Source organism: Micromonospora sp. NPDC047812, assembly GCF_040704175.1.
Taxonomy (GTDB): domain Bacteria; phylum Actinomycetota; class Actinomycetes; order Mycobacteriales; family Micromonosporaceae; genus Micromonospora.
Genome location: NZ_JBEYRY010000002.1, coordinates 1,173,430 through 1,229,568, shown reverse-complemented (window position 1 = coordinate 1,229,568; position 56,139 = coordinate 1,173,430). Strand labels below are relative to the sequence as shown.

Genomic DNA, 56,139 nt, shown 5'->3' with positions numbered 1-56,139 from the left:
CCCGGGCGGCGGCCCGATCGACCGGCGGACGGACCGGGTGCTCGCCGACGGGACCGGCGGCTGCGGTCGCGCCCGGCAGCCGGAGGTCGTCGGACGGCGAGGCGGGGTGCGGTGGGGCGGCCGGCCGGACCGGGCCGGCACCGGGCCACGGCGGCGACCCGCCGGCACCGGGCCGGGCGGACGGACCGGAGTCTGCCGGGCCGGGGTGGCGGAGTTCGGCGGGGCCCGGCGGATCGAAGCCCACAGGGCCGGCCCGGCGGGAGTCACCGGCTCCACGCCGGTCGAAGTCGGCGGCCCGGGAACGGTCGGCGTCAGCGGGCCGGGAACGGTCGAAGTCGGCCGGGCCGGCGTTGCGGAGTTCGGCGGGTCCGGGACGGTCGAAGTCAGCGGGCCGGTCGAAGCCCGAGGTCGCCGGGCGGTCGAGGTCGCCGGACGGACGCCGGTCGAAGTCGGACCCCTGCCGGTCAAAGTCCGACCGGTGTCGGTCGAAGTCGGACCCGTGCCGGTCGAAGTCGACGGGCCTCGGACGGCCGAAATCCGTGGGCTCCTCGCGGCCGGGACCGGCGGGGCCGGGGCGGCCGGGGTCGGCGGAGCCGGGGCGTTCGAAGCTGGCGGGCCAGGGGCGGCCGAAGTCCGGCTGGCCGGGACGGCCGGGCTCGGTGGGCCGGGCCGGGCCGCCGGCAGGGCGGGCCTGGTCGGCGCGCGACGGGAAATGGCCGGGGTTCGGGGGACGGCCGGGCTCCGGCGTCGGGCGGGCGGGGTCGGGCACGGCGCGCGACCACCCGGCGGAGGGGCCGGCGGGCGTGCGACCGTCGCCGGCGGTCGGGTCGGGCCCGTGCGTCGGACGGGGAGCCGGGGAGCGGGGCGGGAGCGTGGGTTCCGGCCAGGCGCCGGCGGGGCGGGCCGGGGCCGGCCCCGGCCGGTCGACCCTGGGCAGGAAGGCGGTCGGGCCGTCGCCCTCGTCGCGGTGACGGCCGTCGCGGTCCTCGGGCCGGTCGTCCGGGGGGCGGTTCACCGGGGCACCGTCGCCGAGCGCAGCGTGGTCGAGTCCTCGAACGCCGGCACGGTCACCGTGGAGACGGTCTCCTTGTAACCGAGCTTGTAGTCGTCGACCAGGTCCCTGAACAACCGGACTCCCTGTGAGTCGGCGAGGGCCTGCCGTAGGGCAGTCGGATCGCCGATTGCTACGATCTTGAATGGTGGGGAGTACACCCGGCCGTGCAGCAGCAGGGTGTTACCCACGCAGCGTACCGCGCTGGTCGACAGCACGCGGACGTTCATGATGGACATGGCCTCGGCACCACCTGCCCAGAGGGCGTTCACCACCGCCTGCACGTCCCCCTGGTGGACGACCAGGTCGTCGTTGGTGGCCCCGGCGGGCAGCGTGCCGTCGTTGCGCCGGGGCGCGTCGTCGAGCTCCACCGTCACCCCGGGCCCCGCGAGCGCGGTGAAGCCGGCGTCGTCGCGGCTGGCGGCGGCCCGGTCCTGCTGTTCCCTGATCGGGCCGTCGGAGCTGGCCAGGGCGCTCGTGCGGCCCTCGACCTCGTCGCGCAGGTCGGCCGCCCGCCGCTCGCTGGCCGCCACCTCCGCGCGCCGGTCCTCGATCAACTGGTTGAGCTGGGGTCGGCGGTCCTCGCGCAGGGCGGTGCCGCCGGCGGTGGTGGCCGTGGTGGTGAAGAGCAGCCCGGCCGCGGCGGCGATCAGCGGCACCCCGATCGACCAGCCCGGTCGTCGCTGCCGTGGGCGCCGAGGCAGCAGCCCGGCGACCGCCCGCCGGAGCACCTTCTGCCAGGAGGCCGCGCCGGATGTGTACTCCACCGAGCGTTCCTTCCCGTCGTCTGGTTCAGCCCGCGCAGGCGCGAGCCGCCGCGGCGACCCGAACAGTCCCGCCTTTTTCGGTCACTCCGTGCACTGGCCTCGCCCCATTCGTGGATTGGACGGGCCTTCGGGACTACGCTAGCTGTCGAACATTATTGGCCATGGACCGTCGCCCCCGCGCCCGGTTGTCAGGCCGGACGAGGTCGTAACCCCTCTGGAGAGCGTCGTGCCCAAGTCTCAGGTTCGCAAGAAGAAGGTGTACACCCCGCCGACGGACGTCCGTCCGACGGCGACGGCGGCGACGCGCAAGCCTAGCCCGGTGTGGCTCCCGGTCTCGGCGGTCGCCCTCATCGTTTTCGGCATCGGCTGGCTGGTGGTCTACTACCTCTCCGAGCAGGAGTACCCGGTCATGTCGTGGGGTTACTGGAACCTCGCGGTGGGCTTCGGCGCCATGGTCGCCTCACTGATCCTGCTCTCCCGCTGGCGCTGAGCGTCGCGCCCCGCCGCCGGCCCGGCGGCGGGGTGGCCGGGCGCGATCAGCACTGCCGTCGACGCTGTCCGGCCTGCGGGCCGGTGGCGTGGCAATCCATGTCACTCGGTGGAGCCCCTCCCCGGCGGTTGCGGTGCGTTCGCCCTAAGGTGTGCGCAGGGCGGCGCGGCCCGGTGCGAGATGACTCACGTTACTCCTGGGTAACCTTGCGCGTAGGCTGCACTGCATGACCGAGCGGAGCGAGGTCATCGACCGGTCCGGTCGAGGGTGCGGCGGCTGCGGTTCGCCGATCGTGCCCTGACCCGGGCCCCGGTCGCCGAGCCGCTCGACAGGCAGCAGACCGGGGAGGCCAACTCGATGGGCAGCGTCCAGATCGTCACCACGATCCTCGCGTTCGCCATCACCGCCGTGGCGGTGTGGCTTGCGGTACGCGCGGTCATGAAGATGGTGGCCGTCATCCGGCTGGGTCAGCCGGACCCGACCCGCTTCGGCGACAAGGGCACCCGCACGAAGACGATGCTGGCCGAGACCGCCGGCCACACCCGCATGCTCCGCTGGAGCGTGGTGGGTGCGGCGCACTGGTTCGTGATGGTCGGCTTCATCGTGCTGTCGCTGCTGGTGCTGGAGGCGTACTTCGAGGTCGTCTCCCCGACCGGCGGGCTGCCCCTGGTCGGCAACTGGGCGATCTACGGGCTGGTCACCGAGTGGCTCGCGATCCTGGGCCTCGTCAGCATCCTGGTGCTGATCGCGATCCGGCTCCGCAACCGGCCCACCCGGCCGGGCGGGAAGTCCCGGTTCACCGGCTCGACCATGTGGCAGGGCTACTTCGTCGAGGGCATCATCCTCGCCGTACTGATCATGGGCTTCGTCATCCGGGGCTTCAAGGTCGCCACCGACCACTTCGAGTACCCGGTCTGGGCCGCCCCGCTCAGCCACGCCGTCGGCGGGGTGCTGCCGAACTGGGAGGCCGGCGTCAGCATCGCCGCGCTCGTCAAGATCGCCATCTCGATGACCTGGCTCATCGTGATCGCGCTGAACGTCACCATGGGCGTCGCCTGGCACCGCTTCCTGGCCTTCTTCAACATCTTCTTCAAGCGCGACCCGGGCGCCAACGTCTCCGGCCTCGGCGCCCTGCGCCCGATGACGAGCCAGGGCAAGCCGCTGGACTTCGAGGAGGCCGACCCCGAGAAGGACCAGTTCGGCGTCGCCCAGGTCGAGCAGTTCACCTGGAAGGGCCTGCTGGACTTCAGCACCTGTACCGAGTGTGGCCGCTGCCAGTCGCAGTGCCCGGCCTGGAACACCGGCAAGCCGCTGTCGCCGAAGCTGCTGGTGCTCAGCCTGCGCGACCACGCGTACGCGAAGGCGCCGTACCTGCTGGCCGGCGGCGGCAAGGACCTGACCGGCGAGGAGAAGGCCACCGCCGCCCAGCTCGCCCACATGGACGTGCTGGCGCTGGCCGAGGCCGAGAAGCCGCTGATCGGCACCGCCGAGGAAGGCGGCATCATCGACCCGGACGTGCTCTGGTCCTGCACCACCTGCGGTGCCTGCGTCGAGCAGTGCCCCGTCGACATCGAGCACGTCGACCACATCGTCGACATGCGCCGCTACCAGGTGCTCATCGAGTCGAGCTTCCCGTCGGAGGCCGGCGTGATGCTGCGCAACCTGGAGAACAAGGGCAACCCGTGGGGTGCCCCGCAGAACACCCGCGAGGACTGGACCAAGGGCCTGGACTTCGAGGTGCCGCGGGTCGGCGAGGTCGACGACTTCGAGTACCTCTTCTGGGTCGGCTGCGCCGGCGCCTTCGAGGACCGGGCCAAGAAGACCACCCGGGCGGTCGCCACGCTGCTCAACGAGGCGGGCGTGAAGTTCGCGATCCTCGGCGAGGGCGAGACCTGTTCCGGCGACCCGGCCCGCCGCATCGGCAACGAGTTCGTCTTCCAGATGCTCGCCCAGCAGAACGTCGAGACCCTCAACGAGGCGTTCGAGGGCCGGGAGAAGAGCAAGCGGAAGATCGTCGCCACCTGCCCGCACTGCTTCAACACCCTCGGCAACGAGTACGGCCAGCTCGGCGGCGAGTTCGAGGTGGTCCACCACACCCAGCTCCTGGCGCACCTGGTATCCACCGGCAAGCTCACCCCGGTGCAGCCGGTCGACGGCGGCGTCACCTACCACGACCCCTGCTACCTGGGCCGGCACAACCGGGTCTTCGCCCCGCCGCGCGAGGTGCTCGGCACGGCCATCTCCGGCGAGCTCACCGAGATGCCCCGCAACAGCGAGCGCTCCTTCTGCTGCGGCGCCGGCGGCGCCCGGATGTGGATGGAGGAGAAGATCGGCAAGCGGATCAACGTGGACCGGGTCGAGGAGGCCATGTCCACCGGGGCGAAGACGGTCGCCGTCGGCTGCCCGTTCTGCTCGACGATGCTCAACGACGGGGTGAACGGCAAGGGCGCCGGGGAGCAGGTCGAGGTCGTCGACGTGGCCAGCGTGCTGCTCCGGTCGGTCAAGCCCGAGCAGGCGCCGGGCGGCACCGACACCGAGCGGTTGCCGGTCGCCGGCTGACGCGTACCCCTGCGACGCCCGACGGCGGCGGCACCGGGAGGTGCCGCCGCCGTCGTCGTCGTTCAGGAGGTCGTGGTCACGATGACGGCCGTGGCCGCCGTGGTGGTGGCGATCAGCACGGCGGCCTGGGTCTCCTCGATGGCCTTCCGGGTGGCGGCGGACGCCCAGTCGCCGGCGGCGATCTCGGTCAGTCGCCGCTTGACCTGCTCCTTCGGCAGCTCCGCGAAGAGCTTGCGGTCCAGGCCGACGGCCCGGGCGAGGCCGATGAGCGCGGCCGTCCGCCCGTCCACCGGCCCGTCCGCGGCCACGGCGGCGACCATCCGCTGCCGGGCCTGCGTCTCCACCGCCGGCTCCGCGCCGGTGGTGGACGGATAGCGGGTACGCGGGAAGACCCACAGCACCTTGTCCGAGTCGCGGCGGAGCACGCCGGCGGTGACCAGCCCGTCCAGCACCTGCTCGGGCAGGTCCTTGGCGAGCCGGCTGATCCAGTCGCTCGGCTTGCGCCGCTTCGGGTCGGTGGCGATCCGGGTCAGCGCGTCGTCGAGCTGCCGCTGCCCGACGGGGGTCGGGTCGGTCACCACGAGCCGCTCGTCGGCGATCTCGACCCGGCCGGCGAGCGTCAGCTCCAGCAGCAGGGCGCCGGCCAGGCCGTAGTCGAGCGTGGGCCGGCCGAGCCGGTTGACGCCCGCGTCGTCGTAGCCGAGCAGGGCGAGTTCGTGGGCGAGCGTGAGCGGGGCCATGCCCCGACGGTAGCCGGGGCCGGCGAGCCCGGCAGATCTTCCGCCCGTGACCAGGGCCGCCGACCGTGCGAGAATCTCGCCGAGGTGAGACGACCATCGATGGCCTGCTGCTGACCACGCTGCTGCCCCTGGTCGGCTTCGTGCTGCTGACCGGCGGCAACGCGTTCTTCGTCGCGGCCGAGTTCGCCCTGGTCACGGTGGACCGGCCCGAGATCGAGCGGCGGGCGACCGCGGGCGACGGGCGGGCCGCGACCGTACGCCGGGCGCTGCGGGAACTCTCCTTCCAGCTCTCCGGGGCGCAGCTCGGCATCACCCTCACCGCGTTGCTCACGGGCTACCTGGCCGAGCCCGCCCTGGCCCGCCTCTTCACCCCGCTGCTGCGGCCGGTCGCCGGGGACTCCGCCGGCCGGTTCACCCCGTTCCTCGCGCTGGCCCTGGCCACCCTGCTCTCCATGCTCTTCGGCGAACTGGTGCCGAAGAACCTCGCGTTGGCCCGGCCGATGCCCACCGCCCTCGCCACCGCCGGCCCGATGCGCGCCTTCTCCCGCGCCTTCGGCTGGCTGATCCGGGCACTGAACGACTCGGCGAACCGCCTGGTCCGGCTGCTGGGGATCGAGCCGCAGGAGGAGCTGGCCAGCGCCCGCTCGCCGGAGGAGCTGGGGCTGCTGGCGGCCATCTCGGCGCGGGCCGGGGCACTGCCGCCGGACACCGCCATGCTGCTGCGCCGGACCATCCGGTTCGGCGACAAGCGGGCCGCCGAGGCGATGACCCCGCGGGTCGACGTCGTCGCGTTGCGGGCCACCGCCACCGTGGCGGAGCTGCTGGCGCTGTCCCGCCGGACCGGGCGGACCCGGTTCCCGGTGTACGAGGAGACGCTCGACCTGGTGACCGGCGTCGCCGGGGTGCCGGACGCGCTGGGCGTGCCACTGGCCCGGCGCGGCTCGACCACGGTCGGGTCGGTGGCCCGCGAACCGGTGTACGTGCCGGAGAGCCTCGACCTCGACGGCGTGCTGGCCGCGCTCGGCAGCGCGGGTGCCGACCTCGCCATCGTCGTCGACGAGTACGGCGGCACCGACGGCGTGGTCACCACGGAGGACCTCGTGGAGGAGCTGGTCGGGGAGATCGCCGACGAGTTCGACCCGGACGCGGTGGACGACGCGGGCGCGGCCGGGCTGAGGGTGCCGGGCGGGGAGCGGACGGTCCTCGTCGACGGGATGCTGCGCTCCGACGAGCTGGCGGAGCAGACCGGCTTCCGGCTGCCCGAGGGGCCGTACGAGACGCTCGCCGGGTTCCTGATGGCCCGGCTGGGGCACATCCCGCTCGCGGGCGAGACGGTCGACGAGTCGGGCTTCGAGTTCACCGTCGTGGAGGTCGAGCGGCACCGGATCGAGCAGGTCCGGGTGCTCCGTCCCGAGGAGCCGGACGACGATGCCTGAGCTGTTGGTCACCGTCGCGCTGTTGCTCGGCAACGCGTTCTTCGTGGGCAGCGAGTTCGCGCTGATCGCGTCCCGGCGCACGGTGGTCGAGCCGTTGGCGGCCGGCTCGAAGCGGGCCCGCTGGGCGTTGTCGGCGATGAACCAGATCCCGCTGATGATCGCCGGGGCGCAGCTCGGCATCACCGTCTGCTCGCTGGGGCTGGGCGCGATCGCCGAGCCCGCCCTCGCGCACCTGCTGGAGCCGGCGTTCCGCGCGGCGCGGCTGCCGGAGGGGGTGGTCCACCCGGTGGCCTTCGTACTCGCCCTCGGGGTGGTGGTCTTCCTGCACACCGTGGTCGGCGAGATGGTGCCGAAGAACATCACCCTGGCCGGGCCGGAGCCGTCGGCGCTCTGGCTGGGACCGGCGATGCTGGCGTTCTGCCTGGCCACCAAGCCGCTGCTGGTGGCGATGAAGTGGGCGTCCCGCCGGGTGCTGGGACTCTGGCGGGTCGAGGCCACCGAGGCCGTGAAGACGGTCTTCACCGCAGAGGAGCTGGCCGGGCTGGTGGCGCAGGCGCGTACGGAGGGGCTGCTCGACGCGGAGGAGCACGCCCGGATCACGGGTGCGCTCGCGTTGCACAGCCGGACCGCCGCCGACGCCCTGCAACCGTGGTCCACGGTGACCACCGTGGCCGAGGACGTCTCGCCCGCCTCGCTGGAGGTGCTGGCCACCCGGACGGGCCGGTCCCGCTTCCCCGTGGTGCAGCGGTCCACCCGCCGGGTGCTCGGCTTCGTGCACGTCAAGGACGTGCTCGGGTACGCGGGCGCGAGCCGGCGGGCTCCCGTGCCGGCGGACGTGTACCGGCCGTTGGCGGTGGTGCCACCGGACCGTACGCTCGCCGACCTGCTGCTGTCGATGCGCCGGGAGCGGCGGCACATGGTGCTGGTCAGCGACGGCCGCCGCCCGCTCGGGGTGGTCACGCTCGACGACGTACTGACCGCGATCGTTGGCAGGCGGGCCGACACCCTTGGTACGCAAGCGGTTGCGCAGGCGTGAAGTGGCGCTCGGTCGCCTTGATTCCGCTGCCGGCCTTCCCTAATGTTGGGCACCGGCCGCTGTGGGTCGTCTGTCTCGCCCCTCTTCCCTCGCGCGAGGCGCCAAGCGGCCGGGTTGCAAAAGGAGTCGGTGCCGGTGGCAACCATGCCCCCTCATCGTCACGCACCGGGACGGTCTGCTCGTCCGGGTGGCCTGCGTAGGGTCGCCCACCGTCTGCTCACCCTGGTCGCCGCGGCGGCGGTCGGCGCCGGCATGCTGGCCGCGCCCGCCCACGCGGAGCCTTCGGTCGACGAGATCGAGGCCGCGATCGACAAGAAGTGGGAGCAGCTCGAGCCCACCATCGAGCAGTACAACAAGGTGCGGGCGCAGCTGAAGGTCAACCGTAAGAAGTCGGAGGACCTCCAGAAGAAGATCCAGCCGTTGGCGCTGGAGAGCGAGCTGGCGATGGACCGGGTCGGTGACCTGGCCTCCCGCTACTACATCTCCGGCCCGTCGCACGAGATCGGCGCGCTGCTGGTCAGCGCCAAGCCCGACACGCTGACCGAGCAGCTGACCCTGCTGGACCGGCTGGCCGCGCAGGAGCGCAAGCAGCTCGAGGGCGTGACCAAGGTCCGCGAGAAGTTCGACGCCGAGAAGCGGAAGCTCGACACGCTCATCGTCTCGCAGACGAAGCAGCAGAACGACCTGGCGGCCAAGAAGAAGCAGATCGACTCCGACATCAAGAAGCTCGAGGCGTCGCTGCCGGTCACCACCGTCAAGACGGAGAAGTGCCCGACCATCAACGGCGTGGTCAGCGACGCGGCCCGGACCGCGATCCGCACCGCCTGCGCGCAGGTCGGCGACCCGTACGTCTGGGGTGCCACCGGCCCGAACTCGTTCGACTGCTCCGGCCTGACCCAGTACGCCTACAAGGCGGCGGGGATCCACCTGACGCATTTCACGGGTGCGCAGTGGAACGAGGGCAAGGCCATCCCGCGCTCCGAGGCGCGCCCCGGTGACCTGGTCTTCTTCTTCAGCGACCTGCACCACGTCGGCCTCTACCTCGGCAACGACAAGATGGTGCACGCGCCCCGGGCCGGCAAGCCGGTCAACGTCTCCAGCATCAACACCATGCCGGTGGCCGGGTTCCGCAGGCCCGGCTGATCCGCACCGCGCAACGGAAGGGCCCCCGATCGGATCGACCGGGGGCCCTCGTCGTGCGGATGGATCAGCGGGGCGCGCCCAGCGGGGACGGCACCACGTTCACGTCGTCCAGGTTGACGTACATGATCCGGTGACCGAACTGGACCTGCACGTACTTGTTGTCGCCCCGGACGACCGTCCGGTCGTGGGGAGCGGAGCCGTCGAACGTGGTGGCCCGGTAGTACTCGCCGGGGAGCAGGTTGCCGACGGCGTACCGCTGACCGGCCGACAGGGTGTACTGCAGCGGCGAGATCGTCTGGTACGGCACGCCCTCCGGGTACGCGGCCTGCTCCGGGTAGGCCCGGCCGTACACCGGAATGGTGGCCTTACCGGCCTTCGGGGTCACCACGAGCCCGACGGACCACTTCGCCGTCGGCTTGGCGGCGGGGTTGTGGAACCACCCCTTCTGGCCGAGGTACCAGATCGCGGTCCAGTCGCCCCGCACCTCGGCGAGCGCGTACGTCTGTCCGGCCGACACCCGGGCGCCGTGGTCGGAGACGTACGTGGTGTTCGGGGTGCCGTCGGGTCGCAGCGCGATGTCGTTGAGCAGCGGCGCGTCCTGGCTCGGCGCGTTGTGCAGGAACAGCGCCGAGGAGCCGCGCAGCGGGCAGGGGGCGGTCGCCGGGGGCGGGTTCGGCACGCCCGGGGGCTGCCGGTTGCAGCCGGTGAAGGGCGGCTGGTTGGTGGCGAAGTCCGGGTCGATGGTGACCAGCCCGGTGCGGTGCGTGCCGGTCGAGAAGAACGGCGCCTTGAGCAGGTCGAAGTAGTGCGACCAGTTCCAGTACGGTCCCGGGTCCCAGTGCATGCCGCGCACGTTCGCGGCGACGGTGCCGGGGACGTTGTCGTGCCCGATGATGTGGTTGCGGTCCAGCGGGATGTTGTACGCCCGAGCCAGGTGGCGGACCAGCTTGGCGGAGGTGCGGTACATCGCCTCGGTGTACCAGGTGCCGTGCCCGGCGAAGCCCTCGTGCTCCAGGCCGATGGACTTGGAGTTCACGTACCAGTTGCCGGCGTGCCAGCCGACGTCCTTGGTCTTGATGTGCTGGGCGATGTGCCCGTCCACCGAGCGCAGGGTGTAGTGCCAGCCCACCCGCTTCGGGTCCTTGACCAGGTTGACGCTGGGACCGAAGTAGCCCTCGGTGTCGTGGATGACGATGTACTCGATCTTCTGCTGCGCGGGCCGGTTCCCCAGGTCGTGGTTGCCGTAGTCGCCGAGCGTGGGGCCGTACTGCTGGTAGGGGGCCGGGATCCACTCGCAGGAGATGTCGCTCGGGCACTCCAGCCCGTCGGGCCGGGTGAGCTTGCGCAGGCGCAGCCGGTCCAGCCAGGAGCGGTCCGGCTGGATCGCGCGGCCGGCCAGCGTGACCCGCTGTCCGTCGTCGGTCACCCGGCTGTCGCCCGTGGCGATGGTGGCGTACACCTCGTTGGCGAAGGCCGCCGCGGCGTCGGCGCTGTCCGCGCCGGAGTACCGGGCCACCGCGCCGTACCAGGCCGCCGGGTCGGTGTCGGCTCCGACCGGGGCGCCGATCTCCTTCTGGTACGCGGCCAGCAGCGCCGCGCCGCCCCGGATGTTCGCCGTGACGTCCGTCCGCAGCGCCTCCTCGCTGGCGCCGGTCAGACCGGCGGCGGCGTCGACGGTCCGGAGTGCGGCCTCGGCGGGCGGCGGGGTGGCCGGCGGCTCGTGGGCCTCGGCCAGGGACGGGCGGGAGTCGTCGCCGCGCGGGTCCTCGGTGCCCTCGTCGTGGTGCGTGCCGCCGGACATGGCGGCGACGTGCTCGGCGTCGGTGAGGTGCATCGGTCCGTAGCCGCCGCTGGTGCTCGGCGTTCCGGCGTTGGTGTCCCAGCGGGACTGCAGGTAGGAGACCCCGAGCAGGACGCTCTCCGGCACGCCGTACTCGGCCGCCGCGGCGGCGTACTGCTGCTGCCGGTCGTCCACCGGCGCTGCTGCGGCGGCGGATCCGGCGGCGGTGAGCGGCGTCGCCGCCATGGCGGCGGCCACGGCGGCGGCCAGCAGGACGCGTCTGCTCCTCGATGTCGCTGACAGGTGCATCAGACCCCCAGTTCGGACGGGCGAAGTTGGGGCCACCTTCGCCCCGCCCGCCGCCTCTGGTCAATACCTTTCCGTCAGACACTTTAAAAGGAAGGAAATCTTCGTCGTCCGGGTTGCGGATCCGTCCGGTCCCGGTGGGTACGGAGTGTCACCGCCCGCAGGGTTGCGGATCGATAACGGTCGTCTCTACTCTGGTCCTTCGTCGGCCGGTGACAATCCGTCCAACCAGGGCGGTGACGGTCCGACACCGCCGAGTCGCTCCCGAGCGAGCCGGGGACCCAGGTTCCCCGGGGTGAATCCGCGATCCTGCGGTAGGGCGCCCCTTCCCGCCCGAACCCGTCAGCTAACCCGGTAGGCGGTCCGGAAGAAGGAGTACGAAGCCCGGTGGCACACCATGCCCCGCGGCCACCGTCGACCCGGTCGGCCCTCGCCGACCCGGTGACGGCTGCGCCGCGCCCACGCTGGTACCGCTGCACCACCGCCCTCGCCGCCCTGGCCGCGTTCGCCGTCGTCCTGACCGGCGGCGCCACGGCGGCCCACGCCGAACCGACGGTCGCCGAGATCGAGCGGCAGATCGACGAGGACTGGAACAAGCTCGAACCGGTCATCGAACGGCACAACGCCACCCGACAGGGCCTGGCCGCCAGGCGGAAGCAGGCTGACGCGCTCGCCGCGCAGATCGGGCCGCTGGAGAAGCAGGTCGACCAGGCGATGGAGAAGGTGGGCGCGCTGGCCGCCCGCGCCTACAAGGGCGAGAACGTCTCCGCCGTCAACGCCCTGCTGGGCAGCCGATCACCGAGCGAGATGGTCGGGCAGCTCGAACTGCTCGACCGGTTCGCCCAGCACCAGCAGCAGGACGTGCGGCAGGTCGCCGAGCTGCGCGACCGGCTGGCCGCGAAGAAGGCGCCGCTGGACGAGATGGTCGTCCAGCTCAGCCGCACCGAGGCCCAGCTCGCGGCGAAGAAGAAGCAGATCAACGCCGAGATCGACCGGTTGCAGAAGCTGCGGCTGCGGATCTACGGCAACGGCGGCGGCGGGCCGCTGCGCCCCGCACCCTGCCCCGCCGGCTATCCCGGCGGCGCGGCCGGCACCGCCGTGAAGTTCGCCTGTGCGCAGATCGGCAAGCCCTACGTCTGGGGCGCCGAGGGGCCGAACTCGTACGACTGCTCCGGCCTGATGCTCGCCGCCTGGGCGAAGGCCGGGGTCTCGCTGCCGCACAACGCCGCGCAGCAGCGCCGGGCCACCGCGACCGTCAGCCGGGGCGAGCTGCGCCCGGGTGACCTCGTCTTCTACTACAGCGACCTGCACCACGTCGGCATGTACGTCGGCGGGGGCTGGGTGGTGCACGCCTCCCGTGCCGGGGTGCCGATCAAGATGAAGAAGGTCGACGACGGCCCGATCCACAGCTACGGCCGGCCCGGCTGAGCCGGCGGGACGGCCCCTCCCGACGCCTCCGGTGCGGGAAGGGGCCCGTCCCGGCCCGCTGCGTCCGGGTCAGCGGGTCGGCCAGGTGCGCCAGTGCTGCCAGGAACGGCTCGGGGTCGGCCCGCGCTGCCCCTGGTAGCGCGAGCCGTAGACGGCCGAGCCGTACGGGTGCTGCGCCGGCGACGAGAGCCGGAAGATGCAGAGTTGCCCGATCTTCATGCCCGGCCAGAGGGTGATCGGCAGGTTGGCCACGTTGGACAGTTCGAGGGTCACGTGACCGGAGAAGCCCGGGTCGATGAAGCCCGCCGTGGAGTGGGTGAGCAGGCCGAGCCGGCCCAGTGAGCTCTTTCCTTCGAGGCGGCCGGCGAGCTGGTCGCCGAGCGTGATCACCTCCAGCGTCGAGGCGAGCACGAACTCGCCCGGATGCAGCACGTACGGCTCGCCCTCCGGCACCTCGACCATCGACGTGAGGTCGTCCTGCTGCTGCGCGGGGTCGATGTGGGTGTAGAGGTGGTTGTTGAAGACCCGGAAGAGCTTGTCCAGGCGTACGTCGATGCTGGACGGTTGCACCAGCGCGGGCTCGAACGGCTCCAGCGCGAGCGTGCCCGCCTCGATCTCGGAGGCCAGGTCGCGGTCGGAGAGCAGCATCCGCACACCTTAGCGAGCGATGCGCGTGACCTGCGTGTCGGAGTGCGTGTTCGAACGTTTGTTCGATAGAATGTCCGCATGGCTTCCTGGTCCGAATTCGCCGCCGACGAGCCCCGCCTCGCCGACGGGATCCGCCTTCTCATGCAGCAGTACGGGCCGGGCTTCGGCTACCTGGCCACCGTCCGCGCCGACGGCGGTCCCCGGGTGCACCCGGTCTCCCCGGTGATCACCGACGAGGGGCTCTTCTGCTTCGTCGTCGACTCGCCCAAGCGGCGCGACCTGGAGCGCGACGGCCGCTACGCGCTGCACTCCTTCCCGCCGGAGGAGAGCGACGACGAGGCCTACGTCGCCGGCCACGCCCAACCGGTGACCGACCCGGCCCGGGTCGCCCGGCTGGCCCGCAGCCACCGGGCCGCACCGCAGGTCGACTGGCGGGTCTTCGAGTTCACCGTCGACGTGGCGATGCTGGCCCGCCGTGAGTCCGGCGTCGCGGGCGGCGCCGGCGAGGGGCACGGCCGGCCCGCCGTCCAGGTGTGGCTCGACCCCCGCGCGACCGCCGGCGGCACCGCGCTCATGCCCGAGACCCGGTCGGGGTGCGCCGGCGACCACGCCGCCCGCCCCGCCGCCTGAGACGCGGTGCGGCGCCCTGGGCCGTCCCCCCTCCGGGGCGCCGCACCGTGACCCCCGCACCGTCCCCGTGTGCCCGGCCGCACAGACGCCGGTGCCGGCCCCGTCGAGCGAGGCCGGCACCGGTGCGGTCGTACGGCGGAACTACGCCGCGCGGTACGCGTTCCAGGCGGTCAGCATGCGGCTGGCCTGCCCGGCGGTGAACTGGTACATGCAGGAGTCGTAGCTGTAGTCCATGAAGTTGGTGATCGGGTCGACGCCGGGGGCGGTGCAGGTGTCCCGCCCGGTCGGGCAGCCGGAGGCCGGCGACGCCTCGGCCGCGGTGTCGCTGACGCTGTCGCCCGAGCCGGAGCAGCCGCCCTGGAAGGTGTGGTAGAGGTTCAGCCAGTGGCCGACCTCGTGGGTGCCCGTGTCGCCCTGGTTGTAGTTGGTGGCGGTGCCGCCCGGCAGCGACTCGCTCAGCACGACGACGCCGTCCATGCTGCTGAGCTTGCGGGTCGGGAAGGTCGCCCAGCCGAGCAGGCTGTCGCTCAGCTCGCCCAGGTAGATGTTGAGGGTGTTCTTGCCGCCCGTACGCAGCGAGGTCTTCATCGACCGCTCCGCCGAGGAACCCTGCACGATCGGGTACCAGGACGGGTTCGTCACCCGGTTGATCGTCTGGAGCTGGAAGCTGAACGCGGTGGACGCGCCGCCGGTCGCCCCGCTGAACGACTGGTTCAGCACGCTGATCTGCGAGTTGATCATCGAGTCGGGGATGTTGCCGCCGGCCCGGGTGCTGTTCTCCTGGATCACGTGCACCACCACGGGGATGGTGACGGTGGCGGCCATCGTGGAGGCGCCGGCGCCGGCGCGGAACCGTGCCCGCTCGCGCAGGGCGGCGGCCAGGTCGGCCTCGCGCTCGCGGGTCTCCGCGAGGGTCAACTCGTTCGGCTCGTGCTCGGCGCCGCCGCCGGGCTTGACGCGGGCGTCCGAGTGGACGTCGGCCGGCTCGACGCAGACCTCGCTCGGGGCGGCGGAGAAGGCCGAAGCGGCCGGCACGACGCCCACGGCGGCGGTGCTGATCAGCAGCGCGAGGGTCGTCGACGCGACACCGGCCGTACGCCGGGTCAGCAGGTTGGGACGGAGTCCCATGGGCCCACCTCTTTCTGGCGGCGCGACAGGGGGTATGTCACGCCGTGGCTGGAACGTTGGGCAGACGTTACAACCGATCGAGGTATTTGAGAACGCCCATATGTTGCCGCGGTGGAACTTTTTCCTGGCGGTACGCGTGAACGATCGACGTGCGGCGATGGGGATGCGACTCGCGGTCCCGGTTCGGACCAGGGCGCGCGGACCGGGCCCGTCGAGCTGCACGACGGCGCGGCTGGCGGCTGGCGGTGGCGCGGCTGGCGGTGGCGTGGTGCGATCTTGGTGAGTTCGGGCACCTATGGGGGCCGTTTGCTGCCAAGATCGCGGCGCGGGTGGTGTCGGAGGGGTACCTGGGTGCACCGACGTGACGACTCAGGTACAGTGGTGCCGCCTGCGGGTGTAGTTCAATGGCAGAACATCAGCTTCCCAAGCTGACAGTGCGGGTTCGATTCCCGTCACCCGCTCCACGCGAAAGGCCCTGGTCAGGACACGAGTCCCGACCGGGGCCTTCGGCACTTTAACGCCAACGATCATTTCGCGTGCCATCAGCCCCGGTCATCCCCGGCCTGCTGGTGAACTGCGGTGGGCATCGGACGGTCCGCGGCGACGAGAAGATCCGCTAGCTCCCACCGTGAGCGTCCTCGATACTCACGGCGTGATCGACAAAGACTCTCAGGCCCCATGGCTGCCTCGCGTTCCTCACCCGGCCGACAGCGCGACGCTGCCTATCTACATGGTCATCTTCTTCTTCCTGGGGCTCGCCGGATTCGCCACACACGGGCTGTCGAACGGCAGGGAAGCACTCGTCATTGCGAGCATCGTCTCGGGGGTGTTCTTCACGTGCTTCCTGATCCTGTTCGCGATCTACTGAACCGGATACCTACTGAAGGGACACGCCAACTGGCAGGCCGAGCGCCAGGCTGATTTCGATGGGCCGTCCACGGACCGGTAGCCAGAGGGCGGAGCGGTCACTGACGAGCGCGAGACGCAACCAAACCGGCGCCACCGACCGCAGACGTTTCGAGCATCACGGCCGGTGGAGCGCCCCTTCGCGCGGACGGCACGGCTCGTCACGCGTACAACTTCGCGGCCGTCCTCGGGTCTGACATGATCACGCCGTGCCCGACTCTGAGCCGCCGGGGGCAGTTCGCCCGCTGGATCCGTCTCTGCCAGCGGCGCGCACCGAACTGCTCACGCTGCTCGTGCTGCTGCTCACCTCGGTCGTGCTACTTGCGCTCTGTTACGGCTGTGCTGCCTTCTGGCTGTACAACTGACCGGAGTCCGGCAGCAGCAAGGCGCTCCGGTGCCGCCCTACGGCCGTTGCGGCATCAGTTCCGCCTCAACGTCTACGGCGGGCCGAGGCGGCCAGTGGCCACTACCGGCGCGTGGGCCAAGTTGCCCAAGCCGCAGCGACGGCACAGAGCATCAGACAGACGAACAGGCAACTCAGCGCGCCGCGGAGCACCGCGCCGAGGGCTCCCAGACCCTCCACGGGCATGATCGTATGCGTTGAGCCAGCCGTGTCCGTCGCGTGCCGACGTCGTCCCCACCGCGCTGGCCGGCACCCAGGCGGGCGAACCGGGCAGGGGCTCGTACACGTCCGCTCGGACTTCATCACCAGCCTGACCGACGTGAACCCCGGCGGACGACACCACCTCGTTCATCATCACGGCCAGCTACGCGGGTCCGATTTCCGTCTTCGTTCCACCCCAAGGCCCTGACCAGGACGGAGTCTCGACCGTCGATTTCGGCGCCCCTCGGGCACGGGCCCACTGTCGTACCGTATGCCGGTGAACAGCCAGGATCGCAGTACTTACCTGGTCGCCGCCGCGGCCAACCTGACCTTCAACTCGCCGCTCGGCGAGGATCGGGCAGCAGACCTGGTCCGGCGACTGACTCCCACCGGGGCGGGTTGGCGAGCCCTGGACCTTGGCTGCGGCAACGGCGAGCTGCTCCTACGGTTGTGCGCGGCCCACGGCATCGCCGGCGACGGCGTGGAGCGCGACGCCGAGCGGGCCCGGCTGCGCGCGACGGAGCGGGGCGCCTCCGACCGGGTCACGTTCCACAGCGCGGACGCGGCCACCTGGGACCGGCCCGCCCACCTCGTCGTCAACGTCGGGGCCGGCCACATCTGGGGCGACGCCGCGCAAGCCCTCGCCGCGCTGCACCGGCTCACCCTGCCCGGCGGCAGACTGCTGTTCGCTGGCGGCTTCTACCAGGCCAGTCCCGGCGAACGGGTCCGCGAGACCTTCGGCGACATGCCCGACCTGGCCGGCCTGGCCCAGCTCGCCGTGGACGCGGGGTTCCGACCGCTGCACGTCGCCGTGTCCACCCTCGCCGAGTGGGACGACTTCGAGTCCGACTGGCGTGCGGGCATCGAACGCCTCGGCACGCCGGAGGCGCGTGCGTTCGCCGACGAGCGGCGCGTCGAATATCTCACCGGCTACCGCGACGTCGTCGGCTTCGGATGGCTGATCCTGACGCCGGCCTGACCGCTTCGCCGCACCGGCCCGCCTCCACGGTGGAGCCCCGGGGGCCGGGCCGCCGGTGGACCATCGGTGGACGGTCCGGCGCCGCCCACGGTCCGGAGGGGCCGCCGGCTCAGGGTCTCCGCTCGCCGCCGGGCGCCGGGCGTGCGGCGAGGCGGTGCAACCAGGCAAGGTCGGCGTGGTCCACGTCGCGCGGTTCGTAGCCGCTGTGGAACAGCAACTGCTGGTTGACCGAGATGCAGTCGACCCGGCGACCGGCGATGGTGCCGGTGGTGAAGCAGCCCTTCGGCCAGCGGAAGCTGCCGCCGTCGAGGCCGGCCTGGTGGCCGTCGCCGGCCTCGTCGAACGTCAGCGGATGCAGGTCGACCCGCCCCCGCCCGCCGGCGACGACCTCGACGCGGACCGGCCGCCAGTCGGTCTCGACGACGTAGCCGAGCCGGCCGAGAGCCCCCAACGCCGCGGCTTCCTGCTCCGCCGCGATGGCCAGGTCCAGGTCGCGGTGCGTACGGGTCTGGTGTCCGACGAGCGCGTCGACGCCCCATCCACCGCCGATCCAGGCCCGGCACCCGGCATCGGTGAGGGCGGCCAGGACGGCGTGGACCTCGTCGGCGTCCATGTTGGCGGTCACGACCACCGTTCTAGCCCCTGCGGGCAGGGCTCAGCCACCGAAATCCACCGCCCGCCGGACGGCGGTGTGATCGCGGGGTCCGCGCCGAGCATCGACGGCGACCAGGCGCGCTTCCGCGGCACGACGAGCCGTTCGGAGCCCCATAGGCCCGGAGCGGGGCATCGCGGGAGGGCCGGGATTGGTCGTACGGGCCGCCTACGCTCTCGCCGTGATTCCGAACCTCTCCCAGTTGCTGAGTTCGCTACCGCCCGCGGCACTGCCGCCCGGCCGCACGGTCGAGCCGGAGGACGGCGGACCGCCGCCGTACTGGCTGAGCGACGCCCCCGCCGATCCGGGACTGTGGGCGCGGATGCGGGCGCTGCATCCGGAGTCCGGGCTGTGGCCGCTGCTGCTGAGCGGGTTGTCGAGCGACGAGAGCCGCCCCTGGGTCGACGGCGAGGTCCGTCCGGCCGACATGTCGTCGCCGGAGCGCCACGACGTGGCGGAACTGCTGGCCCGATGGTGGGCCGGCTGCACGACGGTCGACGAGGACGAGACGTCGGCCGTCAGGGCCCCGTTCGGCCGGAACTGGCCCGGTCTCGTCAGGCCGGGCGACCTGACGGAGGCGCCCGACGTGCTCGCCGACGAGTGCGCGGAGTTCCTGGTGGACGGGCGGACGCGTCTCGGGCTCGTGCCGGCCATCCGCAGCGCGGACACCCTGGCCGTCGTGGGTTGGTCCGGCCCGACGAACCACACCGGCGACGCCGGGGAGATCTCGGCGGTGCTGCGCAGCTGGGAGGACCGGTTCGGCGTACGGGTGGTGGGCGTCGGCTTCGCCACCCTGAACCTCAGCGTCGCCGCGCCACCGACGTCCACTGGGCACGCCCTGGCGGTTGCGGCCGAGCACTTCGCCTTCTGCCCGGACAACGTCTGGCAGGGCGCCGGCTCGCTGACCGCCTATGCCGAGGAACTCCTCGGCATGCACTCCTGGTCGTTCTGGTGGGACTGACGGCGGTCGCCCCGCCGGATGATGCCCGGCGGTCAGCCGACGGCGGTCGACGGCAGCGGGCTGCGTCGAGGCAGGGTGGCCAGCGCCAGCCCCAGCAGCGCGCTCGCCGCGCCCACCACGAACAGCAGTGAGGCCGCCGGCTGGCCCAGCCACTCCCACAGCGGGTGCCACGTCGGGTGCGGCTCGGCGCGGTGGTGCCGGAGCAGGCTCGGGGCGGCCAGCAACACGGGCGTCCACCAGAGGAACAGGGTGATCGCGAGCAGGACGCTGACCGCTCCCCGGGCGGGGTGTCCCGCCTCGGTGCGCCGGCTGGCCCACCCGAAGACCAGCCAGCCGAGGGTCGTTCCCAGCAGGCCGCTGGCGACGCCGGCCGGCAGCACGGCCGGCGGGGCCGTCCGGCTCAGGGTCAGCGACAGGTTGCTGCCGTCGGGCGAGGGCGGGGCGGCGACGTGGAGCTGGAGGACCGTGTCGCCGCGCCGGGCGAGCAGGGTGGTGTCGGTGATCGTGACGACCGGGACGCACGCCTTGTCGACACAGCCCGGGTTGCTGCGGACCATCGGCTCGTACACCTGCCAGCCGGTCTCTTGCAGGCGCCGCTGCGCCAACGCGAGCGTCTCGTCGGCGGGCCTCGGGGGTGAGCCGGCCGCGCCGGCCACGACGGCGCTCTGCTGGTATTCGCCGCCGTCGCCGAGCAGCAGGTTGTCGAGCGCCCGGACGGTGAGCGGCTGGCTGTAGAAGGTGAAGAGCGCCGGCGCCAGGTCGACGTCGCCGAGGTCGTGACCGGGCAGCACGGCGGCGAAGACGGCGGCGGTCTCGGCCCGGTCGGGCTGCGGCGGAGAGGTCTCCCAGGCGGCCCGGGTGGCGAGGGCTGCGGTGAACAGGCCGCAGACGACGGCGGTGAGGGTGGCCCAGACGCCGACCGTGCGGCTGGCCGGTCGTCCCAGCCGGCAGCGCAGGCCGTGCCGGATCAGGTTGGCGGCCTCGCGCGCCGTCGGCCGGGTGCGGCCCGGCGGCGCCGCGTCCAGCAGCACCCCGACCATCTCGTCGGCCCGGGCCCGCCGGTAGGCGCGGGGGTGGCAGAACAGCAGCCGCCGGTAGCGGCGGGCGAGCGGGTCGCCGGTCGTCGGCATGACTGTCCTTCCGATCGGTACGCACCGGAAGCGGTGCGGCAGACGGTGGTGCCAGAGCGTGGTGCGGCGGTGCGGTCGTGCTGCCCGGAAGCGGTGGTGCGCGGGGACAGGGTGAGCGGGTCGTCAGGCGGTGCCGGGGCGGAGCGCGCGCAGCCGGGTCTCGGCGGCGGTGGCGAGCTGGCGCAGCCGGGCGGTCTCGACGTCCAGGGCGCCGATCCCGTCCGGGGTGAGGCGGTAGTAGCGGCGGAGCCGGCCGTCGACGGTCTCCTCGCGGTCGGGCGCGACGAGCCCCTGCGCGTGCAACCGGTCGAGCGCGGCGTAGAGGGTGCCCGGCAGCAGGGTGACGCGCTGCGCGGACAGGGCGGTGACGTCGCGGATGATGCCGTAGCCGTGCCGGGGGCCGCCGGCGAGTGCGGTGAGGATCAGGAAGGTCGGCTCTCGCATCGCGGTCACGGGTGACACCATATTCAGATCATCGATACATGGTCAAGGCCCGTGCGGACGGACGCCCGGGCGGCGACGGCCTGGTCCGCCCCGCCCCCCGCCACGGGGCCTAGGCTGGCGATCATGCGGATTGGCATCGTGATCCTTCCCGACCAGCGTTGGTCCGACTCGCGTCGCCGCTGGTCGCAGGCGGACGAGTGGGGCTTCGACCACGCCTGGACGTACGACCACCTGGGCTGGCGGGACCTGGTCGACGGACCCTGGTTCGACTCCGTGACCACGCTGACGGCCGCCGCGACGGTGACCTCCCGGATCCGGCTCGGCACGCTGGTCGCCTCGCCGAACTTCCGTCACCCGGCGGCGTTCGCCCGCCAGGTCACCGCGCTCGACGACGTCTCCGGCGGGCGGCTGCTGCTCGGCCTCGGTGCCGGCGGCATCGGCTTCGACTCGGCCGTGCTGGGCGGGGAGACGCTGCCGCCGCGCCAGCGGGTGGACCGGTTCGCCGAGTTCACCGAACTGCTCGACCTCATCCTGCGCGAGAACGGTACGACCTGGCGCGGGGAGTGGTTCACCGCCGTGGACGCGCGCAACGACCCGGGCTGCGTACAGACGCCCCGGGTGCCGTTCGTGGTGGCCGCCAACGGGCCGCGGTCGATGCGGCTGGTGGCGCGCTTCGGCCAGGGCTGGGTCACCACCGGGCCCACGGTGGACGACCTGGAGAGCTGGTGGGACGGGGTGGCCGAGGCCGCCGCCCGGATGGACGCGACGCTGGCCGCGGCGGGCCGCGACCCGGGCACCCTGGACCGCTACCTCTCGCTCGACTCCGCGCCGGTCTTCTCGCTGCGCAGCGCCGACTTCTTCGCCGACCAGGTCGGCCGGGCCGCCACCCTCGGCTTCACCGACGTGGTCACCCACTGGCCCCGGGCCAGCAGTTGGTACGCCGGCGACGAGGCCGTCCTGGCGGACGTCGCCACCCGCCTGCTGCCCGAGCTGCGTCGCGCCTGACCGGGCGCCTACCTGGCGCAGGTGCTGCCGGAGGCGTCAGCCCGGCCGGCCGATCGGCCCGTCGAGCCGGCGCGCTCAGGTGCCGAGGTCTCCGGTGGTGATCCCGCCGTCGCCGCCGGAGACCAACCGGAACCGGATGCAGACGACCTCGCTGTCGTCGGTGACGGGGGTGCCCACGCGCGCCCAGTAGGCGGCGTGACCGGCGCGCCACTCCTCGATGGAACGGTCGCCCTCCCCTTCGGAGCGGGCGAAGTCCCACGGCACGTCCGCGAAGCGGACCACCTCGACGCCGGTGACCTCCACGACGCCGACCAGCGCGTCCTCGTCGTCGACGAGGGCCAGCCGCTCACCGGCGCGCTCCAGCTCCTCGCCCTCCTCGGCGTACTCGGTGGTCAGCCCGGCGGTCGCCGTCTTCACCCCGGCGAGCACCAGGGTGTTGAGCCGGGTCCGCAGCTCGCCGGGGGTGCCGAGGGCGAGGGTGCGCAGTCCACCGATGCGAGGCCACATCCTGCCGACGGTACCGTCGCCGTCGATCACCCGTCGTGGCATTTCCGCCTCCACCGTCGGTGTGACGGGCGCTACGGTGGGTGGGGCGACGATCGGGAGGGCGGCATGGCGGACAGGCGCGCGGTGCTCATCCCCGGCCGGGGCTACGACACCCGCTTCCCGCTCTTCGTCTACGCCGGCGAGGCGCTGCGCCGCGTCGGCTACGCCCTGCACGCCGTCTCGTGGGAGGTGCCGGAGCGGTTCGCCCCCGACCGGGAGGGGCCGGGGCCTGCCATCGAATGGGTGATCGGGCAGGTCACCCCGACCCTCGCCGAGCCGACGCACCTGCTGGTCGGCAAGTCGCTCGGCTCGATGGCCACGCCGCTCGCGGCCGACCGCGCGCTGCCGGCCGTCTGGCTCACCCCGCTGCTCCACGTGCCCGCCGTGGTCGACGGCCTGCGCCGCGCCACCACGCCGTTCCTGCTGGTGGGCGGCACGGCGGACCCGTCCTGGGACGGCTCGCTCGCCCGCCGGCTCACCCCGCACGTGGTGGAGATCGAGCAGGCCGACCACGCGCTGATGGTGCCGGGTCCGCTGGCCCGCTCGGCGGAGGCGCTCGGCCGGGTCTGCACGGCCGTCGAGACGTTCGCCCAGATCAGCTGACCGGCTTGGAGAGCCAGCCCTCGTACTCGGGACCGGTGCGGTGCAGTCGTCGGTACGCCTCGTCCAGGATCTCCTCGCCCATGCGGCGATCCTCCGACCTGAACCGAGGTTCAGGTCAAGCCGTCAGGTCGGCGCCGTCCACGAGCCCTCGGACGCGCAGTTCGGCGGCGACCGCCGGGGGGCAGTCGAGTACGACGGTGGCGGTGCCGACCGGTTCCGCACCCCGCGCGGCGCAGATCTCGTAGAGCGCGCGGACCTGCGCCCCGGTCGCCACCCAGTCGTCCACCACCAGCACCCGGTCGCCCCGGCCGAGCCCGTGGTCGCGTACGGCCAGGTCGACCCGTCGTCCCCGGAAGTCCGGCGGGCTCTGCGCCCAGGTGAGCGGCCCGGAGGGCAGCCGGCCGTCGCCCGGCTTGTGCGCCGGCACGAAGCCGACCCCGAGCGCCGTCGCGGCGAGCGGGCCGAGCAGGTAGCCGGTGACCGCCGGTGAGACCACCACCGTGGGCCGGGCGGCCCGGAACGGCGCCACGAGGGCCGGTCCCAGCCGGGCGAGGACCTCCGGGTCCCGCCACCAGCCGGAGACGTCGCTGACCAGATGGGTGGCACCGGGGCCGGGATCGATCCACCTGACCAGCGCGGCGAGGCGTCCGCTCAGCTCGGAGGGCATGGGCCCATCCTGCGCCACGGTGACCGGGCCGGGCGCCCCGCCCCGCACCCGGGCCGCCCGGCCCACGTCGGATCGGATGATCGGCCACACGTATCACTGCAATTGCGGTCATACCACCATGATCACGTTGACTTCGGATGTGCTTCTCTCGTTACGGTCCGACCCGATTTGCTCGTAAGACGAAAGGACCCGGACCGGTGACTGGCAGGCACTCCCGTACCCGCATGTTCTCCTCGCCGGCCGGCATCGCGGCCACCGCGGCGGTCGGGGTCGCCCTCGCCGTCGGCGGCACCGTCGGCGCCGTCCAGCTGACCTCGGGCGCGGAGCCCGCCCGGCCGGCCGCGGTCGACCTCGCGCCCAGCGACCTGCCGACCGGTGCGGCCCCCACCTCGCCGGCCGCCCCGCCGGCCGTTACGCCGAGCGCCAGCGCGTCGCCGAGCGCGACCGCCAGCCCCAGGGCCAGCCGGTCCACCCAGGCCCCCTCCCGGAGCAAGCCGCGCACCGCCGCGCCGAAGCCCACCGCGACGAAGAAGAGCAGCACCGCCCGCCCGGTCGTCGACAGCGGCTCGTGCGGCGCCTCGTTCTACTCCGAGGGGCAGCTCACCGCCAACGGCGAGAACTTCGATCCGTCCGCGCTGACCGCCGCCCACAAGACCCTGCCGTTCGACACGAGGGTCCGGGTCACCAACCCGGCGAACGGCAAGTCCGTGACGGTGCGCGTCAACGATCGTGGCCCGTTCATCGAGGGGCGCTGCCTGGACCTGTCCCGCGCCGCCTTCGCCGAGATCGCCTCGCTCGACGCCGGTCACGTGGAGGTCCGCTACGAGGTGCTCGGCTGAGCGCCGGCCGGGTGGCGATCGGCCCGGTGACACGATCCGGGTGGGCAGAACATGCTCGCCCGACGGGTCAGGTTCATTCACCCGCTCACGTCCATCAGGCATGCTGTCCCTCGTACGCACGCGACCCTTCCAGTCGGGCCCCGGCCCACTGAGCCCCGGATCCCGCGCCGGCCTCGGCGCGGCCTTCGTCCTGCTCGCGATCGTCTCGGCCGTGGAGTTGGCCGACGGCCGTCCGGCGAACTACATCGCGCTCATGGTGGCCGCGCCGTTCCTGACGGCCGCGCTGGCGTCGTGGCGGATCGTGCTCGGCGTGGGCATGGCCGCCACGGCCCTGGGGGCCGGCTTCGCGCTCTGGGAGGAGACCGTCGCGCTGCCCACCACGGTCGCCGTCGCGGGCATCGCGCTGGGCACCGCCATCGCGGTGGCCACGGCGTCCGTGCGGCAGCGGCAGGCCGAGCGGATCGCCGAGCTGTCCCGACTCGCATCCGTCGCCCAGCAGGCCGTGCTGCGCCCGCTCGGTCCGCAGGTGGGCTCGCTCTCGGTGGCCGCCCGCTACATCTCGTCCACCGCCACGGCCGAGATCGGCGGCGACCTGTACGAGGCGGTCGACACGCCGTACGGGGTGCGGATGATCATCGGCGACGTGCGGGGCAAGGGCCTCGACGCGGTGCGGCTCGCCAGCATCGTGCTCGGCTCGTACCGGCACGTGGCGTACGAGCGGGCGGACCTGCGGGCCGTCGTGACCGACCTGGACCGGGCGGTGGCCCGGAGCGTGGGCGACGAGGACTTCGTCACCGCCGCACTGGTCGAGGAGCGGGGCGGGACGCTCACCATCGTCAACTGCGGCCACCCGCCGCCGCTGCTGCTGCGCCGGGGCGCCGTCATCCCCCTCGAACCGCCGGCCCCCGCCCCGCCGCTGGGCTTCATGCCGGTCGTACGGCCCCGGGTCGAGCGGCTGGAGCCCGGCGACCGGCTGCTGCTCTTCACCGACGGGCTCGGCGAGGCGCGCCGGGACGGGGAGTTCTTCCCGACCGCCGACCGGGCCTGGCGGCTGCTCGGCCACGGCACCGTCGGCGACGGGCTCGCCTCGCTGGAGACCGCCCTGGTCGAGTGGGTGCACGGCCGGCTCGACGACGACATCGCCCTGGTCCTGATGGAGTACACGGGCTCGCGCGGCCCCGCCACGGTCGCCGTGCCGAGCTGGGAAGTCGGCGCGGCCGAGAGCTGAGCCGGGCGGGCTCGACGCCCCCCTTCCGCAACCCGAACGGGAAGTGTGTAATCGCCGTCACTTCGGTGATCGGCTTGTCGCTGCCTACCCATCGGTAATACAGTCTGGGTTACTGATCGGTAACACCTGTCCGGAAGCGGGGCCAGCGAGCATGACCCACTACAAGAGCAACCTTCGGGACCTCGAGTTCAACCTCTTCGAGGTCTTCGGGGCGGACCAGGCGTTCAGCCAGGAGCCGTACACGGACCTGGACGTCGACACCGCACGCGACATCCTCGCCGAGGTCGACCGCCTCGCCCGGGAGGATCTGGCCGCCAGCTACACGGACAGCGACCGCAACCCGCCGGTCTTCGACCCGGCCACGCACACCGCGCCGCTGCCGGAGTCGTTCAAGAAGTCGTACCGGGCGTTCATGAACTCCGAGTTCTGGCGCCTGGAGCTCCCGACGGAGCTGGACGGCAGCAACGCGCCCCGGGCGCTCGTGTGGTCCCTCGCCGAGCTGATCCTCGGCGCCAACGCCGCCGTCTGGATGTACTCCTCCGGCCCGTCCTTCGCGCACGTGCTGCACGTCGAGGGCACCGAGCAGCAGAAGCGGTGGGCGAAGCTCTTCGCCGACAAGCAGTGGGGCTCCACGATGGTGCTCACCGAGCCGGACGCCGGCTCGGACGTGGGCGCCGGCCGGGCCCGCGCCGTCCCGCAGCCCGACGGCTCCTGGCACATCGAGGGCGTGAAGCGCTTCATCACGTCCGCCGAGCACGACCTGAGCGACAACATCATCCACTACGTGCTGGCCCGTCCGGTCGGCGTCGAGGGTGTCGGTGGCCCGGGCACCAAGGGCCTCTCCCTCTTCGTGGTGCCGAAGTACCACTTCGACGAGAACACCGGTGAGCTGGGCGAGCGCAACGGCGTCTTCGCCACCAACGTCGAGCACAAGATGGGCCTGAAGGTCTCCAACACCTGCGAGGTGACCTTCGGTGAGCACGGCGTGCCGGCCAAGGGCTGGCTGCTGGGCGAGAAGCACGATGGCATCCGGCAGATGTTCATGATCATCGAGAACGCCCGGATGATGGTCGGCACCAAGGCCATCGCCACCCTCTCGACCGGCTACCTGAACGCCCTCGAGTACGCCAAGAGCCGGGTGCAGGGCGCCGACCTGACCCAGATGGCGGACAAGACCGCGCCGCGCGTCACGATCACCCACCACCCGGACGTGCGCCGCTCGCTGCTGCTGCAGAAGGCGTACGCCGAGGGCCTGCGCGCCCTGGTCTGCTACACCGCCACCTGGCAGGACAAGGTCGCCATCGCCGAGGCGGCGGGCGACGAGAAGGCGACCAAGCTCGCCAAGCGGGTCAACGACCTGCTGCTCCCGCTGGTCAAGGGCGTCGGTTCGGAGCGGGCGTACGAGCTGCTCGGCCACGAGTCGCTGCAGACCTTCGGTGGCTCCGGCTTCCTCCAGGACTACCCCCTGGAGCAGTACGTCCGGGACGCGAAGATCGACACCCTCTACGAGGGCACGACGGCGATCCAGAGCCTCGACCTCATCTTCCGCAAGATCGTCCGGGACAACGGCAAGGCCCTGATGGCGGTCGCCGGCGAGATCCAGGAGTTCATCGCCACCGAGGCCGGCAACGGCCAGCTCAAGGAGGAGCGGCAGGCGCTGGGCAAGGCGCTTGCCGAGATCCAGAACATGGTGGGCGTGATGACCGGCTGGCTGGGCGAGGCGCAGGGCGGCGACACCCGGGCGCTCTACAAGGTCGGCCTGAGCAGCCGCCGCTTCCTGCTGGCGATCGGCGACCTGGTCGTCGGTTGGCTGCTCCAGAAGCAGGCCGACGTGGCCCTGAAGGCCCTGGCCGGCGAGGTCTCCGCCGCCGACAAGGCGTTCTACACCGGCAAGGTGGCCGCCGCCCGGTTCTTCGCCCGCGAGGTGCTGCCCCGCATCGGTGCCGACCGGCGGATCGTCGAGAGCACCGACCTGGACGTCATGGACCTCCCGGAGGAGGCCTTCTGAGGTACGCCGTGACGCGCCACGGCGCGGCGGCGGAGCCGGGGACGACCCGGCGATGATCGGCACGACGGCCGGCGGGCAACAGCTCGCCGGCCGTCGTCGTCCGTCCCGCCGGACCCGAGACCGCGTCGGACGTCGCCGATGGTGTCAAGCTGTCGACGGCGTCGCCACTGTCGACGGTGGCGACGGTGGCGACGTGGCGACGGAGGAGCGTGAGCCACCCCCGGGCGGGGCGCACGCCGCCCATCCGCCTGCGCCCGCGCCCTGCGGCCGCCGCACGCCAGAGTCAGGCCAATCACGCAGTGTCACGGACCGCTGCTCCCGCGGACCCACCCACCGCCGCCCTTTGCTCTGCATCCACGGACGCAACAGCAACGCTGAGTGCCTGTTGCGTCCGTTGATGCAGAGCAAAGCGTCTGTGGAGGGGTGCCGATGGGGCGCCTGTTCGCGCCAATCGGTCCATGTTCGGGCGCAGTGTCCGTTTCGTGGGCGGTGGGGCCGAGTGGGATTGGCTACGGTGAGTAAGGGCGTGGATTGCTGAGGCGCGGTTACCGTGCGCAGTCGTGCGATGCAGCCGGGTCGCTAGGGAAGAGTGGTGGCCTCCCGTCGCAGTGTGCTTCCGTCGGCTATTCGGGGACGCCAACCGGGTAGCCGGGCGGTGTGGCGGGTAACCGTCGCGAAGCCACGTCAGAGAACGCCCAGAGCCACCGCACGGGGGAGTGCAGCGCACATGGGCATTGGTAGCGGAATCTTCCTGATCGCCATCGGCGCGATCCTGACCTTCGCCATCAGAGCCAACGTCTGGTGGGTCGACCTGCGCGCGGTCGGTTGGGTGTTCATCCTGGCCGGGCTGGGCGTGCTGCTCACCACGCTCTGGTTCTGGCAGGACCGGCGCAAGCGGGCGCGGACTCTGATCGTCGAGGAGAACCGGCTCTCGCACCCGACCGCGATGATGCCTCCGCCGCCCGATCCGCCGCCGCCGACGGCGCCACCGTCCTGAGCCACCTCCGCCTGATGCCGCCGCCGTCCTGAGCCTGGCCTGACGCCGCCGTCCTGAGCCCGGCTGACGACGCCACCGCACTGAGCCGCGGCCGGACGGCGCCGCCGTTCTGAGCCGGCGGCCGGACGGCGCCACCGCCTCTGAGCCACCCGCCACGTACCGGCGGGTGGCTCAGCCGCGGGCGGTGTGCCGATCCGTGATCGGTGCCCTGCCCGCGCCGAGCTGCGGCCAGTCGACGTCGGCCCGGTGCACCACGACGTCGCTGGTGCGCATGCCGTCCTGGTCCGCCCGCTCCGGGTCGAGCAGCGCCGAGAGCAGCGAGATGCCCGGGTTGTGCGCGATCAGCAGCACCGTGCGGGCGCTCGGGTCCACGCTCCGGACCAGCGCCAGCAGGTCCTGCGGGTGCGCCTCGTACGCGTCGGCCTCGTAGCGCAAGACGGGGGCGGGGCCCGCCGAGCCGCCCTCCGGCGGGGATCCGGTCATGCCCATCGCCACGCTGTGCCAGGTCTCCCGTGTGCGCCGGGCGGCCGAGCAGATGACCACGTCCGGCAGCAGGTCGTGCTTGGCCAGCCAGGCGCCGGCCGCGGCCGCGTCGGCCTGGCCCCGTACGGCCAGGGGACGCTGCACATCCGGCACCACCTCCCCGGGCGGCTCGGCCTTGGCGTGCCGGAGCAGCACCAGCGTGCGTCCCCGGGCGGAAGCGTCCGTCATGCCCTCAGCTTGCCCGATTGGCGATCAGAGCGCCTGGGTAAGTCGATGGATGCCGCAACCTCACCGATGGCCGCGGCGGAAGGAAACGCCAGGGGACAGCCGAGGAGGCGACGAGATGGGCTTTGGTGGCAGTATCTTTCTGATCGCGTTGGGTGCGATCTTCGCGTTCGCCGTGGAGGCGGATCTCGGCTGGCTCAACCTGGCCGTGGTCGGCTGGGTGCTGATGCTGGCCGGCGTGGCCGGCCTGCTGCTCACCCTTCACTTCTGGAACTCACGCCGTCGGGCCGTGGTCGCCCCGGTGCGCGGTGAGCGCGTGGTCGCCGAGCAGGTCGTGCCGGTGCGGGACGACCGGGTCGTGGAGGAGTACCGCGAGGTGCGTCGGCCGCGCCGCACCGTCTGACGTCAGGGAACACGACCTTTCCGGGGGCTCCGCCACGCGGCGGGGCCCCCGGTGCGTGTCCCGTCAGGCGAAGAGGGCGAAGTAGATGGCGATGTGGTGGCAGAGCGCGGCCACGAGCGTGCAGGCGTGGAAGAACTCGTGGTGGCCGAAGACGGTGGGCCAGGGGTCGGGCCGGCGGAGCGCGTAGCAGACCGCGCCGACGCTGTAGATCGCACCGCCAACGCTGAGCAGCACCAGCGCCGTGACGCCGCCCTGGTGCAGGATGTCGGGCAGCATCGCGACCGAGACCCAACCGAGCGCCAGGTAGAGCGGCGCGGAGACCCAGCGCGGGGCGTGCGGCCAGACCAGCTTGAGCGCCACGCCCGCGAGCGCGCCGCCCCAGACCAGCGCCAGCATGATCGTGGCCGGTCGGGGTTCCAGCAGCAGTACGCAGAACGGGGTGTAGGTGCCGGCGATGAACACGAAGATCATCGAATGGTCCATCCGGCGCATGATCTGGTAGCCGCGCTCGGACCACACGCGCCGGTGGTAGAGCGCGCTGGTGCCGAAGAGCCCGCACACCGTCACGCTGTAGATGAGGCAACTGACCAGCGGGGCCCAGCCGGGCCGGGTGGCGGCGATCGCGCTGAGCACGATGCCGCAGAGGAGGGCGACGAAGAACGCGTACGTGTGCAGCCAGCCGCGCATCCGGGGCTTACCGATGTCGACCGGCTTCAGTCGAAGCGGTGCGGAGGTGGTCACGCCCTTAGGTTACGGCACCGTAGGTTACTTTCAAGTAGTGCGTCCGGTCACGTGGGACGGCGGCCGACCGACTCTGGTGTCCTGCGCCGGTCGGGGAGTATGGCGGGATGCGGATCCGACCCGTCGGCGCACACGCCCTGCTGATCGACTGTGCCGACGCCGACCAGGTGGAGGCGTGGCGGGCCGAGCTGTGGCGGCGGCGCGAACGCGGCGAGCTGACGGCCGTCGAGATCGTGCCGGCGGCCACCACCGTACTGCTCGACGGCGTGCCGGACCCGGCCACGACGGCCGCGCGGATCGCCGCCTGGCCGCCCCGACCGGGCGCCCCCGGTGGGCCGACCGTCGCTGGCGCGCCGGCAGCCGACTCGGCGGCGACCGGCAGTGCGGGAACTGGCAGTGCGGGAACTGGCAGGGCGGCGGCCGGCGGGACGGCAGCGGGCGCGGGCACGCCCGCAGCCGCCGCCGACCTGGTCGAGGTTCCGGTGACGTACGACGGGGAGGACCTGCCCCTCGTCGCCTCCCAGTGGGGCGTGGACGTGCCGACGGTGGTCGACCGGCTGCGACGTACCCGCTTCCGGGTGGCCTTCTGCGGCTTCGCCCCCGGATTCGCCTACCTCACCGGGCTCCCCGCCGAACTGGCGGTGCCCCGGCTGCCGACCCCGCGTCCCCGGGTGCCGGCCGGCTCGGTCGCCCTGGCCGGCCCGTACGCCGGGATCTACCCGGCGGCCTCGCCCGGCGGCTGGCTGCTGGTCGGGCGCACCGCGATGGCCCTCTTCGACGTGCACGCCGACCCGCCGGCCCGGCTCACCCCGGGCACCCGGGTACGCCTGGTGGCCGCGTGACCCCGGTGGTCGAGGTGCTCCGCGCCGGCGCGCTGACCACCGTCCAGGACCTGGGCCGGGTCGGCTGGGCACACCTGGGCGTACCCCGGTCGGGCGCGCTCGACCCGGCGGCGCTGCGGCTGGCCAACCGGCTCGTCGGCAACCCGGAGTCCGCCGCCGGCCTGGAGATCACGATGACCGGCTGCGAGCTGCGGTTCCGCCGCGCGACGGCGGTCGCCGTGACCGGTGCCGGCGCCGCCGTACGGGTCGGCGACCGTCCCGGCGACGTGGGCCGGCCGCTGTCGGTGCCGGCGGGCGCCGTGCTGCGGATCGGCCCGCCCCGCGACGGCCTGCGCAACTGGCTCGCCATCGGCGGTGGTATCGCCGTCGAGCCGGTGCTCGGCAGCCGCGCCACCGACACCCTCTCCGGGCTCGGCCCGCCGCCACTGCGTGACGGCGACCGGCTGCCCCTGGGCACACCGACCGGACCGCCCGCCCCGGTGGACGTCACCGTCGCGGCGTCCACCCCGACCGAGCTGCGGCTGACCCTGCGGCTCGGCCCCCGCGACGACTGGTTCACCCCGGCCGCGCTGGACCAGCTGTTCGGCAGCGCGTACACGGTGAGCCCGGTCAGCAACCGGGTCGGCGCGCGACTCACCGGCGCGGCGCTGCCCCGCGCGGTGGCCGGGGAACTGCCCAGCGAGGGCATCGTGCTCGGCGCGGTGCAGGTGCCGGCGGACGGCCAACCGTTGATCTTCCTGGCCGACCATCCGACCACCGGCGGGTACCCCGTCGTCGGGGTGGTGGACGACGTGACCCCGCTCGCGCAGGCCCGGCCAGGGACTACGGTCAGGTTCCATGGACCTCAACGCTGACCTCGGCGAGGGATTCGGCATCTGGCGACTCGGCGACGACGCCGCGCTGCTGGACCTCGTCACCTCCGCCAACGTCGCCTGCGGCTTCCACGCCGGCGACGCGTCCACCATGCGCCGGGTCTGCGAGGGCGCCGCGGAGCGCGGGGTGGCCGTCGGCGCGCAGGTCGGCTACCGGGACCTCGCCGGCTTCGGCCGGCGGCACATCGCGTACGCCTTCGCGGAGCTGCGCGACGAGGTCACCTACCAGCTCGGGGCCCTGGAGGCGTTCTGCCGGCTGTTCCGCACCCGGGTCCGCTACCTGAAGCCGCACGGGGCGCTCTACCACGCCGCCGCCTGCGACGAGGCCCAGGCGGCGGCGCTGGTCGCGGCGGTCGGCGACTACGACGACCAGCTGCCGCTGCTCTGCCTGCCCGGCTCGGTCCTCGCGCAGCTCGCCGCCGGCGCCGGGCTGCGGGTGGTCGCCGAGGGCTTCGCCGACCGGGGCTACCTGCCCAACGGCTCGCTGGTGCCGCGCACCGCCCCCGGCGCGCTGGTCACCGACCCGGAGGAGGTGGCCGCCCGGGCCGTGCGGATGGCCACCGAGCGGACCGTGGTCGCGGTCGACGGCAGCGTCGTCCCGTGCCCGGTCGAGTCGATCTGCCTGCACGGCGACACCCCCGGCGCGGTCCGCTGCGCCGAACTGGTGCGCGCCGCCCTGATCGACGCCGGCGTCACCCCCACCCCGTTCGCGTGAAAGGGCCCCTCCCGTGCGGGAGGGTCCCTTCCCCGACGCCGACCGCGACCGGCGTCAGGCGTCGTCCAGGCCGCGCAGCACCAGCGGAAGCCGCGCGGCGCCGCCGTCGACCACCCGGACCGGGACGCCCCAGTCCTGCCGGGTGAGGTGGCAGGCCGCGTGCTCGACGTCCGCGTCGCAGGTCGCCGCCTGGGCGGTCACCTGGAGCACCCCGCCGGCCACCGTGCCGTCGACCACCAGCCGGCGGGACAGCTCGGTGCCGGTCCCCGCCCCCTCCACCAGCAGCTCCGGCGGCGACGCCGACACCACCAGCCGCGTCGACGGGCCGTACGTCTCGTCGAGCTTCTGCCCCGGCGCGGGCGTGAAGATCACGTCCAGGGTCACCTCGCCGGCCGCCACGTCGGTGGGCTTGCGCTCGGTGCGGTGCCGGGGACCGTCGACGGTGCTCGCGCCGGCCGCCGAGAGCGCGCCGGGCGCCAGCCGGGTCAGCCGGTGCGCGGCGGACTCCACCACCAGGACCTCGCCGGACGGGGTGAGCACCAGGTCGCTCGGCTCGGCGAGCCCGTCGGCGACCGTCGAGACCCAGTCGCTCTCCGGGTCGAAGCGGCGGACCGCCCCGTTGTACGTGTCGGCCACCAGCACCGAGCCGTCCGGCAGCGCCAACACCCCCAGCGGGTGCTGGAGCAGCGCCTCCGACGCCGGCCCGTCGACGTGCCCGAAGTCGAAGAGCCCCTGCCCGACGGCGGTGCCCATGACGTCGTCCTCGACGTACCGGATCGCGCTGGTCTCGCTGTCGGCCACCCAGAGCCGGACGCCGTCGGCGGAGACGGAGAGGCCGGACGGCTGCGCCATCCACGCCTCGGCCAGCGGGCCGTCGCGCAGGGCCTCGACGGTGGTGCCCGCGTACATGCCGGCGGTGCGCTTCACCGGGTCGAACCACCAGAGCTGGTGGATGCCGGCCATCGCGATGACGACCTTGTCGTCGTACCAGGCCAGGTCCCAGGGGGAGGAGAGGTCGACCGAGAGCGCGTCGTGCGCGTGGTCGTCGACCGTGGAACGCCACTGCCGGCCGGTGCCGGCGACCGTCACCACCTCGCCGTCCGCCAGCCGTACACCGCGCAGCAGGTGGTTGACCGTGTCGGCGACGACGAGGTCGTAACCGGCCACCTCGGCGGTGTGCGCCGGCAGCAGGCACAACCCCTGCGGCTCGGAGAAGGTGGCCGCCCCGGCCGGACCGTCGACCCGGCCCCGGCTGCCCGCGCCGATCCGCCGGACCAGCGTCTCGCCGTCGGGGGCCAGTTCCGCCAGCGAGTGCCGGGCCGAGTCGGACACCAGCAGGTTGCCGTTCCCCAGCAGCACCGCCTTGCCCGGGAAGCGCAGCGTGGTCTCCGGCTCGGCGGGCGGGACGTACGGACCGTCGCCCCGGTGCAGGGTGCCCTTCGCCTCGTGGGTGGCGATCAGGTCGTCGATGAGGCGGGCGAGCCCTTCGGCGTGACCCTCGCCGGCCATCGTCGCCACCACGTAGCCCTCGGGGTCGATCACCGACAGGGTGGGCCAGGCGCGGGCGGCGTACTGCTGCCACATGTCCAGCTCGGGGTCGTCGAGCACCGGGTGGTGGACGCCGTACCGCTCCACGGCGGCGGCCAGCGCGTCCGGGTCCTTCTCGTGCTCGAACTTCGGCGAGTGCACGCCGATCACGACGAGCACGTCGCCGTACTTCTCCTCCAGCGGGCGCAGCTCATCGAGCACGTGCAGGCAGTTGATGCAGCAGAAGGTCCAGAAGTCAGCGATTACGATCTTGCCCCGCAGATCGGACAGCTTCAGCTCTCGTCCACCCGTGTTGAGCCACTGCCGGCCCCGCAGCTCGGGGGCACGTACGCGCGGTGTCGTTCCCATGGTTGTCAGCCTGCCATGTCGCGCTGGGCCGGGCCGGGCTCCGTGACCCGGACGACAGCGGCGTGCCGGGCTAGCGGGCGCGGGCCCAGCCGGTGAAGCGCGCCGTCAGGTCCGCCGGCGGGCTGCCGTGGTCCAACTCGGCGAGTTGCGCGGCGGCCTCCTCGCACAGCTCGGCGAGGTGGACCAGCAGTGCGTCGCGGTTCTCGCGGTACCTCGCGGGCAGGAGGAGCTTCGCCGTCGAGCAGGGCCACGCCACCCCGCAGGCGCCGCACCGCCAGGTGGGCCGGCTGGGGACGTGGGCGCGGACGTGCACCATCAGCCCACCGCCGTGCGGGGGCGGGCCGGTAGCTGGCGGGAGAGGGCAGGCCCGGCCGGGGGCGGCGCGGTGACGACCCACTCAAGGCGGACCAGCGCGACGGGGACGACGTCGCGCACGCGGCCTGGGCCCCGGTACGGCGGGATGAAGGGACCGATCGGCCCCGGGACGACCGGGCGGGCCGGCGGCGGATCGCTCCTCGGCGCGGGTGTCGGCTTCGACCTCTGCTCGGGCATGGCTCCCCCTCGTCCGGCGGGTTGGTGGAAGGGGCCGCCCCGGCTGCTCGCCAGGGCGACCCCGCAGCGTGACAGGCGGGCCTTCATCGCCTCACCAGCTCACGGCGTGCACTGCGAAACGCTTCCAGTCAGTTACGGACGGTTGAACCGCTGCCATGAGGCCATCGGGGGACGTCTAGGAAAGGTCCCCTGTTGTGCCCAGGAACGAAGCGCTACGCGAGGCCCTGACCGTGGCGGGCCTGACGATCGCCGACCTCGCCGCCAAGTGCGATGTGGACGCGAAGACCGTCGAGCGGTGGATCAGCCGCGGTCGCGTTCCCCACCCTCGATCACGAGTGCGTGTTGCCTCGGTGCTGGGTAAGGATGTAGATGTGCTGTGGCCTGATGTTGTTCGCCGCGCGGTCAAGCTAGGGGCAGACCGCGAAATCGTGGGCGTCTACCCGCGCCGGTCCGAGCTTCCGCGCCCCCTGTTCGGTGAACTGATCGGGCAGGCCCGCAAGCGACTATGGTTCGGCGGATACACCAGCTACTTCGTCTGGTTGGAGGTGCCGAACGCGGCTGTCACCCTCGGCACCAAGGTGCGCGAGGGCGCCGACGTTCGCTTTCTGTTGGGCGACCCGGCCAGTTCGGTCACCACCAGTCGGGAGCGGATCGAAGACACGCCGCTCACTCTCGCCACCCGTATCGCCACGACGCAGGCGGAGATCGCGAAGTCACCAGAGAACTTGCCGACCCGCCTGACCGACCGGCATGTCGCAATGTCGGTCTGGATCTTCGACGATGAGGCGATCGTGGCGACGCATATCGGTGCCGGGCTGGGGCAGGACTCGGTGACCCTGCACCTGCGCCGTCGTGGTGCCGGCGGCGCGTTCGACCGCTACCTGGAGCACTTCGAGGCTTTGTGGACGGACGCCCGGGTCGCCGAACGGTCCTGACCGACCAGACTCCCGAAAGCGCCCGTCCCCGATTCCGTTGGCGGGCGCTTTCCGTTGCCGTACCACGGGCACTGTCGTTCTTCGCATCCGTTCCACGGCACCGCCGGCCGGAACGACGACGGCGGGGCCACGGTCTCCCGTGGCCCCGCCGCCGCTTCGTCGGTTACTGACCTGCCGGCTTGAGGCAGAGCACGCGGTTCGCCCCGCCGCCCTTGAGCACCACGTGCGGCTGGGTCGGGTCGGCGCACTTGTCCTTCGCGTCCACCTTGGAGACCACGGTGAAGGCACCCGCCTCACCGCACTCCGCCGCCGCCGCCGCCTCGCCCGACTTCTTGACGCAGCTGCCGACCGCCGGGTCGAACGCCGGGGCCGGGTCCTCGCCGCCGACCTTGCCGAGCAGCATGAGCAGGCCCAGCGGCACCGCCAGGATGAGCACCGCCGCGACGAGCACCGCGGCGAGCACCCGGCCGTTGCGGATCTTGGGCGTGGGGGCCTCGGTCTTCGGCTCCGCGATCGGCTTGAACGAGTCGAAGCGGTTCTGATCCTGCTCCGGGCCGCCCTGGTCCCAGGGGCCGGGCTGCTGCGGAGGCGGTGGGAACGCCGGCGGGAACGCGCCACCCGGCGGGGGCTCGGCCGTCGGGGCGGCACCGTAGCCGGGTGCCGGGCCGCCGGCTGCCGGCGTACCGAAGGGGTCGGCGGGGCGGTCCGCGCCGTCGTGCGGGCGGACCCCGTTCACCGGTCGGTTGCTGGCCGGCGCGTCGACGAAGGACGGCACGCCCGGCGGGAAGGCCGGAGGCGCGGCCGGCGAGGCGGGCGCCACCGGGGAGACCGCGCCGAAGACGGCGGTCCCGCTCGGCGCCCGGTCCCGGTCGTCGAAGCGGCCATCCGGGCCCTGGTCGAACCGGTTGTCCGGGCCCTGGTCGAACCGTCCCTCGGGGCCCTGGTCGAACCGGTTGTCCTGGCCCTGGCCGAAGCGCGGCTCCTGGTCGAAGCGCGGGTCCGGCCCCTGCTGGAAGCGCGGATCCGGCCCCTGCTCGAAGCGCGGGTCCGGCCCCTGGCCGAAGCGCGGGTCCGGGCCCTGGTCGAAGCTGGGCGCCGGCGCGTGGTCCGGCCGGTGCCCGCGCGGGTCCTCCTGCTCCGGCTCGTCCGCCGGCTCAGGGCGGGCCGGTCGGCCGTACACCCGGGGCTGCGGCGCGGGCGCACCACCCGGGCGGAGGGCCTGGTCGGTCGGCGGCATCACCCGGCTGGCCAGCGGCACCGAGGCGCTCGCCGAGACGCTGCCAGCGGCCGGTTCGGCACCCTCCGGCGACGGTACGGCCGCCCGCCCGCCCACCTCCGGCGAGGTGCGCGGTGCGGGGACCACCGGACCGGCGGGCGACTGCGGCTCGTCGTGCCGGGAGCCGGCCTGGGCCCAAGCCGGCTGCTCCTGCTCGTACGCCGGCAGGCCGCCGTCCCGGCCGGGCTGCTCGGGGGCGAACTGGGCCGGCGGCGCGTAGTCGGCCGGCGGGGCGGAGGCCAGGCTGGCACCGGGCACCCGCTGCTCCTGCGGCGGAAGCGGCACGGCGTTGGCCGGCGAGATGCCGGGCCCCGGTGCGGGCTGGTAGATCGGGGGCTCCTCGGCCCGCTCCGGCTCCCAGCCGTTGCCGGCGCGGGCCTGGGCCGGCTCGCTCGCCTCCGCGCGACCCCACACCTCGTCCGCCGACCACGGCTCGACATCCGGTACGGCCGGGCGCTCGGCAGCGTTGCCGGCCCACTGCGGCGGGCTCTCCGGAGCGGGACCCCACGGCTTCGGCCCGCCGTCGCCGGGCACCGGGACGGAGGCCCTGCCGGGCGGGGTGGAGGTGGGCTGCGCGGCGCCCCAGCCGTTCGCGTCCCGGTCGTCGGGCATCGGGGGCACGGACGCGGCGCCCCGTGCGGAGCGCTCGTCCCGGGCGGGCCACTCGTCGCCCTGGGGCTGGTCGTCCCGGGGCGCGTCGTCGCGGGAGGCGGTCCAGGCGCCACCCGGAGGCTGCTCCGCACCGGCGTCCCAGCCGGGCTGCTCGCCCTGCTGCTGCTCGGTGCCGGCCCAGCCACCGGGGCGGTTGGGGTCGTCCTGCTGCTGCCCGGGGGGCCAGCCGTTGGCGGGGTCCTGAGGGGACTCGGCGTTCCAGCCGCCGGAGCGGGAGGGGTCGTCCTGGGCCGGCCAGGGCTGGGGTGCGGGGGCCGGGGCGGGAGCGGGTGCGGGGACCGGGGCGGGCTGCGGGACGCGAGCGGCGCCGCGGGCGGCGGGCTCGGGCTGCGCCCAGGTGGGGGACGCCTGCTCGGCCGATCCCCAGGCGGGCTGCTCGTCCTGCTGCTGCGCGGCGCCGGCCCAGCCGCCGGAGCGGTTCGGGTCGTCCTGCTGCTGGCCGCCGGCCCAGCCGCCGGAGCGGTTGGGGTCGTCCTGCTGCTGGCTGCCGGCGGAGCGGTTCGGGTCGTCCTGCTGCGCGGCCCAGTCGCCCTGCGGGGGCCGGTCGTCCGGGGTGACACCGTCGGCCCAGTCGCCGGGACGGGCCTGCTCGTCCTGCTGCTGCTGGCCGCCGACCCAGCCGCCGGAGCGGCTGGGGTCGTCCTGGGCGGGCCAGGGCTGGGGTGCGGGGGCTGCGGCGGGGGCGGGCTGCGGGACCCGTGCGGCGCCGCGGGCGGCGGGCTCGGGCTGCGCCCCCCAGGTGGGGGGCGCCTGCTCGGCCGATCCCCAGGCGGGCTGCTCCGGAGCGGCGTGCGGCGGCTGGGGCTGCTGCGGGGCGGCGGCGGCCCAGGCCGGGCCGGCCTGCTCCTGCGCGCCCGGCCACGCCGGCTGCGGCGATGCGCCGGCCGGTCCCCACTGGCCGGGCTGGGCCTGGTCGGTCTGCTGCGGCGCCTGGGTGGCCCACGCGGGGGCCTGCTGCTGCTCACCCTGCGCGCCCCAGGCGGGCGGGTTCGCTCGCCCCGACGGGGGCGGGGGTGCCCAGCCCAGATCCGGGGCGCCGGCGCCGTATCCGTTGTCCTGCTGTGCCGGGCGGTCGCCGTACGGCGCCGGTCCGCCGGCGCCCGGCGACACCTCGTCCGGCTGCTGGCCGGGGTGGTGCGTGCCCTCGGACGTCATGCGTGCGCCTCCTCCATCACCTGTCGGCCGCCACTGCCGATCGGTCTTCTCGGCAGGGTGGCCGGCGTCGCCGGTGTACCGGCCGTGCCGGCTCCCCGCACCGTATCCGGTGACCGCCCGAGGGCGCCCGGGGAGCACGGTCGTCACTCCCCGTGGCCGGACGGTGTCGAGCGGCTTCTATCGACTCGACTGCTCCGGGTCGGCGGGCGACGACCGAAGCCCACCGTACCGGGCGCTGGGGCGAGGTGGAATCCCGGTGTCAACCGCTGCGAAACGCCGAAGACCCGCCCGGGCGGACCGGGCGGGTCATCGATCTGGAGGAGGTGAGAGAGGTTCCGGGCGTCAGCTCATGTGACGCTGGGCGATGGCGAGGATCTCTTCGCGGACCGCGGGCGAGTTGGCGGAGCGCAGCGCGTGCTCGATGGCACGGGCGCGGCGGTTGGCGTCGCGACGGTTGCGGATTCGCTCGATCATGCTCATGGGTCTCTCCTCCTGGCTATTCGGTTGTCAGCCCCTTGATGTCTTCCATTGAACCCCAAGACGGGCGCAACTTCCATCGATTGTTAGGTGAGCTGGGACACTGGCCGAACAATCGAAGGTGTGGAGGGTGGGTGACCAACGGTTTCGTTCCCCAACGGACACGGCCGGTGTGCCGGGCGTCAACCCGTCGCACACCGGCCGTTCGGCTGGCGTCAGACCGTCAGGTCCAGGCGAGCAGCGCCGCCTCCGGGTCGGCCAGGAAGTCCCCGATGTCGCGCAGGAACTTCGAGCCGAGTTCACCGTCGATGATCCGGTGGTCGAAGGAGAGGCCCAGCGTGGTGACCTGACGCGGCCGCACCTTGCCCTTGTGCACCCAGGGCATCTCGCGGACCGCGCCGAAGGCCAGGATCGCCGACTCGCCCGGGGGCAGGATCGGCGTACCGGTGTCCACCCCGAACACGCCGACGTTGGTGATCGTCAGCGTGCCGCCGGACATGTCGGCCGGCGAGGTCTTCCCGGCCTTGGCCGTCTGCACCAGGTCGGTCATCGCGTCCGCCAGCTCGCGCAACGAGAGCCGGCCGGCGTCCTTGATGTTCGGCACGATCAGCCCGCGCTCGGTGGCCGCCGCGATGCCCAGGTTGACGTAGTCCTTGACGACGATCTCGTCGCCGGCCCAGGTCGAGTTGACCATCGGGTGGCGCTTGACGGCCAGCAGCACCGCCTTGGCCACCAGCAGCAGCGGCGAGACCCGCACGTCGCGCCACTCCCGCCGGTTGCGGAGCCGGTCCAGGGCCTTCATCGCCCGGGTCACGTCCACGGTGAGGAACTCCGTGACGTGCGGCGCGGTGAACGCCGAGCGGGACATGTTCTCGGCGGTGAGCTTGCGTACCCCCTTGACGGGGATGCGCTGCTCGCGGTCGGCGCCGAAGCTCGCCGCCGCCGTGGCCGGGGCCGACACCGCGAGCGGCTCGGCCGCCGCCGTGGTCCCGCTCGCCGCCCGCTGTACGTCCTCCCGGGTGATCGAACCCAGCGGGCCCGACCCGGTCAGCGTGGACAGGTCGACGCCGAGGTCCTTGGCGAGCTTGCGTACCGGCGGCTTGGCCAGCACCGGCCCACCGGTCGGACCGTGACCGTTCGACGGCGCGGTGGCCAGCGGGGCGGGCGACGCCGGCGCGACCGGCGCGACCGGCGCCGCCGGCTGGGCCGGCACCGGGGTGTCGCCCCTGCGCGGGCGCCGCTTGGCCGCCGTGTTCCGCGGGCCGTAGCCGACCAGCACGGCGGTACGCCCACCCGGGGCGGGACCGCCGATCAGGCCCGGCTCGACCGCGCCCTCGGCCGGCGCCACCTCGACCGCGGCCAGCGACGCCGCCGACGGGGTGGGCAGGGCGGAAGCCGGCGCACCGGTCGTCGACTCCTCGATCGGCCCGGCGCCCGGGTCGGTGTCGATCGCGATGATCGGCGTGCCGACCTCGACCGTGCTCCCCTCCGGGTGGAAGATCGCCTGCACCTGGCCGGCCCACTTCGCCGGGATCTCGACGGCCGCCTTGGCCGTCTCGACCTCGACGATCGGCTGGTTCAGCTCGATGACGTCACCGACCTTGACCAGCCACGCGAGGATCTCACCCTCGGTCAGGCCCTCGCCCAGGTCGGGCAGGTTGAACTCCTTGATCCGCGACATTCCGCTCACCAGCCGAAGGTGCGGTCGACGGCGTCGAGCACCCGGTCGAGGTCGGGCAGGTACTCCTCCTCCACCCGGGAGGCCGGGTAGGGGGTGTCGAAGCCGGTCACCCGCAGCACCGGGGACTCCAGGGAGTAGAAGCACTCCTCCGTGATCCGGGCCGCGATCTCCGAGCCCAGGCCCAGGTTGCCCGGGGCCTCGTGCACGACCACGCAGCGGCCGGTGCGCTTCACCGACTCGTACGCGGCGGTCAGGTCCAGCGGGGAGATCGAGCGCAGGTCGATGACCTCCAGCTCCCGGCCGTCCTCGGCGGCGGCGGTCGCCGCGTCCAGGCAGGTCCGCACCATCGGCCCGTACGCCAGCACCGTGGCGTCCGCGCCGGTTCGGACGACCCGGGACGAGTGCAGCGGGTACGCCCCGGACAACGGGGCGTCCAGCTCGACCGGGCCCTTCTCCCAGTAGCGCCGCTTCGGCTCCAGGAACACGATCGGGTCGTCCGACGCGATGGCCTGCTGGATCATCGTGTACGCGTCCTGCGGGTTGGCGCAGGACACCACCTTCAGGCCGGCGGTGTGGGCGAAGTACGCCTCGGGCGACTCCGAGTGGTGCTCGACCGCGCCGATGCCGCCGCCGAACGGGATCCGGATGACCATCGGGATCCGGACCTTGCCCTGCGAGCGGTAGTGCATCTTCGCCACCTGCGACACGATCTGGTCGTACGCGGGGTAGACGAAACCGTCGAACTGGATCTCGCAGACCGGCCGGAACCCGCGGATGGCCAGGCCGACCGCGGTGCCGATGATGCCGGACTCGGCGAGCGGCGTGTCGATCACCCGCTGGTCGCCGAAGTCCTTCTGGAGGCCGTCGGTGATCCGGAAGACGCCGCCGAGCTTGCCGACGTCCTCGCCCATGATGACGACCTTCGGGTCGTTCTCCAGGGCCCTGCGCAGACCGGTGTTGAGGGCCTTGCCGAGGGTGAGCGTCTCCGTGGCCATCAGTGGGCGCTCCCCTCGAACGACTCCATGTACTTCGTGAACTGTGCCCGCTGCTCGTCGAGCTCGGGGGATCCGTTGGGGTAGACGTGGTCGAACATCGTCACCGGCTCGGGGTCGGGCATGGCGAGCACCCGCTCGCGCAGGTGCACCGACTCGGTGCGGGCCTGCTCGTCGACGGCGGTGAAGAAGTCCGCGTCGGCGATCTGCTGCTTCTCCAGGAACGCCTTCATCCGGGCGATCGGGTCCTTCGCCTGCCAGGCCTCGACCTCGCTGGCGATCCGGTAACGGGTCGGGTCGTCGGAGGTGGTGTGCGCGCCCATCCGGTAGGTGTAGGCCTCGATCAGGCTGGGGCCCTGGCCGAGCCGGGCGTTGTCCAGCGCGTGCCGGGTCACCGCGTACGACGCGAGCACGTCGTTGCCGTCCACCCGGACGCCGGGGAAGCCGAAGCCACCGGCCCGCTGGTAGAGCGGGACGCGGGTCTGCCGCTCCAGCGGCTCGGAGATGGCGTACTGGTTGTTCTGGCAGAAGAACACCAGCGGGGCGTTGAAGACGCTGGCCCAGACGAACGACTCGTTGACGTCGCCCTGGCTGGTGGCGCCGTCGCCGAAGTAGGCGATCACCGCCTCGCCGTCCTCGGTCCCGGTCTTGCCGTCCATGTGGACGCCCATGGCGTATCCGGTCGCGTGCAGGGTCTGCGCCCCGATCACGATCGTGTACATGTTGAACTTGAACTCGTTCGGGTCCCAGCCGCCCTGGTCGACGCCCCGGAACAGGCCGAGCGGCATGATCGGGTCGATGCCCCGGCAGTAGAGGACGCCGTGCTCCCGGTAGGTCGGGAAGGCCATGTCCTGCGTACGCAGCGCGCGTCCCGAGCCCACCTGCGCGGCCTCCTGGCCCAGCAGGCTGGCCCACAGGCCCAGCTCGCCCTGGCGCTGCAACGCGGTGGCCTCGGCGTCGAGCTTTCGGACCAGCACGAGGTCGCGGTACAGCCCGCGGTACTCCTCGTCGGTGAAGTCGACGCGGTACTCGGTCCCGTCCGGGCCGGTCGCGCTCTCGATCCGCTCACCCTCCGGGGTGAGCAGCTGCACCAGCTGCGGGTCGCCGGTCGCACCCTTCTTCGAGCGGGGTGCGGCTCGTCGGCCGCGACTGGAGACCCCGGGGTCGCCCTTTGCCATCCGTCTCTCCCTGTCTGTCTGCGTCGGCACCGGGGGGTCACCCGGCCGCGCAACTCGTGCGCCTGCCCGGCTGGTGCCGGACGGGTTCCTGGCGGCCGCGCCTAGCCCCGGTGGGGGTTGCCGCGCGGCGTGAGCCGGATTCTGGCCGAACCCGGTTCGGGAGCGCCGGCGCCCAGCCGCGCCTGCCGCGAGGGTGCGCGGAGGTCGTGGCTGCGTTGCCGTCGTGGTCCATATTCGCATCACACGTGAGCGCGCCCACAGTGCGCCTGTCCCGGGCGCTCGCGGTGGCCCGCTTCGTCGCACGGAGCGCCCGTTGTCCGTTGCATCGACGCGCGGCCGATCCGGCGGTGGTTCGTCACCGTTCGGCCAGATACGCGTGTCGACACGCTGTACAGGGTTGGCCGACCGAGCGTCACTGGTCCAGGCTGATTGGCGCGGGATCGTCCGCGTCGGGGCGGTTTGCCGCTTCCCCGCGTCCGGGCGGTGCCCCGGGCGCTCGGGCCGGTCGTCGTACCGGTCCGTCCACCGCCGCAGTCGACGAAAAGGGGTGTGTGGTGTCCGAGCCAGGCCGAGATCCCACCGTTCCCTTCCTCGGCCGGCACCGCGCCGCCGGCGGCTACCGCCGGCTGGTCGGCGCGCACCGGGCTCCCGGTGCGGGCGGGCCGTCCCGGGGCTACCTGTTCACCGTGGCACTGCTCGCCGGCACCGCGTCGATGCCGATCCTCGCCGCGATCAGCACCGGCTCCGCCACCGTCGGCAGCACGGCCCTGCCGGACGGCAGCACCCCGTTCCTCCCGGCGCCCTCGGTCGGCCCCGTCGTGATCCCGGTGCCGGCGACGGGCCAGCCGCCGGTCGTCCCGTCGACCCCGTCCCCCGCCGCGCCCGACCCGGGCGACTGGCGGACCGTCGCGCCCCTCCCGGGTACGCCGATCGTCGCGGCGCCGGCCCCGCCACCGCCGCGCGGCCCGGCGGCGCATCCGAAGCCCCCGTCCCGGCCCGGCGGCCGACCGGTCCCGCCGCCCCCGGCGCCGAGGCCTTCGGCATCCCCGAGCCCGTCGCCGAAGCCCACACCGAGCCCCAGCCCGAGTCCGAGCCCGGCACCCACGCCGACCGGCGAGCCGACGTCGGTGGAGCCGACGAGCAGCCTCTCGCTACCGCCGCCCGAGCCGACGGCGACCCCGGCGCCCAGCGCGTCCCCGGCGCCGGACGACCCGACCGCCAGCGCGACCGTCGCCCCCGGCCCGACCGCCGGCGATCCCGGCCCGACCCCGCCCGACCCCCGCCCGACCGCCGCCGACTCCGGCCGGACCGTGAGCGGTCCCGGCGGCCTCGGCCGCTCCGACGGTCCCCGTTCGGCCGACGGTCCCGGCGGGACAGGGCACCGGGACGGCCGGCCGCGGGTACGGTGACGGTCGACGGCAGGTGATCCACGGCGGGGCCCCGGCCCGGTCGGAGCGCCAGGGTACGAACGGTTCCGGGCGGCGGCCCGGGGTGGACGCAGAGGCGGGGCGCTGAGCGGGACGGGTGGTTCGGACGCGGAACCCCAGACCCGTCCGGCCGCCACGCCACCACCCGGCCGGACCCTCCGGCTCGCCCGGTTCGTGACCGAGCTGACGGCGCCCGCGGTGCTGGTCTCGGCGCTGACGCTGGCGGTCGGCTGGCACAGCGCCCAGGGCGCGCACGGGCTGGCCTGGGGACTGCTGGCCACGCTCTTCGTCAGCGGGATCCCGTTCGCGTACATCCTCGGCGGGGTGCGTCGCGGCCGGCTGACCGACCACCACGTGGGGGTCCGCGAGCAGCGCCGGGTTCCGCTGCTGTTCGGGCTCTGCTCGGTCGCCGCCGGGCTGGCCCTGCTCGCCGTGCTCGGCGCGCCGCGACCGGTGCTGGCCCTGGCCGTGGCCGGGCTCGTCGGCCTGGTGGTCGCCGTGGCGGTGAGTCACTGGTGGAAGATGTCGATCCACTCGGCGGTGGCCGCCGGGACGGTGGTCGTGCTGGTGCTCACGTTCGGGGCCGGGTTGCTGGCGACGGCGCCACTGCTCGTGCTGGTCGGTTGGTCCCGGGTCCGCCTGCGCGACCACACGGTGCCCCAGGTGGTCGCGGGGCTCGCCCTGGGCGCCCTGGTCGCCGCCCTCGTCTTCGCCCCCCTCCGTTGACTCCCCCTCCCTCCTCCCCTCGGATCGGATGACGCACGCCCCGGACGAGGTCGTCGATCATGCAGTCGTGGTGCCCCGCGAAAGCCGCGAAATGCCGCTTTCGCCCACCACAACTGCATGATCGACACTGACGGGGTGGGGTGGGGAAGGGAGGGTGGGCGGGTGGGTCAGGCGGGGTCGTCCGTGAGGCGGTGGCGGTTGGCTTCGATCCACGCGTCGAGGGCGGCTGGGTCGTCGGGGTCGACGCCGTCGGCCATCAGCTGGGCGACGGCGGCGGTGGCGGGACTACGGCGCTCGCCCGTGCTGTAGAGGCGGGCGAACTCCGGCACCATCTCCTCGATGGCCGTGTCGATCTGCGCCGCCGCCTGCTCGGGCAGGCCGCGCTTGCGGGCGGCGTACCCGGCCCAGGCGCGCAGCACCCGGGGCAGCAGCGCGGCGTCGTCCATGTCCAGCACCGCGCGTCGGTGCACCCAGTCCAGCAGGAACAGCCCGGCCACGGTGGGGCTCCACCGCATCGGGTCGGCGTCCGGGAAGCTGGCCGCGTGGTCCAGCAGCAGGCTGAGGCAGAAGTGCAGCGAGGCCAGCTCCGCCCCGTCGATGGTGTCCAGGCCGAACCGGGCCGCCTCCGGCGCGGCGAGGAACCGGCGGACCAGATCCGTACGCTCGGCGGCGGAGAGCGGCTCGGCGGGCGCGGGGGCCGCCCCGGCCGCCCGGGGCAGCAGCGCCAGCCGGGCCCCGAGCAGGGCGCGGTCGGTGGCGAGCGAGCCCTCCCCGGGCAGCTCGGTGAGGCCGTCGGTGATCGCGAGGTGGCGGGTCACCTCGGCGCGCATCCGGGCCGGCTCCTCGTCGCGGAACCAGGTCAGCTCGTCCCCGGCACACATCTGCCGGACCTGGTCGAGGATGCGGTCGGGCGGCCCGCCGACGAAGACGTCCTTGGTGATGCCGATGTTGTGGTCGAGCAGCGTCACCACGGCGTGCGCCGAACCGCCGGCCGGGTCGTCGTAGGCGAAGGTCGCCAGGTAGGAGGTCTGGTCGCCGTACACGTCGCCGTAGGACCAGCAGCCGGTCAGGTGCACGCGGCCGAGCTGGCCGGCCCAGGCGGGGGTGGCGGCGCCCGGACGGACCCGGTCGGTGCCCTCGGCGTCGGGCACCAGCGCGGCGAAGACGGAGCGGATGGTGGTCGCCGCGGCGGAGCGCCGGCGGGAGGTGGCGGCCAGGAAGCCGGCCACGAAGTCCCGGACGGCGGCGTCACGCTCGGTCTCCGCGACCGAGTAGACGCTGCCCAGCAGGGCCGCGCCGAGCATCTCCGCGTCGAGGGCGTTGTCCAGCTTGGCCACGTCGCGGGCGGCGTGCAGCACCGCGTCGTACGGGGTCTGAGGCGTTCCCATCCACCGACCCTACGCCGCCGCCCGCCCCGGGACGGTACGAGCGACCCGAGCGTCCGGCCCGCGTCGCGGCGCCACGCCGCCGACCTGCGGTTACCGTGGGACGGGATTTCCGGCTCAGCGGCCGGCGGCCTCCTCCAGGGCCGTACGGGCCTCGGCGTAGGAGGCGAGCACCGTCCGCACCGGGGCGAGCACGTTCTCCTCGCCGACCGCCGCCACCGCGTCCGTGAGGCGCCGCTCGGCCCGGCGACGGGCGCGGCGGGCCGCCCAGCGGACGATCGGCCTGGTCAGGGCCGCCACCAGCAGCCCGGCGAGCAGGCCGCCGAGGAGCAGCAGGGTGGGCAGCGGCACCTCGCCGACCATCGGGTGCTCCAGCGCCGGCAGGCCCAGCGCGCGTAGCCCGTAGCCGAGCGCCAGCCAACCCAGCCCGGCCAGCGCGGCCAGGGTCACGAGCCACTGGAGGCCGCCGACGAACCGCCACCAGAGCGGTCGCCGATCCATGCCGAGGTCCGTGCCGGCCACCGCCCGGTCCAGCGCGTCGGGCAGGTCGGCGAGGTGGGAGCGGGCGGCGGCGGTCACCGCGGCCGGCCAGGCGGCGGGCAGGTCCGCCCCGGCCCGGTCGGCCACCGACCGGATCGCTAGCCCGAGCGCCGCGCGCTGTGCCGCGGTGGGGTCGGGTACCGAGGTCGCGGCGACGAGACTCTCCGCCGGTTCGTCGCGGCCGGCGGCCGGGCCGGGCAGGTGCAGCCGGCGCAGCGGGTCGGGCCGCAGCCGCCGCCAGCCCCGGACCAGCGGCCAGCCGGTGGTGGCGGCGCCCCGGTGCCGGTACGCCTGCTCGACCGCCTCGGCGACCGCCGGCACCCCGGCGGCACCGGCGAGCGCCCGGTGCAGGGCGGTGACGGCGGCAGCGTCCGGCCCGCCGGCCGGCGAGGCGTCGCCGACCAGCTCGTCGAGCCCGGCCACCACCGCGTCCACGTCGCCCCGGAGCCGCCGCAGCGCGGCCTGCCGCTCGGCCACCGTGCGTTCCAGCGCCTCCCGCAGCCCGGTCATGCCCGCCGGATCGACGGCGGTGGTCGCCAGCAGCGGTACGCCGTCCAGGCCGTCGCCGTCGAGCAGCCGGCGCAGGTCGGCCAGCACCCGGGGCAGCTCGGCCGGCGGCAGCCGGTCGGCCTGGTTGAGCACGACCAGGGTGACGTCCCGGTGCCGGTGGAACTCGCGCAGGTAGCTGTTGTGGATGACGCGGTCGGCGTACTTCTGCGGGTCGACCACCCACACCACGAGGTCGACCAGGCCGAGCAGCCGGTCCACCTCCAGCCGGTGGGACCGCTGCACCGAGTCGAAGTCGGGCAGGTCGAGCAGGATCAGCCCGTGCAGGGCGGACTCGTCGTCGCCGTCCAGGACGCTCTCCCGCACGAACCGGTGCCGGGGCAGCACGCCGACCCAGTCGAGCAGGCGGTTGCCGCCGTCGAGCGGCCCCCAGACGCAGGCGTGGGCGACGCCGGTGGTGGGGCGGCGCACCCCGACCGTGGAGAGTTCCATCCGGGCGAGCGCGTTGAACAGGCTGGACTTGCCGCTGCCGGTCGCGCCGGCCAGGGCCACCACGGTGTGGTCGCGGGAGAGCGCGAGCCGGGTGCCGGCCCGCTCGACCAGGGTGTGCGCCGGCACGAGCTGCGAGTCCGGCAGGTGGCCGTCGACGACCGTGAGGAACCGGCGTACGGCGTCGAGGCGGGCGACGAGCGCGTCGGCGTCCACCCGCTGGTCACCGCGGAACGCCTCGCGCATCCGCCCGACGATGTTGGTCATGACCCTCCGTCCCCGGTGCCGGGCAGGCCCACGACGGCCGCGCCGGAGAGGTCGCTGCGGTTGCGGGCGATCTCCACCCGGTTGGCGGCGCCGCGCAGGGCCTCCGCGGTGCGCGCGGCGGGCCGCGCCTGCGCCGTGCGGTCCAGGTAGCGGCCGGCCTCGTCGTCGAGCAGGGCCCGCACCCGGTCCAGCAGGTCGGCCCGGGCCTTGGCGGCCAGCGTACGCACGGCCTGGTCGCCGAAGATCGCCTGGAGCACGGTCTGCGCGGCGACGGTCGTGCCGGCCCCGGTGGCCACCTCCAGCCCGGTGGGGATGAACGCCGTCGAGGCGAACACCGCGATCATGACGGCGAGCCCGGTGGCGTTCACCGCGTACGCGGCCGTCCGGGCCACGAAGCGGCGGTCGCCGCCCTCGGCGCGGACCAGCTCCAGCACGCCACGCTGCCACTCCCGCACCAGCCGCTCGGCCCGCTCGGACAGGTCGGCGGAGGGGTGGGCCAGCTCCGGTTCGAGCAGCGCCGCCCCGGCGGGGTGGGCCTTCCACCCGGTGTACGCGTTCTCGGCCGCCTCGGCGGCGACGCCCCGCAGCAGGGTCACCAGCTGGGACTCGATCGCCTCCCGCAGCTCGGACGCGGGCGCGGGCCGGCCGGTGACCGCCGCCACCACCCGGTCGCGGAGCCGCCCGATGCGGGCCTCGATGGTGCGGAAGAACTCGCCCGTGCCGACGAACTCCTGCCAGCGGGCCAGCACCTCACCGCGGAGCAGCCGGCCGTCCTTCAGCCCCTGCCCGACGGTCCGGTGCGCCCCCCGGTACGCGGCCAGCACCCGCTCGTCGAGCGCGTCGGCGGCGGCGATCTGCTCCTCGGCGGCGTCGGCGAGCCCCTCGACCGCCGGGTGCAGCGCGGCGAGCGCGCCGTCCAGGGTCTGCCGGACCACGGCGGCGCGGGCGTCGGCGTCGGCGGCCAGCCGGGCGAACCAGGCGGCGAGCGGCGCGGTGACCCGCTCGGGCAGCAGGCCCTGCCCGTCGACCCAGGTCTCGGGCAGCACGAAGAGCGGGGCCGCCCCCAGCTCCTGCGCGGCGAGCATCTCCGACAGGTGGGCGGCGATCTCGTCGGCCGCATCCGGGGGCACCCGGTCCAGCACCATGGCGATGACCGCGCCCCGGGCCCGGGCGCTGCGCAGCAGCTCCCAGGGGACGGCGTCGGCGTAGCGGGCGGCGGTGGTGACGAAGAGCCAGAGGTCGGCGGCGGCCAGGAGCTGGCCGGCCAGGGCCCGGTTGGCGTCGACGACGGAGTCGATGTCGGGGGCGTCGAGGAAGGCCAGCCCGGCCGGCAGGGCCGGGGCGGTGACCAGTTGCAGGGTGCGCGGGTCCTCGCTGGGCTCGGTGGTGCGGGTGAGGCCGGGCAGCAGCTCGCCCTGGCGGAACCAGCCCGAGTCGGCCGGGTTGCAGACCAGCACCGGGGAGCGCGTGGTCGGGCGGAGCACCCCGGCGGCGCTCACCCGTGCCTGCACGAGGCTGTTGACCAGGGTGGACTTGCCCGCGCCGGTGGACCCGCCGACCACCACGAGCAGCGGCGCGTCGAGCCGGCGCAGCCGGGGCAGCAGGTAGTCGTCGAGCTGGTCGGTGAGGCTCCCGCCGGCGCGCCGGGCGGGCTCGGCGGAGGGCAGCGCGAGCGGGAACCGGGCCGCCCCGATCGCGGCGCGCAGGCCGGCCAGTGCGGCGGGCAGGCTGTCGTCCCCGGTGGTGGCGGGCCGGTCCTCCCCGGCGTCCGTGGGGCCGGTGCGAGCTGCGACGGTGGGCGTGCCGGCCGGGTTGGCGGGATCGCCGTGCGTCGTCACCGCTAAAGCGTGCCCGACCGACGCAAGGGAAGACAACCGGTCAGTATCAAGCTGGGGTTGCGTCGGGTCGACTCAACCCCGACTTGACGATTTCGCGGGGCGTGGCACTATTGAGTCAAGTTCACTCAACTTGTGGTGGGGTCGCTGCGGGCGACGCCCGCCGGGCAGCTCGACGGGCGTCGCCCGTCACCTGCCCACAACGTGATGAAGCGAGGAAGCGAAGATGGCACGTGCGGTCGGTATCGACCTCGGCACGACGAACTCCTGCGTCAGCGTCCTGGAGGGCGGTGAGCCCACCGTCATCGCCAACGCTGAGGGCTCGCGGACGACCCCGTCGATCGTCGCGTTCGCCCGCAACGGCGAGGTGCTCGTCGGTGAGGTCGCCAAGCGCCAGGCGGTGACGAACCCGGACCGGACGATCCGCTCGGTCAAGCGGGAGATCGGCACCAACTGGTCCGTCGACATCGACGGCAAGAAGTACACCCCGCAGGAGATCTCGGCCCGCACGCTGATGAAGCTCAAGCGGGACGCCGAGGCGTACCTGGGCGAGCAGATCACCGACGCGGTGATCACCGTCCCGGCCTACTTCAACGACGGCCAGCGCCAGGCCACCAAGGAGGCTGGCGAGATCGCCGGCTTCAACGTGCTGCGGATCGTGAACGAGCCGACCGCGGCGGCCCTGGCGTACGGGCTGGACAAGGGCTCCAAGGAGCAGACCGTCCTGGTCTTCGACCTCGGTGGCGGCACCTTCGACGTGTCGCTGCTGGAGCTGGCCGAGGGCGTCATCGAGGTCAAGTCGACCAGCGGTGACAACAACCTCGGTGGCGACGACTGGGACCAGCGGATCATCGACCACCTGGTGAAGACCTTCCGTGGCGAGCACGGCATCGACCTTGGCCAGGACAAGATGGCCCTCCAGCGGCTCCGCGAGGCGGCCGAGAAGGCCAAGATCGAGCTGTCCGCCGCCACCACCACCAACATCAACCTGCCGTACATCACGGCCGGCGCGGCGGGCCCGCTGCACCTGGACGTGACGCTCAGCCGGGCCGAGTTCCAGCGCATGACGCAGGACCTGCTGGACCGCTGCAAGGGCCCGTTCGAGCAGGCCGTGAAGGACGCCGGCATCAAGGTCTCCGACGTGGAGCACGTCATCCTGGTCGGCGGCTCGACCCGGATGCCGGCCGTGACCGACCTGGTCAAGCAGCTCACCGGCAAGGAGCCCAACAAGGGCGTGAACCCGGACGAGGTCGTCGCCGTCGGCGCCGCCCTCCAGGCCGGTGTGCTCAAGGGCGAGGTCAAGGACGTCCTGCTGCTCGACGTGACCCCGCTGAGCCTGGGCATCGAGACCAAGGGCGGCATCTTCACCAAGCTGATCGAGCGCAACACCACCATCCCGACCAAGCGCTCCGAGGTCTTCACCACGGCGGACGACAACCAGCCGTCGGTGCTGATCCAGGTGTTCCAGGGCGAGCGGGAGATCGCGGCCTACAACAAGAAGCTCGGCACCTTCGAGCTGACCGGCCTCCCGCCGGCGCCGCGCGGCGTGCCGCAGATCGAGGTCACCTTCGACATCGACGCCAACGGCATCGTCAACGTCCACGCCAAGGACCTCGGCACCGGCAAGGAACAGAAGATGACGATCACCGGCGGCTCCTCGCTGCCGAAGGACGACATCGAGCGCATGCGCCGCGACGCCGAGGAGCACGCCGAGGACGACAAGCGTCGCCGCGAGGAGGCCGAGACCCGCAACCTGGCCGAGGCGCTCCAGTGGCAGACCGAGAAGTTCCTGGCCGAGAGCGGCGACAAGCTGCCCTCGGAGTCCCGTGACCAGATCAACGAGGCGCTCGGCGAGCTGCGCGGCGCGCTCGGCGGCCAGGACCTCGAGAAGATCAAGTCGGCCCACGAGCGGCTGGCGCAGGTCTCCCAGCAGGCCGGCTCCCTGCTCTACAACCAGCAGGGCGAGCAGCCGGGCGAGGCCGGCCCGGGCGCGGCGGGTGCCGCGGGCGCCGGGGCGACCGGTGGCCCGCAGGCCGGCGGCGCGGACGACGTGGTCGACGCGGAGATCGTGGACGAGGACAAGGACAAGAAGTGACGGTTCGTCCCCGGACACGGAACCACGGCAGAGGGATGAGGTAGCCCCATGACGGAGAAGCCACGAGCTGCCGACCCGGGTGCGACCGGGTCGGCGCCGGGTGGCTCCGCGCCCGCCGAGCAGGCCGGCGACGGGCCGCGGGTCGTCATCCGTAACAACCGCAAGATCAGCGAGACGTCCGAGCCGGCCGCCGCCGACGCCGGTTCGGACGCCCCCGCCGAGGGCCTGGTCGAGGAGTCCGAGGTCGTCGTCGACGAGATCGAGGTCGAGGCGGCCGAGGTGACCGGCCCGCCGGTGGTGGACGCCCCGGCGCAGCCGGCCGACGGCGGTCCGACCGCGTTCGGCGCCGAACTCGAGGCGCTGCGCAAGGACCTCGACGAGCGGACCCGGGACCTCCAGCGGGTGACGGCGGAGTACGCCAACTACCGCAAGCGGGTGGACCGGGACAAGGGCCTGGTCACCGAGCAGGCGACCGGCGCGGTGCTCGCCGCGCTGCTGCCGATCCTCGACGACCTGGACCGGGCCCGCGAGCACGGCGACCTGGTCGGGCCGTTCGGCACCGTGGCCGAACAGCTCACCACGGCGCTCGGCAAGTTCGGGCTGACCCCGTTCGGCGAGCAGGGCGACCCGTTCGACCCGACCCGGCACGAGGCGGTCGCCCACCAGACCTCGGCCGACGTCACCGAGCCCACCTGCGTACAGGTGATGCGTCGGGGCTACCAGGTCGGTGAGCGGCTGTTGCGGCCCGCGATGGTCGCGGTCGCCGACCCGGAGTAGTGCGGAACGACGACCGGACCGTCCCGCCCGCCCGCAGAGGGCGGGCGGGACGGTCGGTCCCCAGCTAGGGAAGGGGGTGGACCGGTGAGTTCCAAGGACTGGATCGAGAAGGACTTCTACGCCGTGCTGGGCGTGGACAAGGCCGCCACCGCCGACGACGTCAAGAAGGCGTACCGGAAACTGGCCCGGGATTCGCACCCGGACCACAACCCCGGCGACCCGAAGGCCGAGGAGCGTTTCAAGGCCGCCTCCGAGGCGTACGCCGTGCTCGGCGACGACGCCAAGCGGCGGGAGTACGACGAGCTGCGGTCGCTGTTCGGCTCGGGGGCGTTCCGGCGCGGGGCCCGTGGTCCGGGCCAGCCCGGCGGCGTGCCGTTCGACGTCTCCGACCTGTTCGGGGGCGCCGCGGGTGGGGGCGGTGACCGCCGCTTCGGCGGGGCCGGCTTCCAGGACCTGTTCAGCTCGATCTTCTCGGGCGGTGCCGGCGGTCCCGCCGGCGGGGCGGCGGCCCGTGGCCCGGCCCGGGGGCGGGACGTCGAGGCCGAGGTGGCCCTCGACTTCGGCGACGCCGTACGCGGGGTGACGCTCCCGCTGACACTGCGCGCCCCGGGGGTGTGCGACACCTGCCACGGCAACGGGGCCAAGCCCGGCACCCAGCCGCGCACCTGCCCGGTGTGCCACGGGGCCGGCGTGACCAACCGCAACCAGGGGTCGTTCAGCTTCTCCGAGCCGTGCCGCAACTGCCAGAGCGTGGGCACGGTCGTGGACGAGAAGTGCCCCGAGTGCCAGGGCACCGGCGGGGTCACCAAGACCCGCACGCTGAACGTCCGGTTCCCGGCCGGCGTGGCGGACGGCCAGAAGATCCGGCTGGCCGGGCGGGGCGAGCCCGGCGCGCGGGGTGGCCCGGCGGGGGACCTCTTCGTACACGTGAAGGTGCGGCCGGACGAACTGTTCGGGCGTACCGGTGACGACCTCACGCTGACGGTGCCGGTCACGTTCGCGGAGGCCGTGCTCGGCACGGACCTGCGGGTGCCCACCCTCGACGGCGCGGTGACCCTGCGGGTGCCACCGGGCACGCCGAGCGGCCGGATCCTGCGGGCGCGGGGCAAGGGGGTGGTCCGCCGGGACGGCCAGGCGGGCGACCTGTTGGTGACGCTCGACGTGGTCGTGCCCGCGAAGGTGTCCGACGAGGCGCGTGCGGCGTTGGAGAACTTCGCCGCGCAGACCCCGCCGGCCGCCCGGGAACATCTCGAGGCGCGGGTACGTCGATTCAGTTGACCCGGTGTTCAGTCGGCTCGGTGGAGTGCACGCGGAGGTGAGCGGGATGTCGGACGAGTTCGTCGGCTCGGGTGACCCTGCCTACGAGGCCAAGGTGCTGATGATCTCGGTGGCGGCGCGGATGGCGGGGATGCACCCGCAGACCCTGCGCCAGTACGACCGGCTGGGCCTGGTCCAGCCGGGACGGGCCGCCGGTGGCGGACGCCGCTACAGCGTCCGCGACGTGGTGCTGCTGCGCGAGGTGCAGCGGCTCAGCCAGGACGACGGGATCAACCTGGCGGGGGTCAAGCGGATCATCGGGCTGGAACGGCTGCTGGAGCAGGCGCAGCAGCGGGTGGCCCGGCTGGAGGCGGAGCTGGACGCCGCGTACCGGCGGATCGCCGAGCTGGAGGCGCTGGCCCGCTTCCCGGGCAGCGACCTGGTGCCGACCAACCGCACCTCCACCGCGCTGGTGGTCTGGCGTCCCCGCCGGGGCCCCGAGCGCTGACGCGACACCTCACCGCGCCCGGCCGCCCTCCCGCGGCCGGGCGCGGCCGTCTTTCCGCCCCCGCCCGGCGGTCCTCCCGCGCCTGGCACCCGGCACCCAGCGCCGGGTGCGCCGTCGCCGAACCGCCCGCGAATGACACCAATGGTGTTCCACCCGTGCGCGGTTGCCGGTTTGCCGGCGGGGGAGGCATCGGATCCGCTAATCTGCGAATCAGGTCCAACCAGCTTAATCCGGACTCCAATGGCAGGGGGAGCCATGACGGAAGCCGCGAGGAAGGTTGCCCAGCAGGCGGAGGAACGGCTCGACGAGGTGGCGAAGAACGTCCGGGAGAGATTCGACCGGGTCACCGAGGGCCGCCTCACCGACAAGGTCAAGAACGGCGCGTCCGCCGACCGGGCCCACCACGGCACCGACCGAGGACAGGACGAGGCGAGACGCCGCGAGCAGGGCGGACCGCAGCACTGACGATCCGCCGACGTGCGGGCCGGGACCCACGGGGGGCCCCGGCCCGTTCGTTGTG

General features: G+C 73.5%; 52 protein-coding genes, 1 tRNA gene and 1 riboswitch (1 of these 54 only partly in view). Of the genes, 30 read left to right on the top strand and 23 right to left on the bottom strand.

What is annotated here, in order from left to right:
• A protein-coding gene (locus AB0883_RS13545) for a class E sortase (RefSeq protein WP_366641443.1) crosses the window boundary here: on the bottom strand, positions 1-1,015 show its 5' end (the start). The gene continues 1,031 nt to the left of window position 1, outside the view; only the first 1,015 of its 2,046 coding nucleotides appear in the window; the start codon lies at positions 1,013-1,015; its stop codon lies off the left edge, out of view.
• Entirely contained in the window at positions 1,012-1,818 is an 807-nt protein-coding gene (locus AB0883_RS13540; protein ID WP_366641442.1) for a DUF881 domain-containing protein, read from the bottom strand. Before AB0883_RS13540 ends, AB0883_RS13545 begins: the two co-directional genes overlap by 4 nt.
• Positions 1,819-2,044: 226 nt before the next feature.
• On the opposite strand from AB0883_RS13540, the gene AB0883_RS13535 reads away from it, so the two are divergent.
• Positions 2,045-2,308 carry a cell division protein CrgA gene (locus AB0883_RS13535; protein ID WP_121397325.1) on the top strand — a complete coding sequence of 88 codons (264 nt, stop codon included), beginning with the start codon at positions 2,045-2,047 and terminating at the stop codon, positions 2,306-2,308.
• 357 nt (positions 2,309-2,665) lie between these two features.
• Positions 2,666-4,867: a (Fe-S)-binding protein gene (locus AB0883_RS13530; protein ID WP_366641735.1), complete on the top strand. Its 2,202-nt coding sequence runs from the start codon at positions 2,666-2,668 to the stop codon at positions 4,865-4,867.
• 62 nt (positions 4,868-4,929) lie between these two features.
• On the opposite strand, the gene AB0883_RS13525 is transcribed toward AB0883_RS13530, so the two are convergent.
• The gene (locus AB0883_RS13525) at positions 4,930-5,607 is read right to left on the bottom strand and encodes a GPP34 family phosphoprotein (protein WP_366641441.1); all 678 of its coding nucleotides are present in this window, start codon (positions 5,605-5,607) and stop codon (positions 4,930-4,932) included.
• 122 nt (positions 5,608-5,729) lie between these two features.
• Here AB0883_RS13525 and AB0883_RS13520 point away from each other — a divergent pair, with 122 nt between their 5' ends.
• The 3 genes from AB0883_RS13520 (at position 5,730) to AB0883_RS13510 (ending at position 9,222) form a co-directional block, all read left to right on the top strand.
• Positions 5,730-7,043, top strand: a complete 1,314-nt coding sequence (locus tag AB0883_RS13520; protein ID WP_366641734.1) for a hemolysin family protein — start codon at positions 5,730-5,732, stop codon at positions 7,041-7,043.
• Positions 7,036-8,079: a hemolysin family protein gene (locus AB0883_RS13515; RefSeq protein ID WP_366641440.1), complete on the top strand. Its 1,044-nt coding sequence runs from the start codon at positions 7,036-7,038 to the stop codon at positions 8,077-8,079. Before AB0883_RS13520 ends, AB0883_RS13515 begins: the two co-directional genes overlap by 8 nt.
• Positions 8,080-8,223: 144 nt before the next feature.
• Positions 8,224-9,222 carry an NlpC/P60 family protein gene (locus tag AB0883_RS13510; protein WP_366641439.1) on the top strand — a complete coding sequence of 333 codons (999 nt, stop codon included), beginning with the start codon at positions 8,224-8,226 and terminating at the stop codon, positions 9,220-9,222.
• 64 nt (positions 9,223-9,286) lie between these two features.
• Here AB0883_RS13510 and AB0883_RS13505 read toward each other — a convergent pair whose 3' ends face one another.
• Positions 9,287-11,311, bottom strand: coding sequence for a peptidoglycan recognition family protein (locus AB0883_RS13505; RefSeq protein ID WP_366641438.1), 2,025 nt, complete (start codon positions 11,309-11,311; stop codon positions 9,287-9,289).
• Between the two features lie 238 nt (positions 11,312-11,549).
• Positions 11,550-11,683, top strand: a riboswitch (cyclic di-AMP (ydaO/yuaA leader).
• Positions 11,684-11,695: 12 nt separating this feature from the next.
• Between AB0883_RS13505 and AB0883_RS13500 the strand changes: the two genes are divergently transcribed.
• Entirely contained in the window at positions 11,696-12,736 is a 1,041-nt protein-coding gene (locus AB0883_RS13500; protein ID WP_366641437.1) for an NlpC/P60 family protein, read from the top strand.
• Between the two features lie 69 nt (positions 12,737-12,805).
• On the opposite strand, the gene dcd is transcribed toward AB0883_RS13500, so the two are convergent.
• Positions 12,806-13,384, bottom strand: a complete 579-nt coding sequence (gene dcd / locus AB0883_RS13495) for a dCTP deaminase (RefSeq protein ID WP_121397319.1) — start codon at positions 13,382-13,384, stop codon at positions 12,806-12,808.
• Positions 13,385-13,462: 78 nt separating this feature from the next.
• Between dcd and AB0883_RS13490 the strand changes: the two genes are divergently transcribed.
• The gene (locus tag AB0883_RS13490) at positions 13,463-14,014 is read left to right on the top strand and encodes a pyridoxamine 5'-phosphate oxidase family protein (protein ID WP_366641436.1); all 552 of its coding nucleotides are present in this window, start codon (positions 13,463-13,465) and stop codon (positions 14,012-14,014) included.
• A 141-nt stretch (positions 14,015-14,155) separates the two neighbouring features.
• Here the strand turns inward: AB0883_RS13490 and AB0883_RS13485 are convergent, their stop codons facing one another.
• Complete coding sequence (locus AB0883_RS13485; protein ID WP_366641435.1) at positions 14,156-15,142, bottom strand: zinc metalloprotease; 987 nt, start codon at positions 15,140-15,142, stop codon at positions 14,156-14,158.
• Between the two features lie 390 nt (positions 15,143-15,532).
• Between AB0883_RS13485 and AB0883_RS13480 the strand changes: the two genes are divergently transcribed.
• The 4 genes from AB0883_RS13480 (at position 15,533) to AB0883_RS13465 (ending at position 17,631) form a co-directional block, all read left to right on the top strand.
• Positions 15,533-15,606 (top strand) — tRNA-Gly (locus tag AB0883_RS13480).
• Between the two features lie 188 nt (positions 15,607-15,794).
• On the top strand, positions 15,795-16,010 hold the full coding sequence (locus AB0883_RS13475) for a hypothetical protein (RefSeq protein ID WP_366641434.1): 216 nt from the start codon (positions 15,795-15,797) through the stop codon (positions 16,008-16,010).
• Positions 16,011-16,257: 247 nt separating this feature from the next.
• Positions 16,258-16,413, top strand: coding sequence for a hypothetical protein (locus AB0883_RS13470; RefSeq protein WP_366641433.1), 156 nt, complete (start codon positions 16,258-16,260; stop codon positions 16,411-16,413).
• Positions 16,414-16,929: 516 nt separating this feature from the next.
• The gene (locus tag AB0883_RS13465; protein ID WP_366641432.1) at positions 16,930-17,631 is read left to right on the top strand and encodes a methyltransferase domain-containing protein; all 702 of its coding nucleotides are present in this window, start codon (positions 16,930-16,932) and stop codon (positions 17,629-17,631) included.
• 109 nt (positions 17,632-17,740) lie between these two features.
• Here the strand turns inward: AB0883_RS13465 and AB0883_RS13460 are convergent, their stop codons facing one another.
• On the bottom strand, positions 17,741-18,256 hold the full coding sequence (locus AB0883_RS13460; protein WP_366641431.1) for an aminoglycoside adenylyltransferase: 516 nt from the start codon (positions 18,254-18,256) through the stop codon (positions 17,741-17,743).
• Positions 18,257-18,464: 208 nt separating this feature from the next.
• Between AB0883_RS13460 and AB0883_RS13455 the strand changes: the two genes are divergently transcribed.
• Complete coding sequence (locus AB0883_RS13455) at positions 18,465-19,244, top strand: DUF4253 domain-containing protein (protein WP_366641430.1); 780 nt, start codon at positions 18,465-18,467, stop codon at positions 19,242-19,244.
• A gap of 32 nt (positions 19,245-19,276) precedes the next feature.
• On the opposite strand, the gene AB0883_RS13450 is transcribed toward AB0883_RS13455, so the two are convergent.
• Together AB0883_RS13450 and AB0883_RS13445 are read right to left on the bottom strand one after the other, a co-directional pair.
• A complete protein-coding gene (locus AB0883_RS13450) occupies positions 19,277-20,374 on the bottom strand; it encodes a hypothetical protein (RefSeq protein ID WP_366641429.1) in 1,098 nt (365 codons plus the stop codon).
• A gap of 123 nt (positions 20,375-20,497) precedes the next feature.
• Positions 20,498-20,818, bottom strand: a complete 321-nt coding sequence (locus AB0883_RS13445) for a helix-turn-helix transcriptional regulator (RefSeq protein WP_366641733.1) — start codon at positions 20,816-20,818, stop codon at positions 20,498-20,500.
• A 123-nt stretch (positions 20,819-20,941) separates the two neighbouring features.
• On the opposite strand from AB0883_RS13445, the gene AB0883_RS13440 reads away from it, so the two are divergent.
• Positions 20,942-21,823, top strand: a complete 882-nt coding sequence (locus AB0883_RS13440) for an LLM class flavin-dependent oxidoreductase (RefSeq protein WP_366641428.1) — start codon at positions 20,942-20,944, stop codon at positions 21,821-21,823.
• Positions 21,824-21,898: 75 nt separating this feature from the next.
• Here the strand turns inward: AB0883_RS13440 and AB0883_RS13435 are convergent, their stop codons facing one another.
• Positions 21,899-22,330 (bottom strand): ASCH domain-containing protein, encoded by a 432-nt coding sequence (locus AB0883_RS13435; RefSeq protein WP_366641427.1) that lies wholly within the window; start codon positions 22,328-22,330, stop codon positions 21,899-21,901.
• A gap of 105 nt (positions 22,331-22,435) precedes the next feature.
• On the opposite strand from AB0883_RS13435, the gene AB0883_RS13430 reads away from it, so the two are divergent.
• The gene (locus AB0883_RS13430) at positions 22,436-22,972 is read left to right on the top strand and encodes an alpha/beta hydrolase (protein WP_366641426.1); all 537 of its coding nucleotides are present in this window, start codon (positions 22,436-22,438) and stop codon (positions 22,970-22,972) included.
• A 115-nt stretch (positions 22,973-23,087) separates the two neighbouring features.
• Here the strand turns inward: AB0883_RS13430 and AB0883_RS13425 are convergent, their stop codons facing one another.
• Positions 23,088-23,639, bottom strand: coding sequence for a phosphoribosyltransferase family protein (locus AB0883_RS13425; RefSeq protein ID WP_366641425.1), 552 nt, complete (start codon positions 23,637-23,639; stop codon positions 23,088-23,090).
• Between the two features lie 197 nt (positions 23,640-23,836).
• On the opposite strand from AB0883_RS13425, the gene AB0883_RS13420 reads away from it, so the two are divergent.
• The 4 genes from AB0883_RS13420 (at position 23,837) to AB0883_RS13405 (ending at position 28,711) form a co-directional block, all read left to right on the top strand.
• Complete coding sequence (locus AB0883_RS13420; RefSeq protein WP_366641424.1) at positions 23,837-24,478, top strand: septal ring lytic transglycosylase RlpA family protein; 642 nt, start codon at positions 23,837-23,839, stop codon at positions 24,476-24,478.
• Positions 24,479-24,578: 100 nt separating this feature from the next.
• Positions 24,579-25,706, top strand: a complete 1,128-nt coding sequence (locus AB0883_RS13415) for a PP2C family protein-serine/threonine phosphatase (protein ID WP_366641423.1) — start codon at positions 24,579-24,581, stop codon at positions 25,704-25,706.
• 151 nt (positions 25,707-25,857) lie between these two features.
• Complete coding sequence (locus AB0883_RS13410) at positions 25,858-27,714, top strand: acyl-CoA dehydrogenase (RefSeq protein WP_366641422.1); 1,857 nt, start codon at positions 25,858-25,860, stop codon at positions 27,712-27,714.
• 727 nt (positions 27,715-28,441) lie between these two features.
• Positions 28,442-28,711, top strand: a complete 270-nt coding sequence (locus tag AB0883_RS13405) for a DUF6458 family protein (protein ID WP_013730795.1) — start codon at positions 28,442-28,444, stop codon at positions 28,709-28,711.
• Between the two features lie 171 nt (positions 28,712-28,882).
• On the opposite strand, the gene AB0883_RS13400 is transcribed toward AB0883_RS13405, so the two are convergent.
• The gene (locus AB0883_RS13400; RefSeq protein ID WP_366641421.1) at positions 28,883-29,422 is read right to left on the bottom strand and encodes a histidine phosphatase family protein; all 540 of its coding nucleotides are present in this window, start codon (positions 29,420-29,422) and stop codon (positions 28,883-28,885) included.
• 115 nt (positions 29,423-29,537) lie between these two features.
• Here AB0883_RS13400 and AB0883_RS13395 point away from each other — a divergent pair, with 115 nt between their 5' ends.
• Positions 29,538-29,822, top strand: a complete 285-nt coding sequence (locus tag AB0883_RS13395; RefSeq protein WP_366641420.1) for a DUF6458 family protein — start codon at positions 29,538-29,540, stop codon at positions 29,820-29,822.
• A 63-nt stretch (positions 29,823-29,885) separates the two neighbouring features.
• Here the strand turns inward: AB0883_RS13395 and AB0883_RS13390 are convergent, their stop codons facing one another.
• The gene (locus AB0883_RS13390; RefSeq protein WP_366641419.1) at positions 29,886-30,563 is read right to left on the bottom strand and encodes a hemolysin III family protein; all 678 of its coding nucleotides are present in this window, start codon (positions 30,561-30,563) and stop codon (positions 29,886-29,888) included.
• Between the two features lie 107 nt (positions 30,564-30,670).
• Between AB0883_RS13390 and AB0883_RS13385 the strand changes: the two genes are divergently transcribed.
• From AB0883_RS13385 to AB0883_RS13375, 3 genes are read left to right on the top strand one after another with little or no spacing between them, the layout of a single operon-like run.
• On the top strand, positions 30,671-31,405 hold the full coding sequence (locus AB0883_RS13385; RefSeq protein WP_366641418.1) for an allophanate hydrolase subunit 1: 735 nt from the start codon (positions 30,671-30,673) through the stop codon (positions 31,403-31,405).
• Positions 31,402-32,259: a biotin-dependent carboxyltransferase family protein gene (locus AB0883_RS13380; protein WP_366641417.1), complete on the top strand. Its 858-nt coding sequence runs from the start codon at positions 31,402-31,404 to the stop codon at positions 32,257-32,259. The genes AB0883_RS13385 and AB0883_RS13380 overlap by 4 nt, the downstream gene beginning before the upstream one ends.
• On the top strand, positions 32,243-32,992 hold the full coding sequence (locus AB0883_RS13375; protein WP_366641416.1) for a 5-oxoprolinase subunit PxpA: 750 nt from the start codon (positions 32,243-32,245) through the stop codon (positions 32,990-32,992). The genes AB0883_RS13380 and AB0883_RS13375 overlap by 17 nt, the downstream gene beginning before the upstream one ends.
• Positions 32,993-33,046: 54 nt before the next feature.
• Here the strand turns inward: AB0883_RS13375 and AB0883_RS13370 are convergent, their stop codons facing one another.
• Together AB0883_RS13370 and AB0883_RS13365 are read right to left on the bottom strand one after the other, a co-directional pair.
• Complete coding sequence (locus AB0883_RS13370) at positions 33,047-34,888, bottom strand: NHL domain-containing thioredoxin family protein (RefSeq protein ID WP_366641415.1); 1,842 nt, start codon at positions 34,886-34,888, stop codon at positions 33,047-33,049.
• Positions 34,889-34,958: 70 nt separating this feature from the next.
• Entirely contained in the window at positions 34,959-35,204 is a 246-nt protein-coding gene (locus AB0883_RS13365; protein ID WP_366641414.1) for a flavin reductase, read from the bottom strand.
• A gap of 430 nt (positions 35,205-35,634) precedes the next feature.
• Between AB0883_RS13365 and AB0883_RS13360 the strand changes: the two genes are divergently transcribed.
• Entirely contained in the window at positions 35,635-36,375 is a 741-nt protein-coding gene (locus tag AB0883_RS13360; protein WP_366641413.1) for a helix-turn-helix transcriptional regulator, read from the top strand.
• Positions 36,376-36,538: 163 nt separating this feature from the next.
• Here AB0883_RS13360 and AB0883_RS13355 read toward each other — a convergent pair whose 3' ends face one another.
• The 5 genes from AB0883_RS13355 to pdhA form a co-directional block, all read right to left on the bottom strand.
• Positions 36,539-39,478 (bottom strand): hypothetical protein, encoded by a 2,940-nt coding sequence (locus AB0883_RS13355; RefSeq protein ID WP_366641412.1) that lies wholly within the window; start codon positions 39,476-39,478, stop codon positions 36,539-36,541.
• 342 nt (positions 39,479-39,820) lie between these two features.
• A complete protein-coding gene (locus AB0883_RS13350; protein ID WP_165947779.1) occupies positions 39,821-39,958 on the bottom strand; it encodes a hypothetical protein in 138 nt (45 codons plus the stop codon).
• A gap of 220 nt (positions 39,959-40,178) precedes the next feature.
• The gene (locus AB0883_RS13345; protein WP_366641731.1) at positions 40,179-41,636 is read right to left on the bottom strand and encodes a dihydrolipoamide acetyltransferase family protein; all 1,458 of its coding nucleotides are present in this window, start codon (positions 41,634-41,636) and stop codon (positions 40,179-40,181) included.
• A gap of 5 nt (positions 41,637-41,641) precedes the next feature.
• Positions 41,642-42,631 (bottom strand): alpha-ketoacid dehydrogenase subunit beta, encoded by a 990-nt coding sequence (locus AB0883_RS13340; RefSeq protein WP_366641411.1) that lies wholly within the window; start codon positions 42,629-42,631, stop codon positions 41,642-41,644.
• Positions 42,631-43,806, bottom strand: a complete 1,176-nt coding sequence (gene pdhA, locus AB0883_RS13335; protein ID WP_366641410.1) for a pyruvate dehydrogenase (acetyl-transferring) E1 component subunit alpha — start codon at positions 43,804-43,806, stop codon at positions 42,631-42,633. The genes AB0883_RS13340 and pdhA overlap by 1 nt, the downstream gene beginning before the upstream one ends.
• Before the next feature lie 554 nt (positions 43,807-44,360).
• Between pdhA and AB0883_RS13330 the strand changes: the two genes are divergently transcribed.
• Together AB0883_RS13330 and AB0883_RS13325 are read left to right on the top strand one after the other, a co-directional pair.
• The gene (locus AB0883_RS13330; protein WP_366641409.1) at positions 44,361-45,215 is read left to right on the top strand and encodes a hypothetical protein; all 855 of its coding nucleotides are present in this window, start codon (positions 44,361-44,363) and stop codon (positions 45,213-45,215) included.
• Positions 45,216-45,407: 192 nt separating this feature from the next.
• Complete coding sequence (locus tag AB0883_RS13325) at positions 45,408-45,959, top strand: phosphatase PAP2 family protein (RefSeq protein ID WP_366641408.1); 552 nt, start codon at positions 45,408-45,410, stop codon at positions 45,957-45,959.
• Between the two features lie 167 nt (positions 45,960-46,126).
• Here AB0883_RS13325 and AB0883_RS13320 read toward each other — a convergent pair whose 3' ends face one another.
• From AB0883_RS13320 to AB0883_RS13310, 3 genes are all read right to left on the bottom strand, one after another.
• Positions 46,127-47,347, bottom strand: a complete 1,221-nt coding sequence (locus AB0883_RS13320; protein ID WP_366641407.1) for a hypothetical protein — start codon at positions 47,345-47,347, stop codon at positions 46,127-46,129.
• 114 nt (positions 47,348-47,461) lie between these two features.
• Positions 47,462-49,147 carry a GTPase gene (locus tag AB0883_RS13315; RefSeq protein WP_366641406.1) on the bottom strand — a complete coding sequence of 562 codons (1,686 nt, stop codon included), beginning with the start codon at positions 49,145-49,147 and terminating at the stop codon, positions 47,462-47,464.
• On the bottom strand, positions 49,144-50,985 hold the full coding sequence (locus tag AB0883_RS13310) for a GTPase domain-containing protein (protein ID WP_366641405.1): 1,842 nt from the start codon (positions 50,983-50,985) through the stop codon (positions 49,144-49,146). The genes AB0883_RS13315 and AB0883_RS13310 overlap by 4 nt, the downstream gene beginning before the upstream one ends.
• A gap of 223 nt (positions 50,986-51,208) precedes the next feature.
• Here AB0883_RS13310 and dnaK point away from each other — a divergent pair, with 223 nt between their 5' ends.
• From dnaK to AB0883_RS13285, 5 genes are all read left to right on the top strand, one after another.
• Positions 51,209-53,077, top strand: a complete 1,869-nt coding sequence (gene dnaK, locus AB0883_RS13305) for a molecular chaperone DnaK (RefSeq protein WP_366641404.1) — start codon at positions 51,209-51,211, stop codon at positions 53,075-53,077.
• A 48-nt stretch (positions 53,078-53,125) separates the two neighbouring features.
• Positions 53,126-53,854 carry a nucleotide exchange factor GrpE gene (grpE, locus tag AB0883_RS13300; RefSeq protein ID WP_121397284.1) on the top strand — a complete coding sequence of 243 codons (729 nt, stop codon included), beginning with the start codon at positions 53,126-53,128 and terminating at the stop codon, positions 53,852-53,854.
• 84 nt (positions 53,855-53,938) lie between these two features.
• On the top strand, positions 53,939-55,132 hold the full coding sequence (gene dnaJ, locus AB0883_RS13295) for a molecular chaperone DnaJ (RefSeq protein ID WP_366641403.1): 1,194 nt from the start codon (positions 53,939-53,941) through the stop codon (positions 55,130-55,132).
• A 46-nt stretch (positions 55,133-55,178) separates the two neighbouring features.
• Entirely contained in the window at positions 55,179-55,619 is a 441-nt protein-coding gene (locus AB0883_RS13290) for a helix-turn-helix transcriptional regulator (RefSeq protein WP_121399143.1), read from the top strand.
• 255 nt (positions 55,620-55,874) lie between these two features.
• Entirely contained in the window at positions 55,875-56,084 is a 210-nt protein-coding gene (locus tag AB0883_RS13285; RefSeq protein ID WP_366641402.1) for a hypothetical protein, read from the top strand.
• The last annotated feature ends 55 nt before the right edge of the window (positions 56,085-56,139 follow it).

Coding starts and splice junctions, on each gene's coding strand:
- AB0883_RS13395 (WP_366641420.1), top strand. CDS start 29,538: ATGGGCTTTGGTGGCAGTATCTTTCTGATCGCGTTGGGTGCGATCTTC.
- AB0883_RS13410 (WP_366641422.1), top strand. CDS start 25,858: ATGACCCACTACAAGAGCAACCTTCGGGACCTCGAGTTCAACCTCTTC.
- AB0883_RS13365 (WP_366641414.1), bottom strand. CDS start 35,204: ATGGTGCACGTCCGCGCCCACGTCCCCAGCCGGCCCACCTGGCGGTGC.
- AB0883_RS13505 (WP_366641438.1), bottom strand. CDS start 11,311: ATGCACCTGTCAGCGACATCGAGGAGCAGACGCGTCCTGCTGGCCGCC.
- AB0883_RS13320 (WP_366641407.1), bottom strand. CDS start 47,347: ATGGGAACGCCTCAGACCCCGTACGACGCGGTGCTGCACGCCGCCCGC.
- AB0883_RS13285 (WP_366641402.1), top strand. CDS start 55,875: ATGACGGAAGCCGCGAGGAAGGTTGCCCAGCAGGCGGAGGAACGGCTC.
- AB0883_RS13425 (WP_366641425.1), bottom strand. CDS start 23,639: ATGCCCTCCGAGCTGAGCGGACGCCTCGCCGCGCTGGTCAGGTGGATC.
- AB0883_RS13525 (WP_366641441.1), bottom strand. CDS start 5,607: ATGGCCCCGCTCACGCTCGCCCACGAACTCGCCCTGCTCGGCTACGAC.
- AB0883_RS13510 (WP_366641439.1), top strand. CDS start 8,224: ATGCCCCCTCATCGTCACGCACCGGGACGGTCTGCTCGTCCGGGTGGC.
- AB0883_RS13430 (WP_366641426.1), top strand. CDS start 22,436: ATGGCGGACAGGCGCGCGGTGCTCATCCCCGGCCGGGGCTACGACACC.
- AB0883_RS13415 (WP_366641423.1), top strand. CDS start 24,579: ATGCTGTCCCTCGTACGCACGCGACCCTTCCAGTCGGGCCCCGGCCCA.
- AB0883_RS13530 (WP_366641735.1), top strand. CDS start 2,666: ATGGGCAGCGTCCAGATCGTCACCACGATCCTCGCGTTCGCCATCACC.
- AB0883_RS13345 (WP_366641731.1), bottom strand. CDS start 41,636: ATGTCGCGGATCAAGGAGTTCAACCTGCCCGACCTGGGCGAGGGCCTG.
- AB0883_RS13485 (WP_366641435.1), bottom strand. CDS start 15,142: ATGGGACTCCGTCCCAACCTGCTGACCCGGCGTACGGCCGGTGTCGCG.
- AB0883_RS13405 (WP_013730795.1), top strand. CDS start 28,442: ATGGGCATTGGTAGCGGAATCTTCCTGATCGCCATCGGCGCGATCCTG.
- AB0883_RS13490 (WP_366641436.1), top strand. CDS start 13,463: ATGGCTTCCTGGTCCGAATTCGCCGCCGACGAGCCCCGCCTCGCCGAC.
- AB0883_RS13355 (WP_366641412.1), bottom strand. CDS start 39,478: ATGACGTCCGAGGGCACGCACCACCCCGGCCAGCAGCCGGACGAGGTG.
- AB0883_RS13370 (WP_366641415.1), bottom strand. CDS start 34,888: ATGGGAACGACACCGCGCGTACGTGCCCCCGAGCTGCGGGGCCGGCAG.
- AB0883_RS13445 (WP_366641733.1), bottom strand. CDS start 20,818: ATGCGAGAGCCGACCTTCCTGATCCTCACCGCACTCGCCGGCGGCCCC.
- pdhA (WP_366641410.1), bottom strand. CDS start 43,806: ATGGCAAAGGGCGACCCCGGGGTCTCCAGTCGCGGCCGACGAGCCGCA.
- AB0883_RS13340 (WP_366641411.1), bottom strand. CDS start 42,631: ATGGCCACGGAGACGCTCACCCTCGGCAAGGCCCTCAACACCGGTCTG.
- AB0883_RS13290 (WP_121399143.1), top strand. CDS start 55,179: ATGTCGGACGAGTTCGTCGGCTCGGGTGACCCTGCCTACGAGGCCAAG.
- grpE (WP_121397284.1), top strand. CDS start 53,126: ATGACGGAGAAGCCACGAGCTGCCGACCCGGGTGCGACCGGGTCGGCG.
- AB0883_RS13375 (WP_366641416.1), top strand. CDS start 32,243: ATGGACCTCAACGCTGACCTCGGCGAGGGATTCGGCATCTGGCGACTC.
- AB0883_RS13515 (WP_366641440.1), top strand. CDS start 7,036: ATGCCTGAGCTGTTGGTCACCGTCGCGCTGTTGCTCGGCAACGCGTTC.
- AB0883_RS13385 (WP_366641418.1), top strand. CDS start 30,671: ATGCGGATCCGACCCGTCGGCGCACACGCCCTGCTGATCGACTGTGCC.
- dnaK (WP_366641404.1), top strand. CDS start 51,209: ATGGCACGTGCGGTCGGTATCGACCTCGGCACGACGAACTCCTGCGTC.
- AB0883_RS13435 (WP_366641427.1), bottom strand. CDS start 22,330: ATGTGGCCTCGCATCGGTGGACTGCGCACCCTCGCCCTCGGCACCCCC.
- AB0883_RS13315 (WP_366641406.1), bottom strand. CDS start 49,147: ATGACCAACATCGTCGGGCGGATGCGCGAGGCGTTCCGCGGTGACCAG.
- AB0883_RS13350 (WP_165947779.1), bottom strand. CDS start 39,958: ATGAGCATGATCGAGCGAATCCGCAACCGTCGCGACGCCAACCGCCGC.
- AB0883_RS13400 (WP_366641421.1), bottom strand. CDS start 29,422: ATGACGGACGCTTCCGCCCGGGGACGCACGCTGGTGCTGCTCCGGCAC.
- AB0883_RS13450 (WP_366641429.1), bottom strand. CDS start 20,374: ATGCCGACGACCGGCGACCCGCTCGCCCGCCGCTACCGGCGGCTGCTG.
- dcd (WP_121397319.1), bottom strand. CDS start 13,384: ATGCTGCTCTCCGACCGCGACCTGGCCTCCGAGATCGAGGCGGGCACG.
- AB0883_RS13440 (WP_366641428.1), top strand. CDS start 20,942: ATGCGGATTGGCATCGTGATCCTTCCCGACCAGCGTTGGTCCGACTCG.